General features: G+C 49.2%; 55 protein-coding genes and 3 pseudogenes (2 of these 58 only partly in view). 26 read left to right on the top strand and 32 right to left on the bottom strand.

Annotated features, from left to right (window positions below):
- The 9 genes from ogl to BJJ97_RS14990 form a co-directional block, all read right to left on the bottom strand.
- A protein-coding gene (ogl, locus tag BJJ97_RS15030; RefSeq protein ID WP_010275714.1) for an oligogalacturonate lyase crosses the window boundary here: on the bottom strand, positions 1 to 737 show its 5' portion. It extends 430 nt beyond the left edge of the window; the window shows 737 of its 1,167 coding nt (coding positions 1-737); it begins with the start codon at positions 735 to 737; the stop codon falls past the left edge of the window.
- 354 nt (positions 738 to 1,091) lie between these two features.
- Entirely contained in the window at positions 1,092 to 1,973 is an 882-nt protein-coding gene (htpX, locus tag BJJ97_RS15025; RefSeq protein ID WP_039531346.1) for a protease HtpX, read from the bottom strand.
- A 163-nt stretch (positions 1,974 to 2,136) separates the two neighbouring features.
- Positions 2,137 to 2,985: a glycerophosphodiester phosphodiesterase family protein gene (locus tag BJJ97_RS15020; protein ID WP_095994460.1), complete on the bottom strand. Its 849-nt coding sequence runs from the start codon at positions 2,983 to 2,985 to the stop codon at positions 2,137 to 2,139.
- 30 nt (positions 2,986 to 3,015) lie between these two features.
- Positions 3,016 to 4,350, bottom strand: a complete 1,335-nt coding sequence (gene ugpB / locus BJJ97_RS15015) for a sn-glycerol-3-phosphate ABC transporter substrate-binding protein UgpB (RefSeq protein ID WP_227003604.1) — start codon at positions 4,348 to 4,350, stop codon at positions 3,016 to 3,018.
- Positions 4,351 to 4,630: 280 nt separating this feature from the next.
- A complete protein-coding gene (locus BJJ97_RS15010; protein ID WP_095994458.1) occupies positions 4,631 to 5,854 on the bottom strand; it encodes an L-lactate MFS transporter in 1,224 nt (407 codons plus the stop codon).
- A 183-nt stretch (positions 5,855 to 6,037) separates the two neighbouring features.
- Positions 6,038 to 6,787, bottom strand: coding sequence for a LytR/AlgR family response regulator transcription factor (locus BJJ97_RS15005; protein ID WP_095994457.1), 750 nt, complete (start codon positions 6,785 to 6,787; stop codon positions 6,038 to 6,040).
- Positions 6,784 to 8,529, bottom strand: a complete 1,746-nt coding sequence (locus tag BJJ97_RS15000; protein WP_095994456.1) for a sensor histidine kinase — start codon at positions 8,527 to 8,529, stop codon at positions 6,784 to 6,786. The genes BJJ97_RS15005 and BJJ97_RS15000 overlap by 4 nt, the downstream gene beginning before the upstream one ends.
- A gap of 179 nt (positions 8,530 to 8,708) precedes the next feature.
- Positions 8,709 to 10,877, bottom strand: a complete 2,169-nt coding sequence (locus BJJ97_RS14995; protein WP_095994455.1) for a sensor domain-containing phosphodiesterase — start codon at positions 10,875 to 10,877, stop codon at positions 8,709 to 8,711.
- Positions 10,878 to 11,267: 390 nt separating this feature from the next.
- Positions 11,268 to 11,525 carry a hypothetical protein gene (locus BJJ97_RS14990; protein ID WP_095994454.1) on the bottom strand — a complete coding sequence of 86 codons (258 nt, stop codon included), beginning with the start codon at positions 11,523 to 11,525 and terminating at the stop codon, positions 11,268 to 11,270.
- A 401-nt stretch (positions 11,526 to 11,926) separates the two neighbouring features.
- On the opposite strand from BJJ97_RS14990, the gene BJJ97_RS14985 reads away from it, so the two are divergent.
- The 3 genes from BJJ97_RS14985 (at position 11,927) to BJJ97_RS14975 (ending at position 15,045) form a co-directional block, all read left to right on the top strand.
- Positions 11,927 to 12,661 (top strand): XRE family transcriptional regulator, encoded by a 735-nt coding sequence (locus BJJ97_RS14985; protein WP_095699338.1) that lies wholly within the window; start codon positions 11,927 to 11,929, stop codon positions 12,659 to 12,661.
- Positions 12,662 to 13,119: 458 nt separating this feature from the next.
- The gene (locus BJJ97_RS14980) at positions 13,120 to 13,470 is read left to right on the top strand and encodes a Mor transcription activator family protein (protein WP_010275738.1); all 351 of its coding nucleotides are present in this window, start codon (positions 13,120 to 13,122) and stop codon (positions 13,468 to 13,470) included.
- 465 nt (positions 13,471 to 13,935) lie between these two features.
- Complete coding sequence (locus BJJ97_RS14975; protein WP_095994453.1) at positions 13,936 to 15,045, top strand: 4Fe-4S binding protein; 1,110 nt, start codon at positions 13,936 to 13,938, stop codon at positions 15,043 to 15,045.
- 106 nt (positions 15,046 to 15,151) lie between these two features.
- On the opposite strand, the gene tnpA (BJJ97_RS14970) is transcribed toward BJJ97_RS14975, so the two are convergent.
- The 11 genes and pseudogenes from tnpA (BJJ97_RS14970) to icd all read right to left on the bottom strand — a co-directional run bounded on the left by tnpA (BJJ97_RS14970) (position 15,152) and on the right by icd (position 21,954).
- Positions 15,152 to 15,610, bottom strand: a complete 459-nt coding sequence (gene tnpA / locus BJJ97_RS14970; protein WP_125460908.1) for an IS200/IS605 family transposase — start codon at positions 15,608 to 15,610, stop codon at positions 15,152 to 15,154.
- A 500-nt stretch (positions 15,611 to 16,110) separates the two neighbouring features.
- Positions 16,111 to 16,989, bottom strand: a complete 879-nt coding sequence (locus BJJ97_RS14955) for a cell envelope biogenesis protein OmpA (protein ID WP_095994449.1) — start codon at positions 16,987 to 16,989, stop codon at positions 16,111 to 16,113.
- 139 nt (positions 16,990 to 17,128) lie between these two features.
- Positions 17,129 to 17,314, bottom strand: a complete 186-nt coding sequence (locus BJJ97_RS22325; protein WP_227003527.1) for a hypothetical protein — start codon at positions 17,312 to 17,314, stop codon at positions 17,129 to 17,131.
- Between the two features lie 76 nt (positions 17,315 to 17,390).
- Entirely contained in the window at positions 17,391 to 17,555 is a 165-nt protein-coding gene (locus BJJ97_RS22320) for a hypothetical protein (protein ID WP_227003526.1), read from the bottom strand.
- The gene (locus BJJ97_RS14945) at positions 17,552 to 18,094 is read right to left on the bottom strand and encodes a glycoside hydrolase family 108 protein (protein ID WP_095994448.1); all 543 of its coding nucleotides are present in this window, start codon (positions 18,092 to 18,094) and stop codon (positions 17,552 to 17,554) included. The genes BJJ97_RS22320 and BJJ97_RS14945 overlap by 4 nt, the downstream gene beginning before the upstream one ends.
- Complete coding sequence (locus BJJ97_RS14940; RefSeq protein WP_095994447.1) at positions 18,094 to 18,357, bottom strand: phage holin family protein; 264 nt, start codon at positions 18,355 to 18,357, stop codon at positions 18,094 to 18,096. Before BJJ97_RS14940 ends, BJJ97_RS14945 begins: the two co-directional genes overlap by 1 nt.
- Positions 18,341 to 18,736, bottom strand: a complete 396-nt coding sequence (locus tag BJJ97_RS14935; RefSeq protein ID WP_095994446.1) for a phage holin family protein — start codon at positions 18,734 to 18,736, stop codon at positions 18,341 to 18,343. The genes BJJ97_RS14940 and BJJ97_RS14935 overlap by 17 nt, the downstream gene beginning before the upstream one ends.
- Positions 18,737 to 18,873: 137 nt before the next feature.
- A pseudogene (locus BJJ97_RS14930) lies at positions 18,874 to 19,284 on the bottom strand (DNA/RNA non-specific endonuclease); the annotation flags it as partial.
- A gap of 166 nt (positions 19,285 to 19,450) precedes the next feature.
- Positions 19,451 to 19,816, bottom strand: coding sequence for an ankyrin repeat domain-containing protein (locus tag BJJ97_RS14925; protein WP_095994445.1), 366 nt, complete (start codon positions 19,814 to 19,816; stop codon positions 19,451 to 19,453).
- A gap of 224 nt (positions 19,817 to 20,040) precedes the next feature.
- Positions 20,041 to 20,498, bottom strand: a pseudogene (gene tnpA, locus BJJ97_RS14920) (IS200/IS605 family transposase).
- Between the two features lie 202 nt (positions 20,499 to 20,700).
- Positions 20,701 to 21,954, bottom strand: coding sequence for an NADP-dependent isocitrate dehydrogenase (icd, locus tag BJJ97_RS14910; RefSeq protein WP_095994443.1), 1,254 nt, complete (start codon positions 21,952 to 21,954; stop codon positions 20,701 to 20,703).
- A gap of 130 nt (positions 21,955 to 22,084) precedes the next feature.
- Here icd and rluE point away from each other — a divergent pair, with 130 nt between their 5' ends.
- From rluE to BJJ97_RS14870, 8 genes are all read left to right on the top strand, one after another.
- Positions 22,085 to 22,711 (top strand): 23S rRNA pseudouridine(2457) synthase RluE, encoded by a 627-nt coding sequence (gene rluE, locus BJJ97_RS14905; RefSeq protein WP_167385227.1) that lies wholly within the window; start codon positions 22,085 to 22,087, stop codon positions 22,709 to 22,711.
- Positions 22,704 to 23,150: an NUDIX hydrolase gene (locus BJJ97_RS14900; protein WP_095994441.1), complete on the top strand. Its 447-nt coding sequence runs from the start codon at positions 22,704 to 22,706 to the stop codon at positions 23,148 to 23,150. Before rluE ends, BJJ97_RS14900 begins: the two co-directional genes overlap by 8 nt.
- A 144-nt stretch (positions 23,151 to 23,294) precedes the next feature.
- The gene (gene mnmA / locus BJJ97_RS14895) at positions 23,295 to 24,401 is read left to right on the top strand and encodes a tRNA 2-thiouridine(34) synthase MnmA (protein WP_010275749.1); all 1,107 of its coding nucleotides are present in this window, start codon (positions 23,295 to 23,297) and stop codon (positions 24,399 to 24,401) included.
- Positions 24,402 to 24,403: 2 nt separating this feature from the next.
- Positions 24,404 to 25,042 carry a high frequency lysogenization protein HflD gene (gene hflD, locus BJJ97_RS14890; RefSeq protein WP_095994440.1) on the top strand — a complete coding sequence of 213 codons (639 nt, stop codon included), beginning with the start codon at positions 24,404 to 24,406 and terminating at the stop codon, positions 25,040 to 25,042.
- 128 nt (positions 25,043 to 25,170) lie between these two features.
- On the top strand, positions 25,171 to 26,541 hold the full coding sequence (purB, locus tag BJJ97_RS14885) for an adenylosuccinate lyase (RefSeq protein WP_095994439.1): 1,371 nt from the start codon (positions 25,171 to 25,173) through the stop codon (positions 26,539 to 26,541).
- A gap of 242 nt (positions 26,542 to 26,783) precedes the next feature.
- A complete protein-coding gene (phoP, locus tag BJJ97_RS14880) occupies positions 26,784 to 27,473 on the top strand; it encodes a two-component system response regulator PhoP (RefSeq protein ID WP_095699328.1) in 690 nt (229 codons plus the stop codon).
- Positions 27,470 to 28,924: a two-component system sensor histidine kinase PhoQ gene (phoQ, locus tag BJJ97_RS14875; protein ID WP_095994438.1), complete on the top strand. Its 1,455-nt coding sequence runs from the start codon at positions 27,470 to 27,472 to the stop codon at positions 28,922 to 28,924. The genes phoP and phoQ overlap by 4 nt, the downstream gene beginning before the upstream one ends.
- Before the next feature lie 135 nt (positions 28,925 to 29,059).
- On the top strand, positions 29,060 to 30,181 hold the full coding sequence (locus BJJ97_RS14870; protein ID WP_095994437.1) for a ribosomal protein uL16 3-hydroxylase: 1,122 nt from the start codon (positions 29,060 to 29,062) through the stop codon (positions 30,179 to 30,181).
- A 78-nt stretch (positions 30,182 to 30,259) separates the two neighbouring features.
- On the opposite strand, the gene pepT is transcribed toward BJJ97_RS14870, so the two are convergent.
- Entirely contained in the window at positions 30,260 to 31,492 is a 1,233-nt protein-coding gene (gene pepT / locus BJJ97_RS14865) for a peptidase T (protein ID WP_095994436.1), read from the bottom strand.
- Between the two features lie 359 nt (positions 31,493 to 31,851).
- On the opposite strand from pepT, the gene potA reads away from it, so the two are divergent.
- The 4 genes from potA (at position 31,852) to potD (ending at position 35,717) form a co-directional block, all read left to right on the top strand.
- Positions 31,852 to 32,967, top strand: a complete 1,116-nt coding sequence (potA, locus tag BJJ97_RS14860) for a spermidine/putrescine ABC transporter ATP-binding protein PotA (protein ID WP_095994435.1) — start codon at positions 31,852 to 31,854, stop codon at positions 32,965 to 32,967.
- Positions 32,951 to 33,811 (top strand): spermidine/putrescine ABC transporter permease PotB, encoded by an 861-nt coding sequence (gene potB, locus BJJ97_RS14855; protein ID WP_095994434.1) that lies wholly within the window; start codon positions 32,951 to 32,953, stop codon positions 33,809 to 33,811. Before potA ends, potB begins: the two co-directional genes overlap by 17 nt.
- Entirely contained in the window at positions 33,808 to 34,584 is a 777-nt protein-coding gene (potC, locus tag BJJ97_RS14850; RefSeq protein WP_095994433.1) for a spermidine/putrescine ABC transporter permease PotC, read from the top strand. The genes potB and potC overlap by 4 nt, the downstream gene beginning before the upstream one ends.
- 89 nt (positions 34,585 to 34,673) lie before the next feature.
- The gene (potD, locus tag BJJ97_RS14845; RefSeq protein ID WP_039480050.1) at positions 34,674 to 35,717 is read left to right on the top strand and encodes a spermidine/putrescine ABC transporter substrate-binding protein PotD; all 1,044 of its coding nucleotides are present in this window, start codon (positions 34,674 to 34,676) and stop codon (positions 35,715 to 35,717) included.
- A gap of 133 nt (positions 35,718 to 35,850) precedes the next feature.
- Here the strand turns inward: potD and BJJ97_RS22315 are convergent, their stop codons facing one another.
- Positions 35,851 to 36,048, bottom strand: a complete 198-nt coding sequence (locus BJJ97_RS22315; RefSeq protein WP_405083391.1) for a methylated-DNA--[protein]-cysteine S-methyltransferase — start codon at positions 36,046 to 36,048, stop codon at positions 35,851 to 35,853.
- Between BJJ97_RS22315 and BJJ97_RS14835 the strand changes: the two are divergent.
- From BJJ97_RS14835 to BJJ97_RS14825, 3 genes and pseudogenes are all read left to right on the top strand, one after another.
- Positions 36,028 to 36,345, top strand: a pseudogene (locus BJJ97_RS14835) (DNA primase); the annotation flags it as partial. The gene BJJ97_RS22315 and the pseudogene BJJ97_RS14835 sit on opposite strands and share 21 nt — an antisense overlap.
- Positions 36,346 to 36,796: 451 nt before the next feature.
- On the top strand, positions 36,797 to 37,720 hold the full coding sequence (locus tag BJJ97_RS14830; protein ID WP_095994432.1) for a hypothetical protein: 924 nt from the start codon (positions 36,797 to 36,799) through the stop codon (positions 37,718 to 37,720).
- Positions 37,702 to 39,147 (top strand): metallophosphoesterase family protein, encoded by a 1,446-nt coding sequence (locus tag BJJ97_RS14825; RefSeq protein ID WP_157910783.1) that lies wholly within the window; start codon positions 37,702 to 37,704, stop codon positions 39,145 to 39,147. Before BJJ97_RS14830 ends, BJJ97_RS14825 begins: the two co-directional genes overlap by 19 nt.
- 173 nt (positions 39,148 to 39,320) lie before the next feature.
- On the opposite strand, the gene BJJ97_RS14820 is transcribed toward BJJ97_RS14825, so the two are convergent.
- A protein-coding gene (locus BJJ97_RS14820) for an IS3 family transposase (protein ID WP_095994430.1) occupies positions 39,321 to 40,408 on the bottom strand; the annotation gives its coding sequence in 2 pieces (ribosomal slippage) (positions 39,321 to 40,156 and positions 40,156 to 40,408; 1,089 coding nt in all).
- Between the two features lie 738 nt (positions 40,409 to 41,146).
- Between BJJ97_RS14820 and BJJ97_RS14810 the strand changes: the two genes are divergently transcribed.
- Both BJJ97_RS14810 and BJJ97_RS14805 read left to right on the top strand, forming a co-directional pair.
- Positions 41,147 to 41,779 (top strand): YbhB/YbcL family Raf kinase inhibitor-like protein, encoded by a 633-nt coding sequence (locus BJJ97_RS14810; protein ID WP_095994428.1) that lies wholly within the window; start codon positions 41,147 to 41,149, stop codon positions 41,777 to 41,779.
- Positions 41,780 to 41,823: 44 nt separating this feature from the next.
- Entirely contained in the window at positions 41,824 to 42,690 is an 867-nt protein-coding gene (locus tag BJJ97_RS14805) for an AraC family transcriptional regulator (protein ID WP_095994427.1), read from the top strand.
- 155 nt (positions 42,691 to 42,845) lie between these two features.
- Here BJJ97_RS14805 and prc read toward each other — a convergent pair whose 3' ends face one another.
- From prc to BJJ97_RS14790, 3 genes are all read right to left on the bottom strand, one after another.
- The gene (gene prc, locus BJJ97_RS14800; RefSeq protein WP_095994426.1) at positions 42,846 to 44,855 is read right to left on the bottom strand and encodes a carboxy terminal-processing peptidase; all 2,010 of its coding nucleotides are present in this window, start codon (positions 44,853 to 44,855) and stop codon (positions 42,846 to 42,848) included.
- A 19-nt stretch (positions 44,856 to 44,874) separates the two neighbouring features.
- Complete coding sequence (gene proQ / locus BJJ97_RS14795; protein WP_095994425.1) at positions 44,875 to 45,618, bottom strand: RNA chaperone ProQ; 744 nt, start codon at positions 45,616 to 45,618, stop codon at positions 44,875 to 44,877.
- 84 nt (positions 45,619 to 45,702) lie between these two features.
- Complete coding sequence (locus tag BJJ97_RS14790) at positions 45,703 to 46,209, bottom strand: GAF domain-containing protein (protein ID WP_095994424.1); 507 nt, start codon at positions 46,207 to 46,209, stop codon at positions 45,703 to 45,705.
- Positions 46,210 to 46,506: 297 nt separating this feature from the next.
- On the opposite strand from BJJ97_RS14790, the gene yebS reads away from it, so the two are divergent.
- The 4 genes from yebS to BJJ97_RS14770 all read left to right on the top strand — a co-directional run bounded on the left by yebS (position 46,507) and on the right by BJJ97_RS14770 (position 52,346).
- Positions 46,507 to 47,787 (top strand): membrane integrity lipid transport subunit YebS, encoded by a 1,281-nt coding sequence (gene yebS / locus BJJ97_RS14785; protein WP_095994423.1) that lies wholly within the window; start codon positions 46,507 to 46,509, stop codon positions 47,785 to 47,787.
- 2 nt (positions 47,788 to 47,789) lie between these two features.
- A complete protein-coding gene (locus BJJ97_RS14780) occupies positions 47,790 to 50,429 on the top strand; it encodes a PqiB family protein (protein WP_095994422.1) in 2,640 nt (879 codons plus the stop codon).
- Positions 50,430 to 50,574: 145 nt separating this feature from the next.
- A complete protein-coding gene (gene rsmF, locus BJJ97_RS14775; protein ID WP_095994421.1) occupies positions 50,575 to 52,029 on the top strand; it encodes a 16S rRNA (cytosine(1407)-C(5))-methyltransferase RsmF in 1,455 nt (484 codons plus the stop codon).
- 125 nt (positions 52,030 to 52,154) lie between these two features.
- Positions 52,155 to 52,346, top strand: a complete 192-nt coding sequence (locus BJJ97_RS14770) for a YdfD/YebW family protein (RefSeq protein ID WP_010302631.1) — start codon at positions 52,155 to 52,157, stop codon at positions 52,344 to 52,346.
- Positions 52,347 to 52,365: 19 nt separating this feature from the next.
- Here BJJ97_RS14770 and BJJ97_RS14765 read toward each other — a convergent pair whose 3' ends face one another.
- Positions 52,366 to 53,061: an extensin-like domain-containing protein gene (locus tag BJJ97_RS14765; RefSeq protein ID WP_095994420.1), complete on the bottom strand. Its 696-nt coding sequence runs from the start codon at positions 53,059 to 53,061 to the stop codon at positions 52,366 to 52,368.
- Positions 53,062 to 53,100: 39 nt separating this feature from the next.
- A complete protein-coding gene (locus tag BJJ97_RS14760; protein ID WP_095994419.1) occupies positions 53,101 to 54,168 on the bottom strand; it encodes a malate/lactate/ureidoglycolate dehydrogenase in 1,068 nt (355 codons plus the stop codon).
- Between the two features lie 235 nt (positions 54,169 to 54,403).
- Between BJJ97_RS14760 and BJJ97_RS14755 the strand changes: the two genes are divergently transcribed.
- Positions 54,404 to 54,886, top strand: a complete 483-nt coding sequence (locus tag BJJ97_RS14755; RefSeq protein ID WP_095994418.1) for a cupin domain-containing protein — start codon at positions 54,404 to 54,406, stop codon at positions 54,884 to 54,886.
- A gap of 42 nt (positions 54,887 to 54,928) precedes the next feature.
- Here the strand turns inward: BJJ97_RS14755 and BJJ97_RS22150 are convergent, their stop codons facing one another.
- Positions 54,929 to 55,075: a hypothetical protein gene (locus BJJ97_RS22150; protein WP_167385200.1), complete on the bottom strand. Its 147-nt coding sequence runs from the start codon at positions 55,073 to 55,075 to the stop codon at positions 54,929 to 54,931.
- Between the two features lie 237 nt (positions 55,076 to 55,312).
- Between BJJ97_RS22150 and BJJ97_RS14750 the strand changes: the two genes are divergently transcribed.
- Positions 55,313 to 55,615: an excalibur calcium-binding domain-containing protein gene (locus BJJ97_RS14750; protein ID WP_095994417.1), complete on the top strand. Its 303-nt coding sequence runs from the start codon at positions 55,313 to 55,315 to the stop codon at positions 55,613 to 55,615.
- Positions 55,616 to 55,832: 217 nt separating this feature from the next.
- On the opposite strand, the gene cspE is transcribed toward BJJ97_RS14750, so the two are convergent.
- The 3 genes from cspE to ftnA form a co-directional block, all read right to left on the bottom strand.
- Complete coding sequence (cspE, locus tag BJJ97_RS14745; RefSeq protein WP_005967874.1) at positions 55,833 to 56,045, bottom strand: transcription antiterminator/RNA stability regulator CspE; 213 nt, start codon at positions 56,043 to 56,045, stop codon at positions 55,833 to 55,835.
- Between the two features lie 649 nt (positions 56,046 to 56,694).
- Positions 56,695 to 57,051 carry a YebY family protein gene (locus tag BJJ97_RS14740; RefSeq protein ID WP_095994416.1) on the bottom strand — a complete coding sequence of 119 codons (357 nt, stop codon included), beginning with the start codon at positions 57,049 to 57,051 and terminating at the stop codon, positions 56,695 to 56,697.
- A gap of 284 nt (positions 57,052 to 57,335) precedes the next feature.
- Positions 57,336 to 57,671 carry the 3' portion of a non-heme ferritin gene (gene ftnA / locus BJJ97_RS14735; protein ID WP_039480733.1) on the bottom strand. The gene runs 171 nt beyond the window's last position, so only the last 336 of its 507 coding nucleotides appear in the window; the start codon falls outside the window, past its right edge — the gene reads right to left on this strand; it ends in the stop codon at positions 57,336 to 57,338.

Here is a 57,671-nt window from a genome sequence, read left to right as displayed (position 1 = left end):
ACCCAGAATTCGTGGGTGCAGCTTTCGCCTTCCGCATGCTCTTTCACTTTACGCATGTTGGTGCCATCTTCATTGATGAACCACATACGCGCATCAACCAGGTCATGCGGACCTTCGTGGCAGAACGCAACCGTGTTGTCATCACCCGGACGGTAGATTGGGTGACCCAGCCACTGGTTTTCCTGAAGGATAGTCTCTGCTTCGCCCGTTATCAAATCGACGCGAATCAGACGACAGCAAGGATTGGTGAAATAGAATTCCTGGAACTTTTTCCAATCGGTCAGTGGTTTCCAGTCTTCTTTTTTGATCTCAATACCGACCATTTTGGTGCAATCGGAGTTGGCAACCCAGGTACCGTAGCCGACCCAATCGTCAGGCACCTGATAAATCGTTTTCTCTTCCAGCGTAGCCAGATCGACACGCATCAGATTACGGGTATTTTTAACGTAATACAGCGCATCGTCATTCGGAGACAGGAAACCACCGAAGGTGTTGTCACCTTTGCCTTCCGTCAGCTGCGTGGCGCTCTGCTCTTTTAAATCCAGCAGATAGTAATTCCACGGGCCATCAAACGCAGCGCCAAACAGCAGCTTGCTGCCGTCATTGAAGAAACACTTCTGATAGAAATAGTTGCGGTGGCAGATAACATCGGGCGGGGTTAAGCGCACAACTTCGGTGCCGGTTGCTGAATCCTGGTAGGTATGAAACGTTAGGGGGATCTTGTTACCTTTGGCCATCCGTAAATCCTTAGAACTTATCATGAAGAATCTGACGCCACACGCGCATACTCTTCGATAACCTGACATTCCGTTCGCCCGATGAATCGGTCATCCCGACACCGGTTGTTCAAAAATCAGGCCACCAATCTCACGCGAGACGCCTGTTATATCGGCATTATAGAAACAATGTTTCATTTTTCCGTGATCGTGGTTTTATTTTATAAAACATTCTTCATATTTTCACCACCTGTTTCAGATCGAATGAAAACATTCGGGCGGAGAAAACGCAGGAACGATGAACCAATAAACGCAGAAATAACAAAGGCCCGAATGGGCCTTTGGGAAGATAGCTTCAGAAGATAATATCGTAAATTACTTCAGGTATTCGCCGGAGCGCAGCGCTTCGATACGCTTATCCAACGGCGGGTGTGACATGAACAGTTCGCTGAAGGATTTCGATTTTCCGTTAATGCAGAAAGCCATCATGCTGCTCTCTTCCTGCGGCTCATAGCTGGTCTTCAAGCGTTGCAGTGCAGCGATCATTTTCTCGCGCCCCACCAGCTTGGCTGAACCGGCATCCGCATGGAATTCACGGTAGCGTGAGAACCACATGGTGATAATGCTGGCAAGAATACCAAATACCAGTTCCAGCACGGTGGCAACAGCGAAGTAAACCAGCGGGTTGCCATTGCTGCTTTCACCTTCGTCACGGTTGCCGGACAGGAAACCGGAAACGACCTGCGCGATAAGACGAGAGATAAAGATAACGAAGGTATTTACGACCCCCTGAACCAACGTCATCGTCACCATATCGCCATTCGCGATGTGGCTAATCTCATGCGCGATAACCGCTTCAGCCTCGTCACGGCTCATGTTTTGCAGTAAACCGGTACTCACTGCTACCAGCGACGCATCACGACGGGCTCCCGTCGCGAACGCATTGATGTCCGGTGCATGGTAGATTGCTACCTGTGGCATCGCGATCCCAGCCTGCTGTGACTGTGAACGAACCGTTTCCATCAGCCAGCGTTCAGTTTCGTTACGTGGTTGTTCAATGACTTCACCACCAACGGACCGTAACGCCATCCATTTAGACATCAGCAATGAAACAAACGCACCGCCAAAGCCAAACAGTCCAGCCATAATCATTAAGCCCTGGACACTGCTGGACTGAATTCCCGTCAGGCTGAGTACCAGCCCGAAAACCAACATCACCGCCAGGTTGGTGATCAGGAAAAGCGCAATACGCATCATAAAGGTCTCATTTCCTCTTGCAGAAAGATAAAGTTTGCACACATACATCGTATGGGTTGCCGTGGCATTTTCAAGCATTCTTAACTTTTCAGTTACTAAATCCACATAACTTTACACGTTTCAAAAGGAAAGCGGCATCCTGCCTGCTATCAATCCTGATATGTCAGCGTGATAACGTTGAGCGAAACTCGATAAATTCGGCAGCGTGATCCACCTGAATCGCCCCTACCCCAGCGCGAATTAATGCCCCCCATACGGCGTCAGGTTCAGCTAAGGCTCGCGTGTCGCTGTAGTCGAGCGAATGCGAGCAATCCAGCGTGTTCACCCAAATCCGAACCCCAAGCCGTTGAAACTCGGCATACACCTCGGTCAACACCTCAATATGATCAAAGCTGGCTTCCACAATACCGACGCCGATATCATCAATCTGTCGTAAAATATCGACGGTTTTCCCCCATTTGAGGTGGATCATCGGCATATAGGGAACTTGGGTATCCAGAGACGGTGATGCAATGGGAAAACGAGCAGAAGCAAGATCAACCGGACTTTTCATGATCACACCTGCACTCAGGCCTTTATCGCGAATATCGCGGGCGATCACACCAAATTCGTGCTCATGTTTGACATCCACATTGATGACAATACGCCCCCGCGCCTCTTCGAGAACTTCATACAATAACGGGACTTTTTCGTTACTCAGTGGCCATGCCGAACCACCATCGCTCCCACGTAAACGTGCCTGACGAATCTCCTCCAGCGTCATCTTGCCAATGCAGCCGCTCATATCGCTCGTGCGATCGAGCGTATCATCATGGATCACAACAACGTGGCTATCTGCCGTCAATTGCGCATCTATTTCCACGATATCAACGCCCAGACGAATCGCCTCACGCAGCGCCGCCAGCGAATTTTCCGGTGCCGAATCCCAAACGCCGCGATGTGCCACTGCCAGAACCGTTGCATTTTGCGCTGCAATCACGTCCTGAGTTATGCCTCTATTTTGCTTTGTCATCTGTCGAAAGCTCCAAATAAATGAGAAATGTCACGAGTGACGGGAAACTGACTGCGCAAAATGCTGCAACAGGCTATCTCCCCGTGAAACCACATTGTCCAGCGCCTGCTGCGGCGTTTCTTGCTCTGCCCAGACCTTTTCCAGCTCTTCATCCATGATGGTGCGAATTTGTGGCATGTTGCCCAAGCGGAACCCGCGCGTATAAGGCAGTGGCGGTTTATTGGTAAGCTGTTTCATCGCAACATCGCTGCCGGGGTATCTGGCATAAAATCCCTGCTCGCGCGTGAGTTCGTAGGCAGGCTGTGTCACCGGTAAATAGCCCGTCATCTGATGCCATTCGGCGGCATTTTCCGGCAGTGTGAGGAAATGCAGGAATTCAGCGATCCCTTGATAATGCGATGCCGCTTTCCCTTTCATGACCCAGAGGCTTGCCCCTCCGATGAACGTATTCTGCGGCGCACCTTTCGCCTCTTCGCTGTAAGGCAGCATGCCTACACCGTAGTGAAATTTGGCATAGTTCTGAATCTTGCGTAGCCCGCCCGATGACGTCGTCAATATGCCGCAGTCACCGTTATAAAAGCGCGTAGTGCCTTCGTCATTACGACCAAAATAGCTGAACGATTTCTTCTTCATCATCTCCGCAAGCTGGGTGATGTGCGCAACCTGCAACGGACCATTCACCAGCAGGTGTGCATCGACACCATCGAAGCCATTGTTTTTCGTCGCAATCGGCAGCCCGTTCCAGACGCTAAACGCTTCCAGTAATATCCAGCCTTGCTGCCCTGCATTCGTATAGCCGCATGTCATCCCACTCTCACGCAGCCGCATCGCATCGTACGCCAGCTCATTCCAGGTGCGTGGCGGCTTATCAGGATCGAGCCCCGCTTTAATAAACGCATCTTTGTTGTAGTACAGAACGGGGGTTGAACTGTTAAACGGCTGGGAAATCAGGTGTCCGGTCTGGCTGTCGCTGTAAAACAGCTCAACCGCAGGCAAAAAGGCTTTTTCGTCATTAGCGATACCAACCTGATTGAACAGATCGAACACCGGGATAATCGCCCCGCTGTGCATCATATTCGGTGTACCGACATCATAAACCTGCAAAATATCCGGCGCGTTGCCCGTGCGATAAGCGGCAATGCCAGCAGCCAGCGTCTGTTCATAGCTGCCCTTGTAGATAGGCTCAACGTGATACACCGTCTGAGATTCGTTAAACCGATTGACCAGCCGTATCAATTCCGTGTTCAGGTTGCTGTCCATACCATGCCAAAACGTCAGCTCAACAGCCGCCTTGGCAGACAGCGGAATGAGTAAGACCACACTTAACAGCATCAAAAAAACAGACGTGAACCTAAACCGAATCATCATGATGTTTTCTCCGGTACAATTTATTTTTAGGAAAATCGCGTTGCTTTTAGGAAAATTTCATTTTTGTAAAACGTGTTTTAGGAAAAAGATGTGCTGACAACGACGCTAGGGTTCGCCTGTGACACGTAGATGATCGGGGAAGTGATGAACTGTATCGCGATATTTCAGCAGGTAAGAGAGGGGAAATGGTGTGGCAGAAAAACCTTATGTCAGGAAAACCTTATGTCAAAAAAACATTGTGGCGGGTAGTCCTTCGACTGCCCGCCACGGTATTCGATTAGCTCTGCGCGTGTGCCATATCTGTACGCATTGAAGCAGCAACAGGTTGATGTTTCGGTGGTTTAACCCACAGGGTGATCAGCAACGAGATGACCGACATAATGATGATTGCCATGAAGGTGGCCTGGAAGCCCCCTAACTGTGCGGCAATGAACGAGCCAGACAATGCACCGATACCAAACCCCTGATAAATCACACCGTAGTTTTTGCTGTGATTTTTCAGACCGAAGAAGTCGCCAACAATCGCCGGGAACACCGTGATATTGCCACCAAAGCAGAAGGCAATCGCGCTGACACAGATAAAGAACAAAACCGGATTCAGCGGCAGGAATGTCATCACGGAGACGGCGAGAATCGTCACGAACAGGGTAAAACTGATCACCCGCATACGTCCGACATTATCGGAAAGCGCGCCAAGCACAATACGCCCAACAGTATTAAAAATCGCAATTGCAGACACCGCGTTGGCCGCCGTCGCCATATCCATTCCGGCCATTTGCACACCGATATCTTTCACAATACCAATCAAATACAGGCCGCTCATGCAAGCGGTGAAGAAGATAATAAACAGCAAATACGATTCTTTGGTCGCCAACATTTCAGCCAGTGAGAAATCACGCGTCTGCCCCTGAACCGCAGACTGTTGAACCGGCACCGCAGCAGGTTCTTTCAGCAGTGAGCTACCGACCAGAATCATTGCCATGACGATAATGCCCCAGTAGAAAAAGGCTTCTGACACACCGACTTCCGCAATCAAAAAGCTGTTTACGTATTTGAACAGCAGGCTTCCGGTACCGAATGCGCCAACAGAAATGCCCGCTATCAGCCCTTTGCGGTTAGGGAACCATTTGATCAAATTGGACAGGGTCGTGATGTAAGCCGTGCCGTCCGCAAAGCCGACAACAACGCCCATCAACAGATAAATCAACGTCAGTGACGGGCTTGCCGCACTCGCCATCAGCCCCGCGCCCAGCGCGATACCGGCGATCATTGTTAAGCGGCGTAGACCAATACGCTCCTGAAATTTACCGGCAAACAACGTAGCAAATGCCAGACAGAAACTGGTAATGGAAAACGTCGTCGCCACGGAGCTCAGCGTCCAGCCAAATTTGTCCACCAGCGGCTGGTTGAATAAACTCCAGGTGTAAATCGTGCCGAGTCCCATTTGGGTGATGATAGTCCCGAGGACAATCAATCCCCGGTTAACAGGTTTGGTATTCATGGGCTTTCCCCTACATCAAAATTGGTCCGATTCACTCGGCACGCTAAAAAATATAAGCTGATGTGGAGAAGAGAAAATCCATCAAAACACTGTCAGCTTATGGGCTGAAGCCAGTATACAAGCGGGCTGACAGTGGTTGATCGAATGGGGAATGAGATGCCTGAAACGCGGAATGAAATGCCGTTAAAGACGCATCAATGACCTGAACGCCTTTATCTTGCTTCGACTTACTGGGACTTCAAAATCCAGATCGTTCAACCGCAGGATATAGGTATTGTTAAACCACGGCACAATTTCACGGATTTTCGTCAGGTTGACACAGTAAGAACGATGGCAGCGGAAGAAGTACTCTTCCGGCAAGCGGCTGCAAAACTCCGTAATATTCATCGGCATGATGAATTCTTCACGCCGGGTATAAACCAGCGTGACCTTTTCCTGCGCGGCAGCATAGTAGATATTGTTAATATCCGTGACGATAATCCGTTCGTCTTTCATCAGGTTAATAGTGTGCTGTGCACTTCTCGGGGCACTCGCCTGCGTGCCCGTTTCAACAGCAGGTGCTATTTGCCGCTGCTGCCAGGTTGTTTCCAATTTACGCAGCATCGTGATGATGCGTGATTCATGATACGGCTTGAGAATGTAATCGAAGGCTTCGACTTCAAACGCCTCAACCGCATGTTCTTTGTACGCCGTAATAAAAATGATGTAAGGCTTATGCGCGAATTTGCTGATATTTTGCGCCAGCCAGACGCCATCTAGCGAGGGAATATTGATATCCAAAAAGATCGCATCAACGTCGTTATGTTGCAGATATTTCAGTACATCCAGCCCGTCATCAAATGTCGCCTCAATCGTAATATCGCTGTGTTGTTTGATGAGATAACTCAGCTCTTGCTGCGCGAGGAACTCATCTTCAACAATAATGGCTTTCATGGGTTGCCTCCTGTTTGTTCAGCAGCAGAATCTCCCGACTGCGGCACCAGAACGGTATCCGGCAACGCCGACGGGGTTTTATCTTCTCGTGGAATGTAGAAATAAATTTCGGTCCCCGGTTCCAGACGGCGAATATGCAGACCATCGCCATAGAGCAGGCGAACCCGGTGATGGACATTCAGCAGACCAATTCTATTCCCTGGCAGTTCGTTACGCGCGACGCGGTCCATCGTTTCCTGACTAATGCCATTACCCGTATCTTTTACCGCCACCAACAGCTTATCGCCCTGCTCCTTCACGGACAGCACCACGGTTCCTTTGCCTCTGCAAGGCTGAATACCATGCACAATCGCGTTTTCCACCAGCGGCTGAATTAACAAACTGGGGATTTTGTACGCTAAATCGTCGTCGATATCGTAGATCACCGTTAGCTTGGCACCGAACCGCGCCTGCTCAATCGCGATATAATCCTGAATCTGGTACAGCTCTTTCTTTATATCGATCAGCGCATCGTCGTTGAGTTCGAGGTTATAGCGCAGATAGCGAGACAGATTGATCACCAGTTGGCGCGCGGTATCGGGATTAATACGAATAGATGAGGAAATCGCATTCAGCGCATTAAAAAGAAAGTGCGGATTGATCTTACTTTGCAGCGCTCTCAATTCCGCTTTATTTGCCATATCACGCAATTGTTCTGTGCGAGACACTTCAATTTGCGTTGACATGATTTGCGATAAACCGACCGCCATCACGCGTAATGAATAGGTGATTTTATGCGCATGGCGATAATAGATTTTCAACGTGCCAGTCACCTGCCCGTGTTCCCACAGCGGGATGACAATCATCGAATGAATTTCCGGCGTCAGGTGCTGTTCATCATTATTTTTAATGATGATTTTTCCGTCATGGATCGCCTGCTGTGTCATCGGGCTAATTATATCGTGGCCGATATTATACTTTTCTTCCCCAATCCCCACATACGCCTGAATGTGCTGTGTGTTCGTTATCGCTACCGCATCTGCATTAATTTCAGTCCGAATGATCCTACAGATGGCCGTCAGTGAATCGCTGTTGATATTGCGGAAATACGGCAGCGTTTTGTGTGCGATATCCAGCGCGAGTTTGGCCTGTCTGGCGGCAATGACCTCTTTTTCATTCGCCACGCTTTGCACCAGCAATACGATCAGGCCAATACAAACGGAGCCAAGAATCATCGGCACCGCAATTTTCGAAACAATATCTAGCCCTAACTCGATCGGCGTCGCCCATGCCACAACCAGCAGCATAGTTAACGACTCACACAGCATACCGCCCAGAATTCCGATGCTCCATTGCTGCTCTTTTTTGACTTTCTTATTGATGTAGCCGGAAATGATACCCGCGATGATGCTGGTAATCAGGCAAGGGACGGAGGTGATGCCATCGATATCAATGAGATAACGATGCGCACCCGCAATGATGCCAGTTGCAATCCCTACCCAAGGACCGAAGAGAATACCGCCGGACATCACGGCAATCACACGCACGTTGACGAGCGACCCTTCAACATTAATGCCGGAATACGTACCGAACAGCGCAAACAGTGAAAAGATGGCCGTCACCGTCACCCGCTCTCCTGGCGAGTGTTGCTCTTTTTGCAGTAATTGCCGGAACTGACTGGTTCTTGTCAGGAAAAACAGACAAATCAGCATCAGCGCGGCGCGGTCGAAGACCGCAAGGAGCATTTCAAATATTTCGTGCACGGGACATCCGGTACTGGGTTACGAGCCAGCACTATAGAAAAAATGTGATCCGGATTCCACTTTTTAGTCTGTGAACCGCGCAGGGAACGCAAAGTATGAAAGCCAGCGGACGCTGGCTTTCTGAGACGGCGGGATGGTACAACCGCTGTTTGTCTATCTTGTTTAAACGTCTATCTTGCTTAAACGTCTATTGGCTTATTTAGTTTCAGTAACTGGGTGAATTCCTCGGCAGGCATTGGGTGCCCAAACAGATATCCCTGCGCTTCCTCGCACCCTTTACCCCGCAGACGCTCGCTCTGCTCTAATGTTTCCACCCCCTCTGCAATCACACCCAGACCGAAACTTTTCCCGAGATACAGGATCGCCCGAACAATCGCCGCATCCGGCGGAGACTCGCACATGGTCCTGACAAACGTTTGATCGATTTTCAGCCGAGTCACCGGGTAGTTTTTAAGCATGCTGAGCGAGGCATAGCCCGTGCCATAATCATCAAAGGCAATACCGATTCCCGCTTCACGCAGCGTATTTAACGGCTGCAGCATACTTTCATCGTAACGCAGGATAATATTTTCCGTGATTTCCAGCTCCAGCGAACTTGGCTGTAACCCGGTACGCGCAAGAATATCCATAATCTTTTGCGCCAACATGCCGGTACGAAACTGTGCGCTGAAAAGATTAATGCTGATACGAAAATAGCTGTCGCTCGCCTGGCTCCATTCCGCCGCCTGCCTGCATGCCGTTTCGACGATCCAATCCCCAACGCGTTCTGCCCACGGGCCGTTTTCCAGTGCGGTAAGAAATGCCGCGGGGCTAAGCAGCCCTCTTTCCGGATGACGCCAGCGCAGCAGCGCCTCGGCACCAACAATTTCATTTGTCGCCAGTTTGACCTGTGGCTGGTAGAACATCTCAAACTCATGCTGCTCGTAAGCGCGCACAAATTCTAACTGGAAGGCATGCTTAGCCTGAAAGACCTCAAGCAGCTCGCGTGTAAAAAAGCGGTAGCAGTTTCGACCTTCAGATTTCGCCTGATACAGCGCTAAATCTGCGCTGGTCAACAGATCCTGCACGGTCAACCCATATTCTGGGTACAGCACCGCACCAATACTGGCACTAATATTGATTTGATGATCGTCAATAATCATCGCCTGCGAAATTTCATGGATAATTTGCTCGGCAATTTTTCCTGCGACCTTTTTGTCGCTCAGGCCGGGGAACAACAGCGCAAACTCATCCCCACCCATTCGCGCCACAACATCACCGGAGCGAACTGTAGCTTTTATTTTTTTAGCGACATGCACCAGAATATTATCGCCGCTGGAATGCCCCAGACTGTCATTCACATCTTTAAACCCGTCCAGATCGACCATCATGATACAAACCGCAGGTTCATTCTTTAGCGCGGTTTCCAGATTGGATGTCAGCAGAGTGCGGTTTGCCAACCCGGTTAACGGATCCAGATGCGCCAGCAAAAACAGCCGTTCTTCATTGCGCCGTCGTTCTGTAATGTCACGCAATATCGCACCATAGCTAATATTGTCGTTGTCTTCCCACATCGAAACCGACAATTCGACTGGAACCAAACTACCGCTTTTAGCTTGTACGTTCAGTTCCAGCGTCACGCCTTTCATCAGCGAATCGCGATCGGTAACCAGATGATTGAGCTGCACGACAAAGGCATCGGGCACGATGGTATTAATACTGCGGCCAATAATCTCCTCGTCAGTATATTCCAGCATGTGTTCTGCTGCGGTATTCCAGAAGGTGATCATCCCCTTCTCATTAACGCACAAAATGGTATCGGGCGAGGTGTTGGCAATATTTTCAAAACGCACCTGACTGGCTTTCCGCGCCAGTTCCAGACGTCGCATTTCCAGCTTATCCATAACTAATGAAGCCAGATCCTGCAAATTATGCTCATCACGCTTGGTGAATGTCGTTCTGGGTTTCAAATCGATAATGCACAACGTGCCGATGGCATGCCCGGACGGCGTAATTAATGGAATGCCAGCATAAAAACGAATGTAGGGAACGCCCACAACCAGCGGGTTATTTTTAAAACGCGCATCCTTAAGGGCATCGGGCACGACCATGATCTTTTTCTTTAGGATCGTATGCGCGCAAAAAGAGATATCACGAGGCGTTTCGCAAAAAGGAACGCCCACGCTGGCGGCAAACAGTTGGCGTTCAGCCTCTACTAACGACACCAAAACGATAGGCACGCTGAAGATGTTAGCGGCCAGACTAATCAGGTTACTTAGACCCGGGTCAAATAATACGTTCTTAATGCCATACTCACGAAGAGCAGCAAGACGTTTGTCTTCATCTTTGCTTATTGGGGCACGACTCATGGGTTCCCCCCTCCCATCGTATAATGTTCAGATTAGACAAAAATTTAGCTATAAATCCAAAATGTTGCAGCAATGAGCACGATAAGAACAGCAAGCCAACATTAGCAAACCAAAGCCCCTATCCTGCCAAGAGTCAGATGCGTGGTGGCTAAGTATGAGTATGGCAAAAGATCCAGACTCTATCACCCCTGCGAATCATGAATAATAACAAGTGGAAGCATCAATTAAGATAATAGATGAAAAGTGAAATAGAAAGATACCGACGCACTCACAACGTTGAGCGATGAGGGAAGAAAAGAAAGGAGAAGGTTGGTATATTCAAGTGCTCATAACCGGATAACGACAATGTATTATCAAGTTATCAACAGAATATAACCAACCAGAGCGTCATCAGGCGGGAAAATAGGTTATTGAATGCTCAGGCGTGTCATTTTTTGCTCGTATCACGACATCCCACACCCCTGTATAAGGCACCGTTAAATACACCTCGCCTTCTGCATGACGGCAAATAGAATCCTGCGCAGCACTATTCTCTTCGGCCATGGCTTCCTGTTCACTACTGCTCATTTGCACTTCAAATGTATTTGTACACCGAACAATTACCGTATCACCACCAAACAGACTTAAACACGTGCGAATTACAGACATACACCCTCCGCGACACGCAGTCATGCGCATGCTTAATGAAACGAATTTATTGGTTATATTTCCCACAGCGGGATTTCCATAAGAGCAAAATGCATACGGCCAGATTGTGATTTAGATCAAGTGACTCACACGTTTAAAGCAAATTAGGGGGTGGAATAAGACGATACTATGACTGCCTGATACTTATTAGGATTTTTGATAGTTGAGCGATCGCGCTTAGGGATGTCGACGTTATCTCATCCAGCCACACAGGGTGTGCCTTACAGAATAACAACTTAAATCGTATTAAAAGTTGTATTTATGCGCGATTTTCACACGCACTAATGACGACCGTCGGTGGTTTTTTTAAACAAGATTAATACCTGCTTGATAAATGAAAACTTAGGTTGTACATTGACCGAATGAAAACGACACTTGCAGAACGATTAAAGACCGCCAGAACTGCACAAGGGCTTAGCCAAAAAGCACTTGGCGACATGATTAGCGTATCTCAGGCCGCCATACAGAAGATCGAGGTGGGGAAAGCGTCGCAGACAACCAAAATTGTTGAGCTTTCCAATGCACTACGTGTTCGCCCTGAATGGTTGGCAAACGGCGAAGGCCCAATGCGTAGCAGTGAAGTCACTCGCTCGCTTCAGGAACCCAGCATTCCGCCAAAATCCGAATGGGGCACCGTATCAGCTTGGGACAGCACGACAGAACTATCAGAGGACGAGGTGGAAGTGCCTTTTTTAAAGGATATTGAGTTTGCCTGCGGCGACGGACGCATTCAAAGTGAGGATTACAACGGCTTTAAGCTCCGTTTCTCCAAAGCTACGCTGCGTAAGGTTGGTGCAAATACGGACGGTTCAGGCGTTCTTTGTTTCCCGGCAGCGGGCGACAGTATGGAACCCATCATTCCTGATGGAACTACCGTTGCGGTTGATACCAACAACAAACGCATCATTGATGGGAAGCTCTACGCCATCGCTCAGGAAGGCGGCGGTAACGACAAGCTAAAACGAATCAAACAACTTTACCGCAAGCCAGGCGGTCTTCTCACCATCCATAGCTTCAATCGCGAGACTGACGAAGAGGCCTATGAATCTGACGTTGAGATCATTGGCCGTGTGTTCTGGTATTCGGTGCTGCTATAGCCCGGTAATGGCGGAATCTCGCGCCATAGTTCTCTCTTTTCCTCTCATCAACGCCGATGGACCGATACGGACATCGGCTTGTTTTATCAATAAATGTTTCAGCGCTAAAAAGCGTTTACCCCCGCCCAAATAACCTTACCTACGCGCAACAGTTTTATACAATCCCCGTGCTATTGTCTCATCAACCCTTGTTGATGTTGTGTTATTCATCCTGTCTATGTTGTTCCTTTCCCGCCCTGTGGCGGGATTTTTTTTGTCCCTCATCGGGCCTCTTTTGCGTGTAGCCCCTCCACCTTGTCATTTCTTTTTACAACCAAAAACAACTTAAATTAAAACTAAAGATGTTGACATAAAAACAACTATAGTTTTAAATAGACACATAGCAGCAGGGAAGTCTCTGCAAAGGTAACAACCCAGTTTTCACGTCAGTAACAACACACATAACAATAGGGTGATTTATGACTGAGCCACAATTTCGCAGTAAAGGTCCTGAGCTTCTGGTCGAGCTTTCTCAACATGTTGCCGATACGGTCAAAACCGTCACGGAGTTGGATCCACAAACCGCCGAGCTGGTCGGCAATGCCGTTGCCAAACATATGATGACCGTATGGGGCGGGCAAAACGTTTATTTCCCGATGGGAATCTCCTGGCGCGCGTCTCAACGCGATCTTCAAATCTATGAAGAGTTTGACGGGCGCAATCACAGCGCGCTGGCTAAAAAATATAATGTCTCGCTGCAATGGATTTATAAAATTGTCAGAACGATGCGAAAAGAGGAACTACAGGCAAAACAGCACACTCAGGCATAATGTAAAAAGCCATTAATTAAAAACCCAGGTGATAATTAAAAGAAAACAATAAAAACAGATCATTTAATAACAACTATAATTTTTGCTTTTAATAAAAAATAACCTAATTCATGAGAATGGTGCAAATGTAGCAAGGTATTTCTATACGCTGGCTCAGGATCACTCACACAGTTTGAAGCATGACAGATATATCCAAAAATAATACCGTCTGGTAATTAATAGAATGGGTACGTTTACGTATCCATTCTTTTTTATATCTCTCATATTGCTCTTAGAAAAATCGCCCTTCTGCACTCTTGCCCCTCTCTTCTTATTCAAATCAAGCAGCTAAAAAAACCCACAAACATGCATTTACAATGCACAAATCAATTTTTAACCATTCCGAGCGTGATAACGTTGCCCCACGATCCCTTCGGTGTATTGAAAGCACCGAGTGAAAAAAATAAATGGGGGCAATTGAGAGCAATGAGTGAGAAAGCAAGAAAGCGGTGGCAACGCCGCCCCGGAACCACTGGCGGTAAACTTCTCTGGAATGACTGGCGCAACGCCCTGACCTGGCGCAGAGCGACGCAAATTCTGCTACTGGCAATTAACATCTATATCGGCATCACCTTCTACTTTTGGGTACGCTACTTTGAAACTGGCGGCACGAGCCTTTATATGTCGAGGCCGGGCGGTATTGAGGGCTGGCTGCCGATTGCCGGATTGATGAACGTGAAGTTCACGTGGGAAACAGGTGATTTTCCCCCTATCCACCTTGCGTCAATGTTATTACTTCTCGCATTTATTCTCACCAGCCTGTTACTGAAGAAATCGTTCTGTTCCTGGCTGTGTCCTATCGGCACGATTTCCGAGTGGGTAGGTGCATTGGGGAAAAAAATATTTGGCCGTCACTTCATTCTTCCGAAGTGGCTGGATATTCCGCTGCGTAGCCTGAAATATCTGTTATTAAGCTTTTTCCTCTATATCGCCTTATCGATGCCAGCACAGAGCATTTATATGTTCCTGATGTCGCCTTACGGCTTAATCGCCGACGTCAAGATGCTCGGCTTCTTCCGTAATATCGGCACCATCACGTTAGTCTGCGTTTTTCTTTTTACGTTTGTCAGCCTGTTCGTCCGCCATTTTTGGTGCCGCTACCTTTGCCCCTACGGTGCGCTCATGGGGATATTTTCGCTGCTGTCACCCTTCAAGATTCGTCGCAACGCCACCAGCTGTATCGATTGCGGCAAATGCGCCAAGGCCTGCCCATCTAACATCCCGGTAGATAAGCTCATTCAGGTGAGAACGGCGGAATGCACGGCTTGCATGACCTGCGTTGAATCGTGCCCAGTATCATCAACGCTCTATTTTTCGCTGACGCAACCTTCAGGCTTGCAGGAAAAAGGCAGCGAAATAGCCAAACCGCTATGGCGACAAACTGCACTGTCCGGTCTCACGATGACGGTACTGGTGCTCGGTATCCTTTTCGGCATGATCGGTTTTGCGATGTATATCGGCGGCTGGGACAGCCCGATTCCCGAACACATGTATTTCCGGCTCATCCCCGGCTCACAGAGCATTGGTCATCCATAAAAACTATCCTCCGGCATAGCCGGAGGTTTTTCATATGCGCCTATAAGGCTCTGTTACCAGCCGCGCCCTAACAGGCGCATCACGATCTGACATTTGCATCTAGGGATTACTTACGGCCCGTAAACGGGCTACCAGGATACGGGATCGACAGTTCCTCTCCCATTTTATCCTCGTCCAGTTGGTGCTTTATGTATTCTTGTATCTTGACCGTGTTTTTCCCGACCGTATCAACATAATACCCTCGACACCAAAACTCCCTGTTACGGTATTTGAACTTCAAATCGCCAAACTGCTCATAAAGCATCAGGCTACTCTTTCCCTTCAGGTACCCCATAAATCCCGAGACACTCATCTTCGGCGGGATTTCCAGAAGCATGTGGATGTGATCCACACAGCATTCCGCTTCCAGAATATTCACATTTTTCCATTCGCACAGCTTTCTTAAAATGCTGCCAATCGCTCTGCGCTTTTCCCCGTAGAACACCTGCCTTCGGTACTTCGGCGCAAAAACTATGTGATATTTACAGTTCCACCGGGTGTGCGCTAAGCTCTTTTCGTCCCTCATTGGGACCCCCTTTTGATTTCTTGTTGAACGTTTGCAGTTGCCAGACCGCAAACTGTTTTAACAAATCAAAAAGGGGTTTTATAACTGGCCCAAAGCTGAAAGCTTTACTGAACCCCCAGCCTAGCTGGGGGGGTGGGCATAAGAAAAGCCCCGGCAGATGCCAGGGCTAGAATGGAAGTAGGTATGAATCTAATTTTGTTTCAGACTTGCGAATATCCAAACACCAACAGTGTTCTTACCATTGACTCCATGGAACATGAGATTAGGCTGATACCATTCAATCTCACCATCCTTTTCTCGTATTACGGATAGCATTTTCTCTATGTCATCCTTTATGACACTAAAAAAATCATTACTGAGATTAGCATCATAAAAAGTACGCTCATATACCCCACGCTCTGATTTTTCACTGTCATCTGATCCCTCCGAGGATAAGTTGAATAATTGCAATAGGAGAATTACATTATTACAGGCACTCAGTGAATGCCTGCTGTAATACCTTACTTGGTTACTGAGTTATCGATAGTCTTAATGGCTGTGCCATTTTGCTGCTTGATGATGTTCACCTGCACATTGTCTGCGGTTTTTGTCGCCAGCACATTGATGTCTTTTTCATCATCACAATTGAAATCACCTTGTAGCGACAATGCTACAGCCTTCAGAGAATCATCAGTAGAGAAAGGGACATACGAAACTGTGTTATCTTTATTGACGATTTTGACACCTACAGCGCCAGTGACATCATTCTGATACAGGTTGTAGATCGTTCCGTTACGGGAATCCGTATCAACAAATACTTCACTTCCCAGAGCTTTCGCGCTCGTCACGACAACTGCATCAATATCAGCGCCTGGCGAGTCCGCATATGTTGACAAACTCGAATCTACAATTTTTAGATAGGTAAATGAGTCAGATATTGATTCAATAACATCAACGTCATACCCAATTACGGAGCCTCTATTAGTCGCCACATTACCAGGAGCTGGGTTGATATCCTTAAATACAGGAGTCGCTTTTATCCATTCATTTCCATCCACTGATACATAGGCATCCCACGACTCATATGTCCCAACCTCATAGACGTAAAAATCAGCGTCTACTGTTCCACCCTTCTTGATAGCTAATGGACTAAAGCGCAAAACAAGACTACCTGCGGCACCAAGGGAGAGCGTCGCTTCTCCTGAACTGTAACGATTAGGGGCACCAAGGGCACGTTTAGGATCTTTAAAACTCGATGACACCTTAGGACCGGGAGTATAGTTGACGACCTCCGTAGCAAAACCGACTGCGGTACCTGGAATATCGGGGTAGCCTTTATAGGTCTCTGCAAATGCTGAAACTGAAAACAGGCACATTAACGCAATAGCGTATTTTTTCATCTCACTTCCTCTTGATATAAAGATCCTCACTATTGCGAGGAATAAATAGATTCCGCTCTACGTATGCCAGAAAGTTGATTGTTAGCTTGATCAAGCGCCGTCAATAGCGGATCAGTTCAATAAACAACCTGCGCATATGTCAGTCTGCAACCGGTGGTAGTGGAACCAATGTCGGCTGAGTCAGTTCCGCCGGTAACGGTACGCATTGTGCTGGCACGTAAACGGTACGTGTAGTCGAGCAACCGATCAGCAACATCATCGCTAACGCACTGACGACCAACCGGGTCACGTTTGATAATTGTCCTGTAAACGATCTGCGTTTCATCTGAATTCACTTTAATATTTATGCCGTGCTGATTAGCTTGGCGGGCAATCTCATTGAAGCGCTGAAATTCCAGCTCCTACCCTGCAATGATGGCCTGCTGCCCCGTGCTAATATTGTCAGACTGCTGACGGCCCAACTCTGCAGCATCTGCATCCCACCGCAACCCCTGCACGTACCAACCGAGCGCTATTCCGGCCACCAGCGAAACAGCTGCTATTTTCCAGTTAGGTATAATGCTCATAACTGAACGCGCTCACGTACCCATCCATACAGGAACGCCTCATTCGCAGGTCGCGATTCTGCCAGCTCAAGATAACGAGCCCCCTGACTGCAATTTAGTGCTCGGAGTAAAACACGCTCAGCCTCTGCGCCCCTTGCCGCTAAATACTGACGTAGCGCAGTAATAGTACGTGGGCCTATATTTCCGTCTGCGATCAGATCTGGATATAAGCGGCCACCGTTATTCATCGCAGTCAACCAGCGCTGGAACCATTTGGATGGCACGGACGGTCCCATATTGATTCCCGTATCACACAATTCGGCAGCGATAGTTGGTGATACAGCTGCAACCTGATCGAACCGTGGCCCATACCAGTAATCAGCCTCGTAGATGGCTAATGCCTGCTGACGAGTCATATTGCGCATATCACCGTTATAGCCATGAGCCCGCGCCACTTTCTCAGTAACCCCCCAGTTTGTCGGGCCGCCACGATCAGCAGGATGATTAACGTAACCACCCTCACGATTCAGGATCGCGTTAAAGATTTCATCTTTCGTCATCAGAACCTCAGCACATCGATAAGCCGGGCGACATTACCGCGAGCACGCAGAATAGCCGCACAGATAAACATATTCGTAATCACCACCAGCCAACCTGCATCGTAATAGCCGAACAGGTAGCGAAACGGAACGCTTGCATAAACCAGAACCAGCAGGTAGGCCAGCCATGAAATTAATGGGCGGTGTCTCGCTCCGTTCTTTCGATAGAACATCAGCAAGACGACTATCACCGCGCAGATAATGACGTTAACGAGAGTTGCCATTTCCACCACCTCCCCTAAATCGGGATAGCGTACTCAATACGCTGTCCATATCCTGATTGTTGAACCAGGTAAGGATTTTGATAGCTAACGCCGAAACGATTACTGCACCGAGAGCATCAAGAGGCTTATCACTGTAGCCAGTCAGCGCGGAGAGCTTAGAGCCCACCAGCCCAGCACACAGAACGCCCGCGATATATGAAACGACGAAATATGCGATACGCCTGAATGCCGTCAACTCGGCAGCGGTTACAACGTAAAATACGGCTCCGGCAAACGCGCCGAATACCACCCCATAATCTGTTCCGGTCAGAATCCCGTATAAACTGGCACCCGCCAGCGCAGAACCAGCAGCGCCGGTACTGGTAAAAGGTTCGGACATTTAGCCCCCTCTATTGCTGTGCATCCTCTCTGAACGAGGGGAAAAGAAAGCCCGCCGCTTACTTACAGCGGGCTATGTGATTTATTGATTAGTTGCTACTGGTTGTATTAGCAACCGAGCCCAACCAGTGGAGCCTAGTGTCCACGGTCAACAGCTAACGCAGCATTTGCTCCGGTGTATGCTGCTGGGGCCAGCGTATCTGACGCTGATAGATCTGGGTCTTGACGCCATGTGCGCGAACGACCGCTTGCTTGACTTGATGAAGTCATTTTGTACGCTACCCAATTCGCAAACCGGGTCGAACTGTTATTGTTCAGCGTATATGCATCACGAATCAACGTCTGAGAACTACCGCCTACCGGGCAACCTACGAGACAATTATCTTTCGACACGGCAGCGACTGCTGCAACAGCAGCCTGATGAGCTGGTAAGGGAGCGGCAATTTCAGTTTGCTGCGAAGGTTGTTGTTCGGCTGTCTCTTGAGGTTGGTACATTGAGCAAGCGCCCAACAACAGCACGGGCAGTAACTTGATGAAGTTCAGTTTCATGTGTATCCCTCTTTTGAATGTCTGCACGGTTTATATGTCACTCGGACACGTAAAGTGTAATCAAAGGGATAGATAAATTTTACTAAACAGAATTACATTCTGTTTTTTTTCCTGATAAAGAAAAGGCCCGCAGAAGCAAGCCTAGAAATAATGTTTATTTGCGACGTTAAGGCCTTAACTCCTTGCCGCCATTTTTTATCAAGATGTCCGCTATATCCTGATGGCCATTAGCTACAGTTCTCGTCAGGGGGCTGTAGCCGTCACTATCAACAGCATTAACATCCGCCCCTTTTTTCAGAAGAAACGTGGCAATCTCTTTATTGCCAATCATCCCAGCTAAATGCAACGGAGTGAACCCAGCGCCAGTCCTTGAATTGATTAACTCAGGGTTCTTGTTGATTAATTGTATCGCTTCTTTGTTTGATGTTTTTGACCAAATTAAATCAGACAATCCTTGGTCTTTATCCAAATCGGAAGCATAAGCGGAAAAGGAAAATAAAATAGCAATAACAAACGATAAAACCGATTTCATACACACTCCAGTGTTACACCCATCCATAATAGAGTGCAAATAATACCAGCGTTATGTTGCTAATAGTTATCTGTTAATTTAAACAGCGAGCACCGAATCCCGCCGCCACTTGAAAAACTATCCTCTGGCATAGCCGGAGGATAGTTTTTCATATGCGCCTATAAGGCTCTGTTACCAGCCGCGCCCTAACACGCGCATCGCGATCTGACATTTGCATCTATGGATTACTTACGGCCCGTAAACGGGCTACCTGGATACGGGATCGACAGTTGCTCTCCCATTTTATCCTCATCCAGTTGGTGCTTTATGTATTCTTGTATCTTGACCGTGTTTTTCCCCACCGTATCAACATAATACCCTCGACACCAAAACTCCCTGTTACGGTATTTGAACTTCAAATCGCCAAACTGCTCATAAAGCATCAGGCTACTCTTTCCCTTCAGGTATCCCATAAATCCCGAGACACTCATCTTCGGCGGGATTTCCAGAAGCATGTAGATGTGATCCACACAGCATTCCGCTTCCAGAATATTCACGTTTTTCCATTCGCACAGCTTTCTTAAAATGCTGCCAATCGCTCTGCGCTTTTCCCCGTAGAACACCTGCCTTCGATACTTCGGCGCAAAACTATGTGATATTTACAGTTCCACCGGGTGTGCGCTAAGCTCTTTTCGTCCCTCATTGGGCCCCCCTTTTGATTTCTTGTTGAACGTTTGCAGTTGCCAGACCGCAAACTGTTTTAACAAATCAAAAGGGGTTTTTATAACTGGCTCAAAGCTGAAAACTTTACTGAACCCCAGCCTAGCTGGGGGTTTTCTGGGCACAAGCACAAAAAATAAGGGGCCAATTGAGGCCCCTATTGTTAACCCATGCTTAACACTGGATTACATGTTATCGATGATGTCCTGCGCAAACTCACTACATTTCCGTAGTTTAGCGCCTTCCATCAGGCGTTCGAAATCGTAAGTCACGGTCTTGTTCTTGATCGCGCCTTCAACGCCCTTAACAATCAGGTCAGCCGCTTCGAACCATTGCAGGTGACGCAGCATCATTTCAGCAGACAGAATCACGGAACCTGGGTTCACTTTGTCCTGACCCGCATATTTCGGTGCTGTACCGTGCGTGGCTTCAAACAGTGCACATTCGTCACCGATGTTCGCGCCCGGAGCAATACCGATACCGCCAACCTGTGCTGCCAATGCATCGGAAATGTAGTCACCGTTCAGGTTCATACAGGCGATCACATCGTATTCAGCAGGACGCAGCAGGATTTGTTGCAGGAATGCATCGGCGATCACGTCTTTTACCACGATCTCTTTGCCGGTGTTCGGGTTCTTGATTTTCACCCACGGGCCGCCATCGATCAGCTCACCGTCGAATTCTTCACGCGCCAACTGGTAGCCCCAGTCTTTGAACGCGCCTTCGGTGAATTTCATGATGTTGCCTTTGTGTACCAGCGTGAGGGAATCACGGTCGTTGGTGATCGCGTATTCGATAGCCGCGCGAACCAGACGTTTGGTACCTTCTTCGGAACACGGCTTCACGCCGATACCGCACTGCTCAGGGAAACGGATTTTGCTAACGCCCATTTCTTCACGCAGGAATTTGATCACTTTGTCTGCTTCCGCAGAACCCGCTTTCCACTCGATACCTGCATAGATGTCTTCGGCGTTTTCGCGGAAGATCACCATGTCGGTCAGCTCAGGCTGTTTAACCGGGCTAGGTGTACCTTCGTAGTAGCGTACCGGACGCAGGCAAACATACAGATCCAACTGTTGGCGCAGTGCAACGTTCAGAGAACGAATACCACCGCCGACTGGCGTTGTCAGCGGGCCCTTAATCGCCACACGATACTCACGGATCAAATCCAGTGTTTCTTCCGGCAACCAGACATCTTTACCGTAGACCTGCGTGGATTTTTCACCCGTATAGATCTCCATCCAGGAAATCGCGCGCTTGCCTTGATAGGCTTTCTTCACGGCGGCGTCAACGACGTTGATCATGGCTGGCGTTACATCGATACCAATGCCGTCACCTTCGATAAAAGGAATGACCGGATTGTTTGGAACAACCAGTTTACCTTGAGCATCAACCGTGATTTTCTGACCTTCTGTCGGTACAACTACTTTGCTTTCCATTAACCTCTCCTTCGAGCGCAATTTTGTTAATGACTTGTAAGATGCGTGTCAATACTACTTGAATATTTAGCCCGCGCCAATCGCAAACCATTTGAGTATAATGCTTTTGTTATCCGCGACTATAAAGATGATGAATAAATTCCCTGTTAAAAATCACAAAGTTAAACGATTCAGCTCACAGCCGGCAAGAAAAAAGCAGCCTGACAACGCGCCGCGCCTCATCGTTTTGTTCAATAAACCTTTCGATGTGTTGCCACAGTTCACTGATGAAGCCGGACGTCGCACGCTAAAAGATTATATTCCGATTAGTGGTGTTTATGCCGCTGGGCGTCTGGATCGCGACAGCGAAGGTCTGATGATTCTCACCAATGACGGCAAACTTCAGGCTCGACTGACACAACCGACGCAAAAAACGGCCAAAATTTACTATGTTCAGGTCGAAGGTATTCCTGACGATGCCGCATTGACACGCTTTCGTACCGGTCTGGAGCTGAATGACGGCAAAACGCTGCCCGCCGGCGCGGAAATCGTACCGGAACCCAACTGGCTGTGGCCGCGCAATCCCCCCATACGCGAGCGTAAAAGCATTCCCGACTGCTGGTTAAAAATCACGCTGCATGAAGGCCGTAATCGGCAAGTTCGTCGTATGACGGCAAATATCGGGTATCCTACATTACGTCTGATTCGATACGGCATGGCCAATCAGACCGTAGAAAACCTGTTACCCGGAGAATGGAAGGAGATAATGGATGTTTAAACCCCATGTGACAGTCGCCTGTGTGGTACAGGCCGAAAACCATTTTCTGGTCGTCGAAGAGTTAATTAACGATAAATTATTGTGGAACCAGCCCGCGGGTCATCTGGAAGCCGATGAGACGCTGATTCAGGCTGCAAGCCGTGAGCTGTGGGAAGAAACGGGCATTCAGGCTACACCGCAGAGTTTCTTGCGTCTGCACCAATGGATCGCACCTGACAACACGCCGTTTTTACGCTTTTGCTTCGCGCTCGATCTGCCTACGCGGGTCGACACCCAGCCGCACGACAGCGATATCGAATGCTGCCGCTGGCTGACCGCCGAGGAAATTCTGCATTCTCGCCAGCTTCGTTCACCGCTGGTGGCCGAAAGTATTCGCTGCTATCAGCAGCCAGAACGCTATCCGTTAACCGTATTGGGTGCGTTCAACTGGCCTTTTTAGACAGAGGTCTGTTTATAAACCTGCCGTGAATGGCCTGACCACTGCGCGGCAGGAATAGCGATGCAGCCCTCGGCTCAACATGCTAAAATATGCCGCTTGTTTTTCGCATCAATGCGTCAGTAAATTTCAGTTCGTGAGACTCCCATGTCAGATAACAGCCAGAAAAAAGTGATTGTCGGTATGTCCGGCGGTGTTGATTCCTCCGTTTCCGCTTACCTGTTACAGCAACAGGGCTATCATGTTGAAGGCCTGTTCATGAAGAACTGGGAAGAGGACGACGACACGGAATATTGCTCAGCGGCCACCGACCTTGCAGATGCGCAGGCCGTTTGCGACAAGCTGGGTATCGAATTACATACCGTCAACTTTGCCGCTGAATATTGGGACAACGTGTTTGAACTCTTCCTTGAAGAATACAAAGCGGGCCGTACCCCCAACCCCGATATCCTGTGCAATAAAGAAATCAAATTCAAAGCCTTCCTGGAATTCGCCGCCGAGGATCTCGGCGCGGACTATATCGCGACAGGCCACTATGTTCGTCGTCACGACGTTGACGGTAAGAGCCGTTTATTGCGCGGCATGGACGGCAACAAAGACCAGAGCTATTTTCTTTATACGCTGAGCCACGAGCAGATCGCACAGAGCCTGTTCCCAGTCGGTGAGCTGGAAAAGCCGCAGGTACGTAAAATTGCCGAAGAGTTGGAACTGGCAACCGCGAAGAAAAAAGACTCTACCGGTATTTGCTTCATCGGTGAGCGCAAATTCACCGATTTTCTGGCGCGCTACCTGCCCGCACAGCCGGGTCCAATTCTGTCCGTCGACGACAACAAACCGATGGGACAGCATCAGGGGTTGATGTACCACACGCTGGGGCAACGCAAAGGTCTGGGTATTGGCGGCGTCAAAGACGGCGGCGAAGATCCCTGGTACGTGGTGGATAAAGATGTCGCCAACAATATTCTGTATGTCGCGCAGGGTCACGAACACCCTCGCCTGATGTCGTACGGTTTAATCGCACAGCAGCTACACTGGGTCGATCGTCAGCCGCTCACCGCTGAATTACGTTGTACGGTGAAAACCCGTTATCGTCAGGCGGATATCCCCTGCACCGTCACGCCACTGGGCGACGATCGCATTACCGTGCGTTTTGATGAGCCTGTCGCAGCCGTGACTCCAGGCCAATCCGCCGTCTTTTATCTGGACGACGTTTGCCTTGGCGGCGGCATCATCGAAGAACGCTTACAGGAGTAACCGTGGCTAAGAATTATTATGAAATTACGCTGGCGTTAGCGGGCATTTGCCAATCGGCGTATGTAGTCCAGCAGTTGGCCCATACGGGTAGCTGTAATAACGATGTGCTACATACCGCGCTGAACAGCGTTTTGAATCTCAATCCGGCGTCCACGCTGGCCGTTTACGGTAATGACGAGCAAAACCTGAAAGTTGGGCTGGAAACGCTGTTAGGGATTCTGAATACCAGCAGCAATAAAGGCGCAGGTGCAGAATTATCGCGCTACGCTTTCAGCCTGATTGCGTTAGAGCGCAAGCTGAATGCCAAGTCTGCCGCGCTTGACGAATTGGGCAAACGCATCGGGCAGTTGGAGCGCCAACTGGAGCATTTCGAGTTGCTCTCCGAAACGATTGTGAGCGCGTTGGCTGCCATTTACGTGGATGTCATCAGTACCCTGGGGCCACGAATTCAGGTTACCGGTTCACCGGAAGTGCTGAAAAACAGCCAAGTGCAGGCTAAAGTACGCGCTGCACTGCTGGCCGGAATCCGCTCTGCTGTGCTCTGGCAGCAAATTGGCGGCGGACGCCTACAGCTGATGTTCTCACGCGGCAAGCTGGTTAAAGAAGCAAAACAGATATTGGCGCGTTGCCCAGCCGATTGATGGTATTCTTGCCGTTATGAGCGACGCTGGTGTGATTAACGCCAGCGTCACGAAATTGATTATTGTTAAAATTACTTGTCCTTATCAAAATTAATCGTTATTGAAACCAATCTCAGGAGTTGCTTGCGATGGAATTATCCTCACTGACCGCCGTTTCCCCTATTGATGGACGCTACGGCGATAAAGTCAGCACGTTGCGCACCATTTTCAGCGAATTCGGTTTGCTGAAATTCCGTGTGCAGGTTGAAGTACGTTGGCTGCAAAAACTGGCAGCCTGTGCAGAGATCCAGGAAGTTCCTGCATTTGACGCTGACGCAAACGCTTTCCTTGATAAAATTGTCGCTGAATTCAGTGAAGAAGATGCGTCCCGCATTAAAACGATCGAGCGTACGACCAACCACGACGTGAAAGCCGTTGAGTACTTCCTGAAAGAGAAAGTTGCCGCTATTCCAGCGCTGCACGCCGTCAACGAATTCATCCACTTCGCCTGTACTTCAGAAGACATCAACAACCTGTCTCATGCGCTGATGCTGGATACCGCTCGCCGCGATGTCATCCTGCCGCACTGGTGTCAAATCATTGATGCGCTGAAAACGCTGGCACAGGAATACCGCGATATTCCACTGCTTTCCCGGACACACGGCCAGCCCGCTACGCCATCCACCATCGGTAAAGAGTTCGCTAACGTGGCTTACCGTATGGATCGCCAATATCGCCAGCTGCAACAGGTTGAGATTTTGGGCAAGATTAATGGTGCCGTCGGTAACTATAACGCCCATCTGGCAGCCTACCCGGAAGTGGACTGGCACCAGTTCAGCGAAAGTTTTGTTACCTCGCTGGGCATCAACTGGAACCCGTACACCACGCAGATCGAACCGCACGATTACATCGCCGAGCTGTTTGACTGCATCGCGCGTTTCAACACGATTTTGATCGACTTTGACCGTGACATTTGGGGCTACATCGCCCTGAATCACTTCAAGCAGAAGACGATTGCTGGCGAAATTGGTTCCTCCACCATGCCGCATAAAGTTAACCCGATTGACTTCGAAAACTCGGAAGGCAACCTGGGTCTGGCGAATGCCGTTCTGGGACATCTGGCTAGCAAACTGCCGGTTTCCCGTTGGCAGCGTGACCTCACTGACTCTACCGTACTGCGTAATCTGGGTGTCGGCGTGGGCTATGCGCTGATTGCGTATCAAGCCACGATGAAAGGCATCAGCAAACTGGAAGTGAACCGCGATCGTCTTGCTGACGAACTGGATCACAACTGGGAAGTGTTGGCTGAGCCGATCCAAACCGTGATGCGTCGCTACGGAATTGAAAAGCCGTACGAGAAGCTGAAAGAGCTGACGCGCGGCAAGCGTGTTGATGCTGTCGGTATTCAGGAGTTTATCGATGGTTTGGAATTGCCAGAAGCGGAAAAAACGCGCCTGAAGGCGATGACACCAGCCAACTATATCGGCCGTGCTATCGCGATGGTCGATGACCTGAAATAACCGTTCTCAAACCTGATCGCAATCTCTCTCTGGCGGGCGCCCTGCCCGCCAGTTTTCCATAAAACCAACCATTTCCAGCCTGTTTATACCCGGTTTATTCTCCCTGTGGATAATTTAACAAATAAAATAAATAACGTTCTCTGCGTATAATGTTGATACGCGGGGGCGACATACGTGAAAGATAGAGTGCATCAAGGTATTTTGATAAATATGATTCTATCTATTCGACAGAGGATATAGCGATGCGAATTCTGGTCGTTGAAGATAATGTATTATTGCGCCACCACTTAACCGTTCAGATGAACGAAATGGGGCATCAGGTTGACGCAGCGTCTGATGCCAAAGAAGCAGATTATTTTCTGCATGAGAATATGCCGGACATCGCCATTGTCGACCTCGGGTTGCCCGATGAAGATGGCATGAGCATGATTCGTCGCTGGCGCGCCCATCAGGTCAAGCTCCCGATACTGGTGCTGACCGCCCGTGAAGGCTGGCAGGACAAAGTTGCAGTGCTGCAAGCAGGGGCAGACGACTACGTGACCAAACCGTTCCATATGGAAGAAGTCGTGGCGCGGTTGCAGGCACTGATGCGGCGCAACAGCGGTTTGGCATCGCAAATCATCAGCCTGCCGCCCTTTGAGATCGATTTGTCGCGCCGCGAGTTGATGATCCACGATACCCCGATCAAGCTGACCGCGTTTGAATACACGATTATCGAGACATTGATTCGCAACAAAGGCAAAGTCGTCAGCAAAGAGTCGCTAATGTTGCAGTTGTATCCCGATGCAGAACTGCGGGAAAGTCATACCATCGACGTGTTGATGGGGCGATTACGCAAGAAAATTCAGCAGGCAGAAGCCCCGGATGTGATCACTACCGTGCGCGGACAAGGATATCGTTTTGATATTGATACCCCCTCAGGCTCAGCATGAGCGATAAGAAGCAGCCCTTTTCGCTTCGTATTCGTTTTTTACTCGCGACAGCGGCCATCGTGCTGGCGCTGTCGCTCGCCTATGGCGTCGTCGCCATTATCGGGTACAGCGTCAACTTTGATAAAACCTCATTCCGTTTGCTACGCGGCGAAAGTAACCTCTACTACAGCCTTGCGCAGTGGCGCGATAACCAGCTGAATATCGTCACGCCACCCGACGTTGACATCAATTTTCCCACGCTGGTGTTGATATACGACGAGCATGGCCACATGCTCTGGCGCGAAAAACACGTTCCCGAGCTAGAAGCGCTAATCAATCCGGAGTGGCTGAACAAAACAGCCTATCACGAGTTAGATACCGACACCGATACCAGCAGCGCGGTACTAACAGGCAATACCTTACTACTGAGCAGCCTGCGGGCGCTGAACGGCGCGCATAGCAATGCGTTAACGCACTCCATCGCCGTGAACGTTTACCCCAAGACCGAACATCTCCCTTCCATCACGATTGTTGTAGTCGATCGCATCCCGCAGGAGCTCCAGCAGGAAGACGTGGTGTGGGAATGGTTCAGCTATGTGTTGATCGCCAACCTTCTGCTGGTGCTTCCCCTGCTTTGGCTGGGCGCGCACTGGAGTCTGCGCCCTATTCAGCATCTGGTAAAACAGATCGCCGAGCTGGAAAAAGGCACGCGCGATCAGTTGGATGAAAACCCGCCGCGCGAATTGTTCAGTCTGGTGAAAAACCTGAATATCCTGCTGAATAACGAACGTCAGCGCTACCATAAATACCGCACAACGCTCACCGATCTCACTCACAGTTTGAAAACGCCGCTGGCGGTTTTACAGACCACGTTACGTGCGCTGCGAACTGGCAAAGAGATCACTATTGATCAGGCTGAGCCTATTATGCTGTCGCAGATCAGCCGCATCTCGCAGCAGATTGGTTACTACCTGCATCGCGCCAGCGTGCGCTCTGAACACAATCTACTGATACGCGAAGTGCACTCGGTTCCGGCGCTGCTGGATGGTCTGTGTTCCGCGTTAAATAAGGTGTATCAGCGTAAGGGTGTGGTGTTGACGCTCGATATTCCGCCCGAGTTGACCTTTGTCGGTGAGAAGAATGATTTCATGGAAGTGCTGGGCAATATTCTTGATAACGCCTGTAAGTACTGTCTGGAATTCGTCGAAATTAGCGTGCAATACTCCGATCACAAACTGCACCTGATTATCGATGACGACGGCCCCGGCATCCACGAAAGCAAGCGCGAAATGATTTTCCTGCGTGGGCAACGCGCCGACCGTATGCGCCCTGGTCAAGGTATTGGCCTTGCCGTTGCCGTCGAAATTATCGAACAGTATCAGGGTGAGATCCTCATCAGCGACAGCGCACTGGGCGGTGCCCGAGTCGAAGCTATTTTCTCCCGCCAAAACCTGAGCCAGAATGAGGGGTGAAAGGCAGTACAGCGCGCGATGCTTCCGCTATACTTATCGCCAAAATACTGATTGTTTTAAAATACTGATTATTTCACGGAAAATCATATCTTCAAGAACAGTCATTTCCTCAAAAACAAGTTTCTGGAAAACGGTATGGACTATCAGCTCAATCTCGACTGGCAGGATTTTTTAGCGAACTACTGGCAAAAACGTCCGCTCCTGATTAAAGGCGGTTTCACGCATTTTATCGACCCGATATCACCTGACGAGCTCGCTGGTCTGGCGTTAGAAAACGAGGTAGATAGCCGTCTGGTCAGCCATCAGAATGGACGCTGGCAGGTCAGCCACGGTCCTTTCGAGAGCTACGATCACCTGGGGGAAAGTAACTGGTCGCTGTTGGTGCAGGCCGTCGATCACTGGCATGAGCCCTCTTCTGCCTTGATGCAGCCCTTTCGACAACTGCCGGACTGGCGCACCGATGATTTGATGATTTCATTTTCCGTTCCCGGCGGTGGCGTAGGGCCACATCTGGATCAGTATGATGTTTTCATCATTCAGGGAACGGGACGCCGCCGCTGGCGCATCGGTGAAAAAATACCGATGAAGCAGCACTGTCCGCATCCTGACCTGCTTCAGGTCGATCCGTTTGACGCGATTATCGATGAGGAACTGGAACCGGGCGATATCATCTATATTCCACCGGGTTTCCCGCACGAAGGCTATTCGCTTGAAAACTCGCTGAACTACTCAGTGGGTTTCCGAGCGCCGAATGCTCGCGAGCTGGTCAGCGGCTTTGCGGATTATGTGCTTTCCCGCGAACTCGGCAGCTATCGCTACAGCGACCCTGATGTTCCATCCCGCGATCATATCGCCAGCGTACTGCCGCAAGAACTGGATGCGCTGCAAAAAATGATGCTGGAGCTGGTGCAGCAACCGGAGCATTTCCAAAACTGGTTTGGCGAATTTATTTCCCAGTCCCGTCACGAGCTCGATCTCTCACCGCCGGAGCCACCTTATCAGGCTGGCGAAGTGTATGAATATCTGCAACAGGGTGAACCGCTGCGTCGTTTAGGCGGTCTGCGGGTTATCTGCGTTGGCGATAGCTGCTTCGTTAACGGGGAAAAAGTGAACAGTACGCACAAGGCAGCGCTGTTTGCGCTGGCTGAGCATCCTGCTATTGGTGCAGAACAACTGGGCGATGCGCTGGAAGATCCCTCTTTCCTCGCACAGCTCACCGTTCTGATTAACAGCGGTTACTGGTACTTCGCGGATTAAGACCCATCTTGAATACGGGTTAGTACAACGATAAGGCGGGAATATCCCGCCTTATTCATCTCTGCAAAATGGAAACACTTACGGCTTCGCGCGCAGCGCCGTCAATTCGGCAATGCGCATAATCACAGACACCGCCTTTTCCATGCCTTCCAGCGTGACAAATTCATGTTTGCCATGATAGTTGTAGCCGCCGGTAAACAGATTCGGGCACGGTAGCCCTTGAAATGACAGGTGTGCGCCGTCGGTGCCGCCGCGAATCGGCTTCATATTCGGCTCAATGTCGCAATCCCGCATCGCCTGCTGCGCCAACGCAATAATGTGCGGATGCTGCTCAACCTGCTCACGCATGTTGTAATAGGTATCGGTAATCGTGACTTCAATGTAGCAATCCGGGTGCAGCCCCGCGCCGACTTTTTCCGCAATATCCAGCATCGTCTGTTTACGCTGTTCAAAGCCGTTGCGGTCAAAATCGCGGACGATGTAATGCAAATCTGCGCGTTCCACAGAGCCTTTCATGGTGTGAAGATGATAGAACCCCTGATAGCCGTCCGTCTGCTCCGGCGATTGATTCTCCGGCACATGCTGGTGATAGCGAGAGGCCAATGTCAGCGCATTCACCATCACGCCTTTGGCGCTACCGGGATGCACGTTATTGCCCACGATTTTCACCTGAACCGATGCGGCATTAAAATTCTCATATTCCAGCTCACCGACACCGCCGCCGTCCACGGTATAAGCCCACTGTGCGTTAAACGCGTTGACATCAAAAAATTGCGCACCCTTGCCAATTTCTTCATCAGGCGTAAACGCAATACGAATATCGCCGTGCGGTAACTGGCTTTTCTTCAAACGCACCAGCGCGGTAATAATTTCCGCAATCCCCGCTTTATCGTCCGCTCCCAGCAGCGTTTTGCCGTCGGTAGTAATCAGCGTGTGTCCCAGTAGCTGGTGTAACACCGGAAACATCACGGGTGACAGCACTTCATCCCCCACGCCCAAGGCAATATCGCCGCCGCGGTAGTTTTCCAGAATCTGCGGATTAACATTCTTGCCGCTAAAATCCGGTGACGTATCCATATGTGAAATGAAGCCAATAGCCGGAACGGGCCAGGCAACGTTTGCCGGAAGCGTCGCCATCAGGCAACCCTGTTTGCTCAACGCCACTTGCTCAAATCCCAGTTCGAGCAGCTCCTGCTGCAACGCACGCGCCAGTTTCAACTGACCGTCGGTGCTCGGCACTTGCCGAACGCCGGATTTAGACTGTGTATCGAACGAAACGTAATTCAAAAATCTGTCGAGTAATCTATCCATCTTATTTATACCCCCTGAACCCTGAAAGGCATTATGGATAGGGCTCCCACGGTAAATATTGCGTCAGGTCAGTTTTTTTCCGATTTAACAAACCGGCAGACCAGAATTCAGGCCAAAAAGCAGTGACCACGTCACGAAGAATGCCCAAATCAGGTAACAATCGGGAAACATACTCCCTCATTCATTGGCTTAATCGCCACCAATCGGCAGTAAGTGGGTCACACAAGTTGGCGTCAGGCAGTGTTTCCCGTAAAATGCCGCCCTTAACTGCGCACGCTAGCTGAAAGGTGATAACCCTTGGTACGATCGCAACGGACATACCGTTGGTCGGCCAAATCAGGACATAGAGCTATACCTTAATGAAAGAAAACTCCCTGACTGTGCCGGTCGTTGAATTGCTCAACGTCCATAAAGGCTTTGATGGCAAAGACATCATTTCGCATTTTAATCTCACCATTAATAACGGTGAGTTTCTGACGATCCTCGGGCCATCCGGCTGCGGCAAAACCACCGTACTGCGACTGATTGCCGGTCTGGAAACGGTCGATAGCGGCAACGTCATGCTGGAAAAGCAGGACATCACCCACCAGCCCGCCGAACAGCGACACGTTAATACCGTATTTCAAAGCTACGCCCTGTTTCCTCATCTCAGCGTGTTTGAGAACGTGGCATTCGGCCTGCGTATGCAGAAAACACCCGCAGCAGAGATTACGCCACGCGTGATTGAAGCACTGAAAATGGTGCAGTTAGAAGAGCTGGCGCAGCGTCGCCCACATCAATTATCCGGTGGCCAGCAACAGCGTGTTGCCATCGCCCGCGCTGTCGTCAATCAGCCGAAGGTTCTATTGCTGGATGAATCCCTGTCCGCGCTCGATTATAAGCTGCGCAAGCAAATGCAGAACGAACTAAAGGCGCTGCAACGCAAGCTGGGTATCACCTTTATTTTCGTCACGCACGATCAGGAAGAAGCACTGACCATGTCTGACCGTATCGTCGTGATGCGCGATGGACGCATCGAGCAAGACGGCACGCCGCGTGAAATCTACGAAGAGCCAAAAAACCTGTTCGTCGCCAGCTTTATCGGTGAAATCAATATCTTTGATGCCGTGGTGCTGGAGCAGTTGGACGAACAGCGGGTGCGTGCTCAGGTCGAAGGCCACGAATGCGTTATTACCGTCAGCTTTCCGGTCAACGTCGGGCAACACCTCAACGTACTGCTACGGCCGGAAGATTTACGCGTCGAAGAGCTTGGCGACGGCATGCAGGCGGAGGGCATGGTGGGCTACGTGCGCGAGCGCAACTATAAAGGCATGACGCTGGAATCCAACATTGAGCTGGAAAACGGCAAGATGGTCATGGTCAGCGAGTTCTTTAACGAAGACGATCCCGACTTCGACCATTCACTCAACCAGAAAGTAGACGTCACCTGGGTGGAAAGTTGGGAGGTAGTCCTGCACGATGAAGAAGTCGCGTAAACGCTTTCAAAACATCATTATCACACTCATCGTTTCCTGGCTGGTGCTGTTTGTTTTCCTGCCCAACCTGATGATCATCGGAACCAGTTTCCTGACGCGCGATGACACTCATTTCGTCAGCCTGGTCTTTACGCTGGAAAACTATACGCGGCTGGCCGATCCACTTTATGCCTCTGTGCTGCTGCATTCGCTGAACATGGCTGTTATCGCCACGCTTTGCTGTCTGCTGTGGGGCTACCCGTTCGCCTTTATTCTGGCGCGCTTACCGAAAAAAATTCAGCCCCTGATGCTGTTTCTGCTGATTGTGCCGTTTTGGACTAACTCGCTGATCCGCATTTACGGCCTGAAAATCTTTCTGAGTACACGCGGCCATCTGAATGAATTTCTACTCTGGACGGGTCTTATCGATACGCCGATCCGGATTATGTACACCTCCGAAGCGGTGATTCTCGGCCTGATTTATATCCTGTTGCCGTTCATGGTGCTACCGCTTTACTCCAGCATTGAGAAGCTCGATAAATCCTACCTCGAAGCCGCCCGCGATCTGGGGGCGAATAAATGGCAAACCTTCATTCGCGTCGTCATCCCGCTGACCATGCCGGGGATTATCGCCGGCTGCCTGCTGGTGCTGCTGCCTGCAATGGGCTTGTTCTTCGTTGCCGATCTGATGGGCGGCGCCAAGAATTTGCTGATCGGTAACGTTATTAAAAGCCAGTTCCTCAATATCCGCGACTGGCCATTTGGTGCTGCCACCAGCATCTGCCTGACGCTAGTCATGGGCGTACTGCTATTTATCTATTACCGCACAGCCCGCCTGCTGAATAAAAAGGGAGAGCTGGAATGACCGGACGCTTAATCCGCGGTGGATTTATGTCCATCATTTACGCTTATCTGTATATCCCGATCATCATTCTGATCGTGAATTCATTTAATCAGGCGCGTTTCGGCATCAACTGGCAGGGATTTACGTTGGACTGGTATCGGCTGCTGATAAACAACGACAGCCTGCTTCAGGCCGCACAGCACTCACTGACGATGGCCGTTTTCTCTGCAACATTCGCCACGCTGATTGGCTCCCTGACGGCCGTCGCGCTGTATCGTTACCGTTTTCGCGGCAAGCCTTTTGTCGGCGGCATGCTGTTCGTGGTGATGATGTCGCCGGATATCGTGATGGCGATCTCACTGCTGGTGCTCTTCATGCTGCTGGGCATCTCGCTCGGATTCTGGTCGCTGCTGTTTTCCCATATCACGTTCTGCCTGCCGTTTGTGGTAGTGACGGTCTATTCACGCCTGAAAGGCTTTGATGTGCGGATGTTGGAAGCCGCGCGCGATTTAGGGGCCAGCGAAGTGATTATTCTGCGTAAAATCATTCTTCCGCTGGCTATGCCGGCAGTAGCCGCCAGTTGGCTGCTCAGCTTTACGCTGTCGATGGATGACGTAGTGGTGTCCTCGTTTGTCACCGGACCCGAGTATGAGATTCTGCCGTTGAAGATTTATTCAATGGTGAAGGTCGGCGTTTCCCCGGAAGTTAATGCGCTGGCAACGATTTTACTCATTCTGTCGCTGGTGCTGGTGCTCAGTAGCCAGCTGATTTTACGCGACCGCACCGGAAAGTAAGGTGGCGGCTCGCGCGATGAATACCGTTATTTTCATATCTGCTGATATCAGTGGGTATTTCCTTTGGGACCTGTAAGGAGGTAAACATAATGAAAAAGTGGCCACACCTACTGGCAGCCTGCGCGATGGCGTTTGGCATCAGCACCGCCAACGCCGACGATGGCAAAACGCTCTATTTCTATAACTGGACCGAATACGTGCCGCCGGGCCTGTTGGAACAGTTCACTAAAGAAACGGGCATCAAGGTGATTTACTCCACCTATGAATCCAACGAGAGTATGTACGCCAAGCTGAAAACCTATAAGGATGGCGCTTACGACTTGGTCGTACCTTCAACTTATTTCATCTCTAAGATGAGCAAAGAAGGCATGCTGCAAAAGATCGATACCAGCAAGCTCAGCAACTTCCATAATCTCGACCCAAATCTGCTGCACAAATCTTTCGATCCGAACAACGACTACTCCATTCCCTATATCTGGGGCGCAACGGCGATTGGCATTAATCATGAAATGATTGACCCTGCCAGCGTTACCCGTTGGGCCGACCTGTGGGATACAAAGTACAAAAACAGCCTGCTGCTGACGGATGACGCGCGTGAGGTGTTCCAAATCGCTCTGCGTAAACTGGGCTACTCTGCAAATACCACCGATCCTAAAGAGATTGAGGCGGCCTATAAAGAACTGCAGGCTCTGATGCCGAACGTGCTGACGTTCAACTCAGACAACCCCGGCAACCCGTTCATCGAAGGTGAAGTTAATCTGGGTATGGTGTGGAATGGTTCTGCCTACGTGGCGCGTCAGGCTGGTACTCCGCTGGATGTCATTTGGCCCAAAGAAGGCGGCATCTTCTGGATGGACAGTCTGGCGATTCCGGCCAATGCCAAAAACGTTGACGGTGCGATGAAGCTGATCGACTTCCTGCTGCGCCCGGAAGTCGCGGCACAGGTCGCGGAAACTATCGGTTATCCAACGCCAAATCTGGCGGCGAAAAAATTACTGCCGCCAGAAGTTTCAGGGGACAAAACGCTGTACCCAGATGATGAAACTATCGCGAAAGGCGAGTGGCAGAACGATGTCGGCAGCGCCAGCACGCTGTATGAAACCTATTTCCAGCAGCTAAAAGCGGGTCGTTAATCGCGAGATATCGTGTCACTCGATAGCAATGCTGCTTCTTTATCCGATCGGGTAAGACGATCATTATCATAAAGCAGTCCCTTTGATAGGGACGCTCATATTTACGGTGTTCACACCCTCCAGTTCAAGTAACTTAATTTTTTGCGATACCCCCAGCATACCCAGTCAAACTGTTATTGGTACCGATTACCCGATGGCAGGGAATGATAATAGATATTGGGTTGTGACCCACCGCCCCACCGGTAGCCTGAGCTGAAATGCTGGTTTTACCCATAACAGCCGCAACATCTCTGGCTACCGTTACGTATGTGACATATTCACCATAGTGCATCAACTGATGCTGCGGTTCAACCAGCCGTAGGAAGCCCGCGCGCAGCTTCAGTCACAGCAGAATTCAGGTGAAGCGATGCGCATTAAGCGCGACGCCGATCCGATGGTGGACTTCTGCGGCAATCTGCTTTCAACCGCTGAGCCGACCGGCCTGCACATGGGTAACACCAGCATACTGCGCGAGTACGGGCTGAACTACCTTCAGCGGCGCACGAAGTCAGGTATACAGACCAATCTCGATCTGACGGACGACAGCAACGCCGACTGGCTGCCAAAGTGTGACGAACCGGCAGCGTGAACCAGCGAAAGCCGGTTTTTTTACGATCATGCGTCACCGCTGGTGAAGAATATCAGTCATCCCTCATCATTAACAATCACGTAATGCACTGTTTAAATTGAATAAAAATGAAAGATGGGCAGTGTAAAGAATTGTTTGATAAATTTTTAACAGAGTTTACTGTAAGGTCGGTAGCTTAAAATAGCTTACTTTTCAACTTCACTCTTACTAACATCAGTGCTATAAAAGAGTGATTTTTTAATGTTAAACTCACTAAAAAGAAGCATCGGGTTAACTACTTATATATGTATCCCAAGAAAATCATTCAAATTAGAGGACTAAAACTTTATTATTTTCATCCAAAAATTGAAATATTCTTGATTTAAAAATCGATATCAGAATTAGAAATTAAATATCATAAAATCATGTCTCATTTTTATTAGACTTATACTTTTCACATTAAGGAATAATTGTGATAACCATAAGACCAAATCCACATCCTCTTGATTATGACTGGAGGTTTTCTGATAAAACAGCTGAAAGGCTTGTCGAATACTGTGCTGACGGGAAAACGCTCTCTGTAGGAGTGCCAACTGTTGCAGCAATACTCTCAGAAAAGGGAAAGGAGGTGGTTTTAGTTGATAGCCATCCGGTACAGGACTTAAAAAATCATATACTGATAGATATTAACTTCTCAGAACCACTTAAAGATAGCTACAACTTTGTTGTAATGGATCCCCCGTGGTATTTAGACGTCTACTACAGATGGTTGTCGTGGGCCGCAATTTCAGCTGGAATTGGGGCTAAAATATTCCTATCTATATGGCCTGACAACACACGACCTTTAGCTATTTCAGAAAAAAAAGAGTTGTTTGAATGGGTACTAAAATGGGCAGATATTGAATATTTTGAAAGTTCACTTGATTATGAAACACCTTTATTTGAGAAAATGTCAAACTTTAAAAATAAGCACCTGCAAACGAGAAAAGGAGATCTTGTAATAATCACCATAAATAGTACCCCTGCATTAAAAAAAATCACTCCTAATGAGTCTAAATGGATAAGATATTTATTCAACGATTATCAAATCGCCGTTAAGTGCGATGAAAACAATAATGAGATTGGGTCTATAAAATTAGATAAATTAGATCAAGCAAATGGCTGGATTTGGCCATCTGTTAGCAAAAGAGTGAAAGGTAGAGAGCTTATACAACTATGGAGCTCCGAAAATGAAGTAGGCCAATTAGATAATCCAAATGCTCTAATAAAATTATTGGATCAGCTTATAGAAACTGATGACCTTAACAAGATTTATGAAAAAATAACTAATCTAAAAGAATGGGACATCCCCTCTCCACCTTATTCAAGGAAGTTAAAATGGAAACAGGAATTTTAATCTTAAGATTTAGAGATACTACTGATGGTATAGACACAATAGAAGAACATCAATCTATCATTGATAATTGTGGCGCTGTTTGGTGGGGGTGGTGGAAGCAAGAAAAAGAGATCCTTTCTGATATTGAGTTAGAGTATTTGGATACATACAAACATGATTATATTTTCTTAATCAATCGCGATCTCAATAAGATATATAAAGCTACAGTTTCTAGGGTTATACATAATCAAGCAAGTGAACTTAATTTATCACAAGTACCAAGCTATTATAGTCAAAAGTCGAAAGAAATTAACACTTGGTTCCTCATAAAAAATTTAAAAATATTTCCTAGATACAATTTAGATTTTGATGAAGCATTTGCAAAAAGTGGAAACCCAACATATCTTTTTTTAGAAGAAGGTAATAAAAATAAAAACAATCATAAGGATATGATCAATAACAGAATTGAGTTAAATAAAAATCATATATTGGTTATTTCAGACTTACACTTTGGAGAAAACTATGGATTCTGTTATGAAAGTGAAATTAATAAATTCGGACAGACTAAATCTTCACTAACAAGATCAATAATGAAAGACTTAGGTGAGCTTGGTATAGCCGATAAGTTCTCACTACTACTGATTACCGGTGATTTAACAACTAAAGGGGATTGGAACACACCTCATAGTTTAAAAATAAAGGATGAGATCCATAGCCTCTGTAATGCTCTTAACATAGAACACGATAAGATATTAGCCTTACCAGGTAATCATGACATGGTCAGATACCACGCTGATTCTAGTGAGAATATTATCAATCAAGTTGATAAAAGATTTGAGAGAGATTATAGAATATTTATTGAAGAATTATCAGGTAGATCTTGGCGAGAGAACTTATCTTACAATGCACACTTTAAAATTAAAGACATTGATAAAAATCTAGATATAACCATTTTGAACTCGTGTGGAATAGTAAGCACATCGGAATGGACAGAGTACGGCTATGTCGGGCAAGAAGGAATTGATGCAATAAATAATCTGTCAAGTAATGACAAGGAGACTTTTAGGATGCTAGCACTGCATCATCATCTTCTTCCGGTAAACGATATTGACATTTTAAATAAGAAAGGAATTTCTTTGACTGTAGATTCGTTAAGGATTATGAAATCAGCGATTTCAAAAAATATAAAACTAGTTATGCATGGACATCAGCATATTTTTAATATGTCAAACTACACACAATATGAAAGAAGCAATTTTAATAGCGGAAAGTCTTTAAGAATTATATCAAACGGTAGTGTTAGCGTAGATCAGCAACAACGGATGAATGGCGAGCGCAATAGTTATTCTATTGTGGAGGTTACAGATAGTGGGCTTAACGTAATTGTGCGTGAATTAGTTCATGGTTCCCACAATGGCGTGACCATTATGAAGACATTTATTAATTAATACTCTCAAATGTGGTCGTAGTCCCATACGATCACATTTTAATTGTATATGAAAGCGTATAAAAACACAGATAGATAAAAATAACACATACATTTCAATGAAAAAATTAAAACTATAGACTCTTCTTAGGAGTTACGGTAATCCCCCATTTTTAGCGGAGGTGATAAGTAGAATCAGGTTATGCGTTGAATATGCTGCATCGGTGTGTAGCCATTCAACGCCATATTCGGACGTTCGTTATTATAAAACCATTGCCACTGAGTAGCATAATTCTGCAATTCATCCAGTAATGTAAATAGGTATTGCCCCAGCCAGTCATAACGCACCGTCCGGTTATATCGTTCAATATAGGCATTCTGCTGAGGTTTGCCGGGCTGAATAAAACGAAGGGTTATATTCTGATGAACCGCCCATGACATCAGCATCTTCCCCGTATATTCCGGCCCGTTATCACACCGTATTGCCGTCGGTTTTCCTTTCCACTCAATGAGTTGTTCCAGCGTTCTGATTACCCGACTGGCGGGCAGGGAAAAATCCACCTCAATTGCCAGCGCTTCACGATTAAAGTCATCAATAACATTCAGCAAACGGACTGAACGACCATCCGATAGCTGATCATGCATGAAGTCCATCGACCAGCATTCGTTTCTGTTTTCAGGCACCGCCAGCGGTTCAGGTTTATCCCGTTTCAGTCGTTTTTTCGGTTTGATTCGCATGTTCAGCGACAACTCGCAATAAATCCGGTACACCCTTTTGTGGTTGAACCTGAAGCCTTTGACATTACGCAGGTACAAAAAACACAGACCAAATCCCCAGTTGCGCTGACTGTCAGTGATGCGGAGCAGCCAGTCAGCAATGAGGTCATTTTCTTCATTCAGATGAGGCTGATAGCGATAACAGCTTTCGCTGACAACAAACAACTGGCAGGCAAAACGCACACTGACGTTTCGGTTTCTGACCGCGTCCTGTGCCATCTGCTTTCGACGCGATGGCATCACCACTTTTTTGCCATGGCCTCCTGAATGATTTCGGCTTTGAGCCGTTCTTCAGCATACATTTTTTTGAGGCGACGGTTTTCGTCTTCCAGTTCTTTCAGACGGGTCATCATGGAGGCGTCCATACCGCCAAAGCGAGAACGCCACTTATAGAAACTGGCATTGCTCATACCATGCTCGCGGCACAGTTCGGCCACAGGTGTTCCGGCCTCGGCTTGCTTCAGGATAGACATGATCTGGCTGTCAGTAAAACGTGATTTTTTCATAGAGATCTCCCCAGTTCAGATTACGAGAAAATTCTACTTATAAACACACCGCTTTTTCGGGGGATTACCTTACGGATCTCATTGTTGGTGGATTTATCACACAATATTGTGTTGATTTATCTGTTAGACGGGCAGTGGCATTGGGATTTGATGTGAAGCTAATCTCTGATAACCATTCGACTTGTGACGATAGCGGATTGTCCTATGAGAAAATAGTTTTACACCATAATAATATACTTACCGTTTTGAAATTGAATGGACATGGAATTTCTCTACAATCATCTGATTCTATTATTCTTTCACTGAAACCAAATAAACTACGAAGTACCGAATAACTTCACACCGTCGTTTGTGGTGGAAGCCTGTGGTATGAAAATGCTGGATCACATCCATGTCATCGGGATAACACATTTCGCACAGTGACGGGCCAGACTCCTTCATGTTTTTCATGGGTTGTCTGACATTCATGATGATGAGTGACGTAGTCCACGTGTTAACACTTGTTGGTGGCTTGAATGCTCGTTTAGCGTATCCGAATCACCACTCGACGGGTTTGTCAGCCCCCCTGCTTTTCCCTATCTGACGTCATTTTTTTAACATCATTTAACGAGTCTTCATACCTAAACCCCTCAAATTGACCGCTAAAAGCATTATCCTGACGGCATTAGGAAAATAATTACGCACAGCTTCTTCTATAATGACTCAACACTCATCAGAATCACGATAAGGAGCTCCACCATGCTGCAACTCTCCAGCCACAGTTTTCAGGACGGCGAAACTATCCCAGGCGAATTTGCCTTTGCCGTACCGAATGCAACTAGCCACATTACGCTGTCTTCTAACCACAATCCCCATCTTGCCTGGCACGGCGCGCCCGAAGGGACACAGTCTTTCGTATTGATCTGCCACGATCCAGATGTACCCAGCCGCGGTGACGATGTGAATCAGGAAGGTCGCGAAGTTAGCGCCTCTCTGCCACGAGTCGATTTCTACCATTGGTTATTGCTGGACATTCCAGCCAGCATCAATGAAATTCCTGCCGCCTCACATTCCAGCGGTATCACACCGCGTGGGAAAGCAGGCCCGGATGCACCGGCAGGACTCCGACACGGCATCAATGATTACACGGGTTGGTTCGCCACGGACGAGCAGATGAAAGGCACCTATTATGGCTATGATGGTCCTTGCCCACCGTGGAATGATGCGATTGTCCATCATTACATCTTCACACTTTACGCCCTCGCGACGCCTGCTTTAACGATAGAAGGTGAACTTAACGGAGCGAATGTCCGCGCTGCGCTGGCTAACGCACCGGTATTGGCAGAAGCAACACTCACCGGGCTATATACGCTGAATCCCGCATTATTGTGATAATAATAAGTTATGACAATGACTTGTTATAAGAATGACTGGCTATGAGCGTGACCACTTTACGCCCTGCTTCTCCGTCTCTCATTGTAGAGGCGGACTGGCGATTGCCATCAGGCCAGCCGCTACAGCGGTATGGCCTGTGCGCGCTAGCTCAGCCCCACTTGCGTACGCCACAGCGGACAACGCGTTTCCATTTCTATGAGGCAACGCTTCTGCTGGTTCTCTCTGGTCGATTAACCATTTTTGAACAGAACGAAACGACGGTTTTCGACACGCCATCTCAGCTTTGCCTGATTACGCCTGACGCAAGCGCCGATCTGGCGAAAACGCCCGGCGGCCATGACTCCGCTTTCCGGTCGATCTTTCTGACGTTTTCATCCACGCTTCTGGCGCGGTTTTATCATCGCTATCCTGATGAATTTCCCGCTACGCATCATCCCCGCCCCTTCACTACTCTCGCGCTGGATAACGATCTCTCCTGCACATTGCAGTATCTGGTTGAAGGGATCACGGGCAACACACTTAATGAATCACGTCTCGAACTGCGGCTGATGGATATGCTGCTGGCACTGTCGGAACGGGGATGTCGTTTTGGCGCACCGCCACAGCCCGGCGTTACCGCTCAGTTACGTGCACTTATCAGCGAAGAGCCAGAACACCACTGGACCGCACAGTCTGCGGGTCGCCTGCTGGCGATGAGCGAGGCCACGCTGCGCCGGAGGCTATCCGCCGAGCAGACGCGTTTTGAAGTGCTGTTGCTGGAGACGCGAATGCAACACGCGATGATGCTGGTACAGACGACGTCATGGAGTATGCAGCGTCTGGCCGAAGCCTGCGGGTATAAATCCTCAGCACGTTTTTCCGAACGGTTTAAAACCCGTTTTGGCTGTTCACCAACCAAGATTCGTTAGCCCGTCATTGACGGTGCAGTGCTGTCATTCTGTAGCGTTCAACAACGAACATATCCAAAAACAACGATTAGGTTCAAAAAAAAGCGCCCTGTCGGATAAACCCACAAGGCGCTTGATGATCTCAGATGATCAGAACGATTTTAGCGTATTACTCTTTACTCTTCCTGTGCCAAATCGTTAGCGATTTTCACCGTTTCATCCAGATAAGGATCGGGTGCCTGGTAGTCCTTCGGCAGATCTTCCAGCGATTTGAGCGGTTTTTTACCTTCTCTCGTCAGTCGATCGTTAATCCGCTTCAGACGCATCGCTTCATCATCGTCATTCTCTTTCTCGCGCTGGGCAAGATTGAGCGACACAATGTTACGCTTATCCTTCAGCGCGTTGTAGCGGGCAATATCTTGCGCGACATACTGGAACTCAGGATCTTTGGCGATACGCTCCTGATGATGTTCATTCAGTTTGCTAATCAGTGCCTTCAGATCGTTGCTCTTCGTGTAGTTAGCCGCTTTGATGCTGTCCCACGGTAGCGCGTTATCTTCAAATTTCTCACCGGTATCTACCGTTTCCGTGCCGGTTGGCATCATCACGTCAGGCGTCACGCCTTTCATCTGAGTACTGCCGCCGTCAATACGATAGAACTTCTGAATCGTATATTGCACGGAACCCAGCGCTGGCCAGTCAGGACGCAGCATCTGATCGTAAATCCGATTCAGCGAGCGATACTGCTGCACGGTGCCTTTACCAAACGTCGGTTCACCCACGATCAAGGCGCGGCCATAATCCTGCATTGCCGCCGCGAAGATCTCGGAAGCGGAAGCACTGAAGCGATCTACCAGCACCACCAGCGGGCCTTTGTAATACACAATGCCGTCGGTGTCGCTGTCTTCGCGCACTTTGCCATTATTATCGCGCACCTGAACCACTGGGCCGCCGGGAATAAACAGACCGGAAAGCCCTACCGCTTCCGTCAGCGCACCGCCGCCGTTAGTACGTAAGTCAATCACAATGCTGCTGACGTTCTGTTTTTCCAGCTTCTGGAGTTGAACCTTCACGTCATCTGTCAGGCCGACATAGAAACCAGGGATGTCCAGTACGCCGACTTTATCCTTGCCGACCGTCTTGACGGACATCTTAACCGCGCGGTCTTCAAGGCGAATACGTTCACGCGTCAGCGTAACCATGCGGGTTTTCGTCCCTTTGCCAGCAGGCAGGATTTCCAGACGGACCTTGCTGCCTTTCGGGCCTTTAATCAGCGCAACGACATCATCCAGACGCCAGCCGATAACATCCACCATTGGTTTACCGCTTTGGCCTACGCCAACCACACGGTCACCGACGGTGATGTTCTTGCTTTTCGCTGCCGGACCGCCTGGCACCATGGAATTAATCATGGTGTAGTCGTCGTCCATCTGCAGCACCGCGCCAATCCCTTCGAGCGACAGGCTCATTTCGGTATTGAATTGCTCGGTGTTACGCGGTGACAGGTAGCTGGTATGCGGGTCAATTTCACGCGCAAAGGCGTTCATGACGAGTTGGAAAACATCTTCGCTGTTGCTCTGTGCCAGACGGCGAATGGCAAACTGGTAACGCTTGGTCAGCGTCTCTTTGATGTCTTTATCATCTTTACCGGTCAGCTTCAGGCTGAGCCAGTCATATTTTACCTTGGCATCCCACAGGCGGTTAAGTTCGTCCGCGTTCTGCGGCCAAGGGGCTTTGCTGCGATCGAGCTCAAACGTATCATTGCCCGTCAGATCGACCGGTTTATCCAGCAGCGACAATGCATATTGAAAACGCTCAAACCGACGCTTCTGCGCCAGATTGTACAACGCGTACGGAATATCCAGTTGACCGGATTTCAGCGCGTCGCCCAACTGGGCTTTTTGCCCGGAAAATTGTGCCACATCAGAGGCCAACAGCACATTGTGGCTGTAGTCCAGCATATTGAGGTAGCGGTTAAAAATTTTCTCAGAGAACTGCGCATCCAGCATAAACTGGCGATAGTGCGAACGCAGGAAACGTGAGGCCACCCTGTCGCTAACGGTAGCATGTTGAGGCTCCTGATGTAGCTGAGGAATCTGTTCAACACGCGTAATGTTTTCATTTGCAAAACTAGAGCCCGCCAGCAGTAAGCCTGCGATGGCGGTTATTTTGACTAAGTTGTTCATGCCCAGGTTGGCCTCCGTATCAGAACTGCAAGTGTTCTGCGCGTACAATCATTGCCAATCCAGAAGCCAATTGTACTCTGACTTCGCCTTTGGCAATTTCAAGCACGGTGGCGTCCATGGCGTCTTTGCCGGCTCTGACTTTGATTTCCTGACCGATTTGCAGTTTGGAAACATCCGTAACCGCGACCCGTTGACGCTCATTACTGGCAGGCTTTGCCTGACGAGATTGAGCATTCGCGGATTGCTGAGAAGAAGGCTGCGATTGGCCGGAAGAAGGCTGACGTGGATTACGCGGTGCGTTGTTTCGAGATGCATTGTTTGAAGCATCGCGGCGCGGCGCACGTTTCTGAGCGGGACGAGGCGTACGCGCTGCTTCTGCCGATTCTCCGGCTGCTTCACGTTTTTTCGCCTGTTGCTCAGCACGCTGAGCCTGAACTCGCGCTTTTGCTTCTTCCAACTGCTTACGAGCATGATCGACATGCTGCTGTTCCAACTCACCGCATGGATTACCATCTAGATCCACACGTTGGGCACCCAATTTTACACCGTACAGATACCGCCAGCTTGAGGTATAAAGACGCAGCGCAGAGCGTAATTGCGTCTTACTGACGTTATCGGACTCCGGCACACGCTCAACAAGATCCTGAAAAATACCGATCTTTAACGGACGAGTTTCACCTTCAGTGGTGAAACAAAGCGGGAACCGCTCTGCCAAAAAGGCAATGACTTCTTTACTACTGTTCAACTTAGGTTGATTTTCCATGAAATTTCCTGATTACAACGGGTTTGCCAACCGGCGCAGGCATGAACAGGCGTCATTATAATGACGCCATCGGCAATTGCCACGTTAACCTTGCTTCAACGTGAGAGAATTGATGAATGTCATCACATCGCTCGCTTCCAGTTGAGCACAAAGTACGCTCACCACGGCCTTCAGCCCTTCTTCATCATCTGCGTCAAAACGCTGATAAAGGGTACTGTCAATATCCAGAACGCCAATCGGTTGCCCGTTAACGACAAGCGGTAGCACAATTTCAGCATTACTCGCGGCATCACAGGCGATATGACCAGGGAACGCATGGACATCATCCACGCGCTGAATGCGATTTTCAGCTATCGCTGCACCGCATACACCTTTGCCAACCGGAATACGCACACAGGCAACCTTGCCCTGAAATGGTCCCAGGAAAAGCGTGTCGTTATCCAACAGGTAAAACCCTGCCCAATTAACCCCATCCAAACGCTCAAACAGCAGCGCACTACTGTTTGATAAAATCGTAATAAAACGGTTTTCATCCGCGATAAGCGATGACATATCGCGAATGAGATCCTGATAAAATTCTTGTTTATTCATGCTTGTTTATTCATAAAGTATATTGTTGTCTTTTCAAAACAGTGCGAACAGTTTCCACACAGACTGCACTAGCATCGGTTACAGAATGCCATAAGATTCGCGCCTTCGCGCGAAGAATCATCCGCTTTACTGTATCGCTGTCGTGCATATCATGCTATTTCCACCTGTAAAATAATATCGGGCAGAGATCAGAGCCTTATTATGAATTTATCATTCAGTGAGCCTTCAGTTACACTGAATAGCTGTGAATACGTTATCCATCGTGGACTTAACACCTTTTACCGGATCGCAGGAAAGATGAAAATACATAATATAGTCAGTCCTGCACCGTTTTCCTCCCCCCGACCACCGTTAACGGGTGGTGCGAAAAACACCGCGTCTACCATAGATCGCTATCATCGCTGCCCAGAGTGCGATGCCTTTTTTGCGCTTCCGCAGTTGAAGCGAACCCAGACAGCCAACTGCCCACGTTGTGATGCCAAAGTCAGTTCAGGCAGAGACTGGACTATTTCTCGACTGGCGGCGATGGCGGTTGCCATGTTGGTCCTGATGCCGTTTGCCTTCACCGAGCCGTTGATCAGTATTCGCCTGCTGGGGGTTACCATCAATGCCAGCCTGTTCGAAGGCATTTGGCAAATCACCCGGCAGGGGCATCCGCTCACGGCAAGCATGGTTGCTTTCTGTACGGTTGGTGCCCCACTCACGCTGGTTTTTTCTCTGTTATACCTGTTCTTTGCTCCCCGAATCGGGATGAATCTGCGGCCCATCCTCCTCATGTTGCAACGGCTAAAAGAGTGGATGATGCTGGATATCTATCTGGTCGGAATGGCCGTTGCCGCAATCAAAGTCCGTGAATTCGCGGATGTTCAGGCGGGAATCGGGCTCGTCGCCTTTCTGGCACTGATGATCTTAAGCCTGTTGACGCTGATTCACTTAAATACCGACCAGCTTTGGCAGCGGTTTTATCCGCGCATGAGGCCGTTGATTTCGCCGGATCGCTATCGAATCTGCCTTTCCTGCCATTTCACCAGTTCTCCCGACAACCGAGGTCGTTGCCCCCGTTGCCATATTCCGCTTCGCTTGCGCCAGCGGCAAAGCCTGCAAAAATCCTGGGCAGCGCTCATTGCTTCTATAATTTTACTGTTCCCCGCCAACCTGTTGCCCATATCGATTATTTATGTCAACGGTGCACGTACGGAGGACACGATTTTTTCCGGTATTCTTTCGCTTGCGTCAGGCAATGTTCCGATCGCGCTGGTGGTCTTTATCGCCAGTATTCTAGTGCCGTTTACTAAGGTTATTGTGCTGTTCGGGCTGCTGGTGAGTATCCATCTCCGATCAGAAGGCAACATAATGATGCGCATGAAGATGCTGCGCGTGATCCGTTGGATCGGTCGCTGGTCCATGCTCGATTTATTTGTGATTGCGCTGACGATGTCACTCGTCAACCGCGATCAATTACTCGCTTTCACCATGGGGCCTGCTGCCTTTTACTTTGGCGCAGCGGTGATTCTCACTATCCTTGCCGTTGAATGGCTGGATAGTCGACTGATGTGGGATAACACTGATGTGGAATAACAATGCAAGATAATACGCCTGGGACACCAACTGAAGCTACCGTGAAGAACAAGCGTCGCCTGTCGCCGTTTTGGCTGCTGCCGCTGATTGCGTTGATGATTGCCGGCTGGCTGATTTACACCAATCAGCAAGAACGTGGCACAACGGTCACTATCGATTTCGTCTCCGCTGACGGTATTGTCGCCGGACGTACGCCCGTGCGCTACCAAGGGGTGGAAGTCGGCACCGTGCAAAATATCAAGCTGAGTGAAGACCTGCGTACCATTCAGGTCGAAGCCAGTATCAAAAGCGACATGAAGGAAGCGTTGCGCAGCGGCACGCAGTTCTGGCTGGTTACCCCGAAAGCGTCTCTCGCTGGGGTGTCAGGGCTGGATGCGCTGGTGGGCGGTAACTACATCGGCATGATGCCCGGTTCCGGCGAGCCACAAGAGCGCTTTTCAGCGCTGGATACGCAGCCCAAATACCGCGTGAATACCGGGGAACTGCTGATTCATCTCCATGCAGACGATCTCGGTTCACTGAATACCGGTTCGCTGGTTTACTACCGTAAAATCCCGGTGGGAAAAGTCTACGATTACACCGTTTCCCAAGATAGCCACGGTGTGATGATTGACGTGCTGGTTGAACGTCGCTTTACCCATCTGGTGAAGAAAAATAGCCGCTTCTGGAACGTGTCTGGCTTTAATGCGGACATTAGCGTCAGCGGCGCAAAAATTGAAATGGAGAATCTGGCAGCATTGGTTAACGGTGCGATCGCGTTCGATTCACCGGAAGAGAGCGAGAATGCGGGTGCCGAACAATCCTACCGCCTCTATCCCGATCTGGCGCAAAGCCAGCGCGGTGTGAAAATCACGCTAGATTTACCTTCCGGCGACAGCCTATCTGAAGGCCGCACCCCGCTGATGTATCAGGGGCTAGAAGTCGGCACGCTGAATAAAATCACGTTGAACCCAGATGACGGCAAGGTCAGTGGAGAACTCATCATCGATCCTGCCGTGGTTTCGCTGATGCGTGAAGGCACACGAATCGAACTCAGCAAGCCCCAGCTTTCGCTCAGTGACCTGAATGTTTCACGTCTGCTGAGCGGCCCAACGCTGACGCTCATCCCCGGCGAAGGCGAACCGCGCCAACATTTTGACGTGCTGGATAGCGGGCAGCAGCAGCTCACCCAGCCCGGCGCGCTTTCTATTCAGCTCACGGCAGCACAAAGCTATGGGATTGATAGCGGTCAACCTGTGCTGCTGCATGGTGTCCAAGTTGGACAGGTCGTGAAACGCACGCTGGACGAACAGGGTGTCAGCTTCCTTTTGGTGATCGAGCCGCGATATCGCCAGTTATTACACCGCGACAGCAAATTCATCGTGAACAGCCGTGTGAATGTGAAGATGGGGCTGGATGGGATTCAAGTGTTGGGTGCCAGCGCGCAAGAATGGGTCAGCGGCGGTATTCAGGTTTTACCGGGCAGCAAAGGTGACGTTCAGACACGTTACCCGCTGTTCAGCGATCTCGAAAAAGCCGAGGAAGGCATTCGCGGTGCCACGCCTTCCCCGACGCTCACCTTAGTGACCGACAGCCTGCCGGATATTCAGGACGGCTCCATCGTGCTGTACCGTAAGTTCCAGGTGGGCGAAATAATGCGGGTGCGGCCGAAGGCGGATACCTTTGAGGTTGACGTTTATATTCGTCCCGAACACCGCAAGCTGCTGACGGAAAACAGCGTGTTCTGGGCAGAAGGTGGAGCCCGTGTGCAGTTGAATACGTCGGGCCTGACCGTGCAGGCCTCCCCGCTGAACCGAGCGCTTAAAGGGGCAATCAGTTTTGATAATCTGGAAGGTGCTCCAGAAATTAAAGGCGGGAAACGCGTCCTGTATAACAACGAAACGGCGGCGCGCGCCGTGGGGAGTCGCATCATTCTGCGCACCTACGATGCCAGTAAACTCGCGCCGGGCATGCCGATCCGCTATCTAGGAATCGATATCGGTCAGTTGGATTCGCTGAAACTGTCCGAGCAGCGTAATGAAGTGCTGGTGCAGGCCGTCCTCTACCCTGAATACGTGCGTAACTTCGCCCGTTCCGGGACGCGTTTTTCCGTCGTCACACCAGAAATTTCCGCCGCCGGCGTGAATCATCTGGAGACGCTATTCCAGCCTTATATCAACGTCGAACCGGGTAATGGCAGCGTAACGCGGAGTTTTGAGCTGCAACAAGCCACCATCTCCGACTCTCGCTATCAGGACGGCTTGAATATCAGCGTTGATGCGCCGGAAGCGGGCGCGTTGCAGGTTGGTACGCCAGTGCTGTTCCGCGGCATTGAAGTCGGTACGGTAACCGGGCTGTCGCTGGGCACGCTCTCCGATCGTATCGCCGTGTCGCTACGCATCAGCAAACGCTATCAACATCTGGTGCGCGATAATTCCGTCTTCTGGCAGGCTTCAGGTTACAACCTGGAATTCGGATTGGTTGGCGGCGTCATCAAGAGCGGAACCTTCCAGCAGTTCATTCGCGGCGGTATCGCGTTTGCCACGCCCCCCAGCACGCCTCTCGCCCCCAAAGCACAGGAAGGAAAGCATTTCCTGCTGAGGAACGAAGAGCCCAAAGAGTGGCGGCAATGGGGTACAGCGATTCCGACACCGAATAATTAACACTGATCACCTGACGGGGCGGCGATGGTCGCCCTGTCGTTTTCACGCGCCGTCTCGTCGTTTTCACATGATGTATGAAGGATCCGTGCTACACTTCGCCGCTTCTTCCCCTCGTTTTACAGAATAACCTGTACGGAACCTCGCCGTGGCAAAATTTACCCCAGCCAACCTGCCTGCTGAATTTCTCGACACTATGCGGGACATCATGCCTTCATCCCTCTCGATGGAGGATTTTATTGCCGCCTGCCAGCGTCCGCTGCGCCGGAGCATCCGCGTGAATACGTTAAAAATCAGCGTCGATGCCTTTCTTCAGCTTGTGCAGCCTTATGGCTGGCAGCTTGAGCCGATTCCCTGGTGTCAGGAAGGTTTCTGGCTGCTGAATGCGGAAGAAGAAAACACGCGGTTAGGTAATACGCTGGAGCACCTGAGCGGGCTGTTTTATATTCAGGAAGCCAGCTCCATGCTGCCCGTCAGCGCCCTGTTCCACCGTAATGATGCGTTGGAAACAGTTTTGGACGTTGCGGCCGCACCGGGATCCAAAACGACGCAAATCGCAGCACGACTGAATAATGAAGGGGCTATCGTCGCCAATGAATATTCAGCCAGCCGGGTAAAAGTGTTGCACGCCAACATCAGCCGCTGCGGCGTCAGCAATACGGCGATTACACACTTTGACGGGCGGGTTTTCGGTGCAGCGCTGCCGGAATATTTTGATGCGATTCTGCTGGATGCGCCGTGCTCGGGTGAAGGCGTGGTGCGTAAGGATCCCGCGGCGATGAACCACTGGTCGCAAGAGAGCATTACCGATATTGCTGCCACACAGCGCGACCTGATTCTGAGCGCGTTCCATGCCCTGAAGCCCGGCGGCGTGATGATTTACTCCACCTGTACGCTGAATAGACAGGAAAACCAGCAGGTCTGCCGTTGGTTGCAGGCACAGTTTCCTGATGCGTGCGAATTTGAATCGTTACACGATCTCTTCGCCGACGCCGAACGCGCCATAACCGAAGAAGGCTTCCTGCACGTCTTCCCACAGATTTATGACAGCGAAGGCTTCTTTGTTGCCCGTTTGCGGAAAACCGCCAGCGTGCCACCTCTGCCGCGTCCAGGTTATAAAGTCGGTAAATTCCCGTTCTCCCCGATCCCGCCCAAAGACAGTGCGTTACTCACACAGGCAGCAGGCAAACAGGGCATTCACTGGGATGAGACGTTACTTCAACTGTGGCAGCGTGATAGCGAGATCTGGCTCTTCCCTGCGGCGCTGACCTCCGCTTTTGGCAATATCAGATTCTCACGTATTGGCCTTAAGCTCGCTGAGCGCTTCCCCAAAGGTTTCCGCTGGCAGCATGAAGCCATTGTCGCGCTGGCCGATCCGAACGCGAAGAATGCCTACGCGCTAACCGATCGCATCGCCTGCGAGTGGTTCCAGGGTAAAGACAGCTATCCAGAACCGCTGCCTGCTGCGGATGAGCTGATTTTAACCTACCAGAACACGCCTGTCGGTCTGGCAAAACGCATCAGCAGCCGGATAAAAAACAGCCTGCCACGCGATTTAGTGCGAGATGGCGCATCCCCTGCCCAGCCTCTTTCTAAAGAATAAATGCGGTTTCTGCATCAGGTGGCGATAAAACCACCTGATGAACCGCCCGTTCTCCCTTTCCTCACTGATTTTCATCTACAATTATCCTGACAGATAGAGAAAATCGGTAATGTCTGGAGAACGACATGTTTGCGTTAGTGATATTTGTTTGTTATCTCGGGCATGGCTGCGACGATTTGGTCGTCGGTGCCTACAACACCGAAGCACAGTGCCTGCAAGCGATGGATGAGCAGCGCCTGCGCCGCGCCGGCTGCTTCCCCATCGAAGAGTATATTGACGGCTTCTGGATCCCTGCTCAGGAGTACGCTGACTTTTAGTTTTCCCGCCTGAGTATCTTCATCGACACACGCCAAAACCGCGCATGCCAAAGTGAAAGTGATTAGCATGTGCGGCGTTATATTCCGGCCCCAGCGAGTTACCGAAAAAACGACAGCTTTCCCTGAACGTGGTACGCAAATAGCTGCCGCGATCGTCCGTTGTCGACCACTGATTCAGGACGCTCACTTGCCGACCATCAGAGAGACGAAAAGCGGCAATATCCCACGCGTCTGCCGTCGCATGCTCGCTCAATCGCCCTTCCGGTCGATGGTAGATATTCCGACAGGCGTAGCTACCCATATGGTCGATACGCGTTAGAGTCGTGCCAAGAAATTGCGCCTGCGGCACTGCGACCTGTGCCACAAACATGGTGCTACTCAGCGCTAGTGGGCAACTGGCAAGAAAACTGGAACTGAGCGTGACCGAGCCAAAGCCTTGTACCCGAACGGGCGATGCTACCGGACATTGCCCACTGATATCATTGGCCTCGGAGAATCGCAGTCGCCCGTTTTCCTGCGCCTGCTTTAATATTGCCAGACAGGCCTCAGGATCGTTAGCGACAGACTTCATTTTCAGCCGAGTAATAAACGTGGGTGGATCGTCAACGGACAGTGGAGAGAAAGGATCGTAACCAGGCGGGAGTTGACGCTGGATCCAGGGTGCCAGAGCCACTAAGGCTCCTAATATCGCCACAACTATTACCCATCCCCGCATCCGTTTAGTCTCCCGATTATTGTCTTCTCCTGAATAATATTATGCTATTAACGCGAACTCGGCCGGATTCATCCCCAAAGAAACTCCCGCCTCCACGATTTTCTGCCACTCCTGATCGGACAAATAAATACCGTCTGCGCTACGTTGCGCCTGCGAAATACGTTCTGGTTCACCAGCGATTAAAATAGGCTGTGTCGGATCGGGAGCCGTTGACGTGCGGACGTAATCCAGCATCGCATCATATTCTTTCTGCAACCACACCATAGAAACCATACTGGCGGGATCGATAACAATCGTCGTCATGTTATTCACTATTGCTCCCTGACGTGCGTTCTCCGGTTGAATCGTTCCGCCGCCCGACAACAACCCCGCCAGCATTTCAGCCGCTAAAATCAACCCACCACCTTTATGTTTCGCAATGGGTTTCAAGGCACCGTGTTTTTCACCTTCCCACATGACTTTCGGATCGTTAGTGGAAACACCGTGGCAATCTAACATGACCTCTTCATCAAACGTTTTGCCCGCCAGATACGCGACGCGGGTTTTCCCCAGCGCAACCACGCTGGTGGCGAAATCCAGCACAAAGGCTGCGTTATGCTCCGTTGGCGGGAACGCAATGCAGATAGGGTTCGTTCCGAAACGGGCTTCACTGCCACACCAAGGAGCCACAATAGGGTCGAGATCGTTAACGTTGACGAAGTGTATCGATACGAGCCCGGCGTCCGCCGCCATTTCTCCATAGGTGCCGATGCGTCCCAAATGGCAGGTAGACGACAACGTCATTAAACACACACCCGTCGTTTTCACTCGATCAATAGCCGCCTGCATTGCTTCTTTGCCCGTACGCTGACCAAAACCGCGATCGCCAGTAAATTGCAGCACAGCTCCGCTGTCACGCACTAAACGCGCGGGTGTATTCGGATGCATAATACCTTTCCCGATGAACGCCACATAGTGTGGCAACATCCCCACACCGTGGCTGTCATGCCCTTTCAGGTTTGCATCCACAAGGTGTTCGGCGACAATTCGAGCTTCGTTTTCTTCACATCCTGCCTTTTGCAATACGATTTGTATCATCGCCATCAGACGACTGGCTGAAATCTGCATCTATCTTCCCTTCATCTACTGATTTACGCTTCACCTATTTCATCCTACTGCGGAACTGGAGCGAATAAAATATAAACAAATCAAGCGAGATACCAATCAGTGCGATTGCTTTAACCATCTGGTGAAGGATCTCCCCCAGCAGTACCATCCCCGACGTTGTAAGACGTACACAGAGACGGCTGACATATATAGGGTTGCCTGCTTATCGGGCATAGATAATATGGATTTTATTTAAATGAAAAAGACATCGCGTTTTCTTCTGGCGCTTGCCGGATTATGGTTTTCCGTTACGGCTTATTCCGCAACGTCCTCTTCGACGCAGACAGAGGAAACCCGGATACCGGCTATCAAACTCATCAATACACAAGATAATCACTCAGCCTTCGTCACAGGCAGCGTGCCTACACTGGAAAAAATCACTGCACAAAAATTTTGGCTCAGTAATTCCACGGAAGCGTGGGAGATGAACGTTCACCCGGCACCGCGCAAACAATATGTCATCACGCTGAAAGGCACGTTGAAATTTCGGGTTAGCGATGGTTCCACTTTTCTGCTTTCTCCTGGAACCGTCTTGATTGCCGCCGATACACAGGGAGAAGGACATAGCTGGGAGATGGTTGAAGGGACTGAATGGGTCAGGATTTATATTCCAATTGTGGATGATAGCGATTATTTCACCCCCGATGCATCGGTTACCGTCGCGCCTAAAGCGCACTAACTTTTCGCTACATATTGGCGACAGAAACCTGTCGCCAACCTATTAATCCTTATTCGCATCAAACGGATCATCGACATCATCCTTGCTGTCATCACGTTTGCGCGGAATCTCCCCCTGATCTTTAGGTGCACCTTTTGCTGGATGGTCATTTTCATCCTTGTGTTTAGTACCCGTATTTTTCTCAGTCATCGTTTCCTCCCATTACGTCGTATTCTATCAATTTAGTCGATAATTTTTAGAACGAGAGACAACTTTGGAAAGAAACACAGCTCGCGAAAGCGCTTTTTCACAGAAAAAGATTACTTTTTAAACAGCACCAATGAGGTTTTCATCACAACCTTTACGTTGATAATGAAGAATTATTAATCTTTATGCTCCAGTAAGGATGATAGGCTTACTTTATACAATTCTTTCATGGATATTTCGATGAAACGGAAACTCTTCGTTATTCTACTATCTACAGCATTCTTTTTTACTATTCAGCCAGCATCGTCCTATCCTTATGATCATGATAGTCAGAGAACGGAAAAAACAAAGACAGAAGATCGAAAACAAGAAAAAAATCGATTTGTTTGTGACGGCAGGCAGTATTGTAGCCAGATGGACTCTAGAGATGAGGCCTATTTTTTCATTCAAAACTGTCCTGATACCAAAATGGATGGCGACCGTGATGGGATTCCTTGCGAAAACGACTCACGCTTTCCTCCAATTAAAGCAAAGCGATTTTAGCTATCTCATAAGAACATGCGCGATTAAGATAGATAGTCCGGCTATTCTGGCCAAGTTGGAAGATAAAAGCCGCTGTAATTTTCTATGATTGATAGATAAACAAAAACCCCCAGCTTTACGCTAGGGGTTCTGAGTGCTTTTCTTGACCGCTCCGGATTAAACCATCATCGCTATCGCAAGAGAAACATTAATTCATTTGGCTATTATGGCGCGGCTATTACAGCGCGACAACGTTGCCAGCTGATGGGCCTTTCTGGCCATTTTCAATAGTGAACTCAACCTTTTGGCCTTCGTCCAGAGTTTTGAAATCGTTGCTCTGAATAGCAGAGAAATGTACGAATACATCTTTGCTGCCGTTGTCAGGAGTAATGAAACCAAAACCTTTACCAGCGTCAAACCATTTTACTAAACCAGTCATTTTATTAGACATAGAAATTACCTTAATTTGTATAGCGCCTTCCGGCAAATAGGGCCTGTGCACAGAATTTAATTAGCAACGATAAGGAGGCTCAAAAGAAGGGATATCTATGGATAACACTTTGAAATGAGAACTGCTTTACTAAACTGCTTTTTACGTCTGCGAATCAAACCGACGAGTCATTAACTCATGTATCAATATCTTTAGCAAGCATTTATTTTAAAAAACCCTTAAAAGGCCCACAGAGACGAAATTCGTCTCATCTCAACACCTTAATTGGCAAGAACCACCAACCGGTACACCAGAAAAACAGCGGTCATATGAGATTCCACCTGTACTATTTTATGAGCACATACAAAGTGCAGAGTAAGCCAAAGACATGGAAGGCTGGATACATTATTTTTCGTATTGATTTTTTGAAGCAAAAAAAAGACTGAACACGATTCCTGTATTCAGTCTAGGGAAATGGCTCTTGGGAGAGCCGTGCGCTAAAAGTTGGCATTTATACAAGCTGTACTAGCCCTGTAGACTTAAGCTTAGCCAACTCCCTCGCGTTTTCCAGCCTTAACCTATTCGCAATCATCACAAATGGAACAGATTTCACACTTTATCTTAACCATAAAGAAGTAATTATTTAACATTAATAAGTAAATCAATCACTTCATGGTTTAGCATCTGGCTGACACAACTGCTCTGCACGTTCGATAAATGGCTGAAGGCTTTTTTTCTGTCCGGGATGCTTAGGGTCATCCAACCAGATCGCGTCTATCGGCTGCGCACTCACCTGCCCAGATTTCATTTGCGCAATCGCAACATCATTTAGCGGATATTGCATCAGCGTCCCGGTATGTAAGGCATATAGCGCATTACCAGGGCGGCAAATCAGTTGAACTTCTTCACGCGTGAAAGCCCAGCGATCGCCGTATTCAAACCGGCTGACATTTGCCAGTTTAGCGGCAGCAAAAGCATTCACAGAAAGTGAGGCAAGCACGATAGATAGCAAAAATTTCTTCATCATGATATTCCCGACATCGTGTATTCAGACAAGGATGTGTGTGAGTTTTGCGGTCTTATCCGAATCAGAGAAAGACAGCCTCAAACCTTATAAAACAGAATGTTGTATATCGCTACTGAGACGATCATAGCGACAGAGTGAGGTGAAGTCGAGTGCGGAATTCAGGAATAACATCGCTAGCTTGGGTCAGGCAGAAGGGTCGTTCAGCGGGGAAAAATGGCGGGATAAGGAGAATATTATCCCGCGTCATTCAAATCATCATTGGCCGACAGAAGTGTCGCTTGTCGTTAGGCTGACGGTGCCGCCATAGACATTTTTTTCAGATCCTGATCGATGAAGAACAGGCCGCCTTCGCTGGCTTTGACTAACGCCAGTTTGTCCAGAATAGAACGGAACAGCTTCTCTTCTTCGTGCTGCTCAGCAACATACCATTGCAGGAAGTTAAATGTGGAGTAATCCTGTAGCGCCATCGCCTCATGCGCCAGCTCATTAATTTTTGCAGTGATCAGTTGTTCGTGTTCATAGGTCAGCTTGAAAACATCAGCCAGAGAATCAAAATCAATCGGCGGTGCAGCAATCGCGCCTAATACAGGCAGGCTTCCGGTGTCGTCCAAATAGTCAAA

It is taken from the genome of Pectobacterium polaris, assembly GCF_002307355.1.
GTDB classification, from domain to species: domain Bacteria; phylum Pseudomonadota; class Gammaproteobacteria; order Enterobacterales; family Enterobacteriaceae; genus Pectobacterium; species Pectobacterium polare.
Note: the sequence above shows the minus strand (reverse complement) of the source record. Positions and strands in the feature narration are given on the sequence as shown.

What these genes read in the sequence shown, in the direction of transcription:
- htpX (WP_039531346.1), bottom strand. Translation starts at nt 1,973, where the DNA reads ATGATGCGTATTGCGCTTTTCCTGATCACCAACCTGGCGGTGATGTTG.
- BJJ97_RS15020 (WP_095994460.1), bottom strand. Translation starts at nt 2,985, where the DNA reads ATGACAAAGCAAAATAGAGGCATAACTCAGGACGTGATTGCAGCGCAA.
- ugpB (WP_227003604.1), bottom strand. Translation starts at nt 4,350, where the DNA reads ATGATTCGGTTTAGGTTCACGTCTGTTTTTTTGATGCTGTTAAGTGTG.
- BJJ97_RS15010 (WP_095994458.1), bottom strand. Translation starts at nt 5,854, where the DNA reads ATGAATACCAAACCTGTTAACCGGGGATTGATTGTCCTCGGGACTATC.
- BJJ97_RS15005 (WP_095994457.1), bottom strand. Translation starts at nt 6,787, where the DNA reads ATGAAAGCCATTATTGTTGAAGATGAGTTCCTCGCGCAGCAAGAGCTG.
- BJJ97_RS14995 (WP_095994455.1), bottom strand. Translation starts at nt 10,877, where the DNA reads ATGAGTCGTGCCCCAATAAGCAAAGATGAAGACAAACGTCTTGCTGCT.
- BJJ97_RS14990 (WP_095994454.1), bottom strand. Translation starts at nt 11,525, where the DNA reads ATGTCTGTAATTCGCACGTGTTTAAGTCTGTTTGGTGGTGATACGGTA.
- BJJ97_RS14985 (WP_095699338.1), top strand. Translation starts at nt 11,927, where the DNA reads ATGAAAACGACACTTGCAGAACGATTAAAGACCGCCAGAACTGCACAA.
- BJJ97_RS14980 (WP_010275738.1), top strand. Translation starts at nt 13,120, where the DNA reads ATGACTGAGCCACAATTTCGCAGTAAAGGTCCTGAGCTTCTGGTCGAG.
- BJJ97_RS14975 (WP_095994453.1), top strand. Translation starts at nt 13,936, where the DNA reads ATGAGTGAGAAAGCAAGAAAGCGGTGGCAACGCCGCCCCGGAACCACT.
- tnpA (WP_125460908.1), bottom strand. Translation starts at nt 15,610, where the DNA reads ATGAGGGACGAAAAGAGCTTAGCGCACACCCGGTGGAACTGTAAATAT.
- BJJ97_RS14955 (WP_095994449.1), bottom strand. Translation starts at nt 16,989, where the DNA reads ATGAAAAAATACGCTATTGCGTTAATGTGCCTGTTTTCAGTTTCAGCA.
- BJJ97_RS22325 (WP_227003527.1), bottom strand. Translation starts at nt 17,314, where the DNA reads ATGAAACGCAGATCGTTTACAGGACAATTATCAAACGTGACCCGGTTG.
- BJJ97_RS22320 (WP_227003526.1), bottom strand. Translation starts at nt 17,555, where the DNA reads ATGAGCATTATACCTAACTGGAAAATAGCAGCTGTTTCGCTGGTGGCC.
- BJJ97_RS14945 (WP_095994448.1), bottom strand. Translation starts at nt 18,094, where the DNA reads ATGACGAAAGATGAAATCTTTAACGCGATCCTGAATCGTGAGGGTGGT.
- BJJ97_RS14940 (WP_095994447.1), bottom strand. Translation starts at nt 18,357, where the DNA reads ATGGCAACTCTCGTTAACGTCATTATCTGCGCGGTGATAGTCGTCTTG.
- BJJ97_RS14935 (WP_095994446.1), bottom strand. Translation starts at nt 18,736, where the DNA reads ATGTCCGAACCTTTTACCAGTACCGGCGCTGCTGGTTCTGCGCTGGCG.
- BJJ97_RS14925 (WP_095994445.1), bottom strand. Translation starts at nt 19,816, where the DNA reads ATGAAATCGGTTTTATCGTTTGTTATTGCTATTTTATTTTCCTTTTCC.
- icd (WP_095994443.1), bottom strand. Translation starts at nt 21,954, where the DNA reads ATGGAAAGCAAAGTAGTTGTACCGACAGAAGGTCAGAAAATCACGGTT.
- rluE (WP_167385227.1), top strand. Translation starts at nt 22,085, where the DNA reads ATGAATAAATTCCCTGTTAAAAATCACAAAGTTAAACGATTCAGCTCA.
- BJJ97_RS14900 (WP_095994441.1), top strand. Translation starts at nt 22,704, where the DNA reads ATGTTTAAACCCCATGTGACAGTCGCCTGTGTGGTACAGGCCGAAAAC.
- mnmA (WP_010275749.1), top strand. Translation starts at nt 23,295, where the DNA reads ATGTCAGATAACAGCCAGAAAAAAGTGATTGTCGGTATGTCCGGCGGT.
- purB (WP_095994439.1), top strand. Translation starts at nt 25,171, where the DNA reads ATGGAATTATCCTCACTGACCGCCGTTTCCCCTATTGATGGACGCTAC.
- phoP (WP_095699328.1), top strand. Translation starts at nt 26,784, where the DNA reads ATGCGAATTCTGGTCGTTGAAGATAATGTATTATTGCGCCACCACTTA.
- phoQ (WP_095994438.1), top strand. Translation starts at nt 27,470, where the DNA reads ATGAGCGATAAGAAGCAGCCCTTTTCGCTTCGTATTCGTTTTTTACTC.
- BJJ97_RS14870 (WP_095994437.1), top strand. Translation starts at nt 29,060, where the DNA reads ATGGACTATCAGCTCAATCTCGACTGGCAGGATTTTTTAGCGAACTAC.
- pepT (WP_095994436.1), bottom strand. Translation starts at nt 31,492, where the DNA reads ATGGATAGATTACTCGACAGATTTTTGAATTACGTTTCGTTCGATACA.
- potA (WP_095994435.1), top strand. Translation starts at nt 31,852, where the DNA reads ATGAAAGAAAACTCCCTGACTGTGCCGGTCGTTGAATTGCTCAACGTC.
- potB (WP_095994434.1), top strand. Translation starts at nt 32,951, where the DNA reads ATGAAGAAGTCGCGTAAACGCTTTCAAAACATCATTATCACACTCATC.
- potC (WP_095994433.1), top strand. Translation starts at nt 33,808, where the DNA reads ATGACCGGACGCTTAATCCGCGGTGGATTTATGTCCATCATTTACGCT.
- potD (WP_039480050.1), top strand. Translation starts at nt 34,674, where the DNA reads ATGAAAAAGTGGCCACACCTACTGGCAGCCTGCGCGATGGCGTTTGGC.
- BJJ97_RS22315 (WP_405083391.1), bottom strand. Translation starts at nt 36,048, where the DNA reads ATGCACTATGGTGAATATGTCACATACGTAACGGTAGCCAGAGATGTT.
- BJJ97_RS14825 (WP_157910783.1), top strand. Translation starts at nt 37,702, where the DNA reads ATGGAAACAGGAATTTTAATCTTAAGATTTAGAGATACTACTGATGGT.
- BJJ97_RS14810 (WP_095994428.1), top strand. Translation starts at nt 41,147, where the DNA reads ATGCTGCAACTCTCCAGCCACAGTTTTCAGGACGGCGAAACTATCCCA.
- BJJ97_RS14805 (WP_095994427.1), top strand. Translation starts at nt 41,824, where the DNA reads ATGAGCGTGACCACTTTACGCCCTGCTTCTCCGTCTCTCATTGTAGAG.
- prc (WP_095994426.1), bottom strand. Translation starts at nt 44,855, where the DNA reads ATGAACAACTTAGTCAAAATAACCGCCATCGCAGGCTTACTGCTGGCG.
- proQ (WP_095994425.1), bottom strand. Translation starts at nt 45,618, where the DNA reads ATGGAAAATCAACCTAAGTTGAACAGTAGTAAAGAAGTCATTGCCTTT.
- BJJ97_RS14790 (WP_095994424.1), bottom strand. Translation starts at nt 46,209, where the DNA reads ATGAATAAACAAGAATTTTATCAGGATCTCATTCGCGATATGTCATCG.
- yebS (WP_095994423.1), top strand. Translation starts at nt 46,507, where the DNA reads ATGAAAATACATAATATAGTCAGTCCTGCACCGTTTTCCTCCCCCCGA.
- BJJ97_RS14780 (WP_095994422.1), top strand. Translation starts at nt 47,790, where the DNA reads ATGCAAGATAATACGCCTGGGACACCAACTGAAGCTACCGTGAAGAAC.
- BJJ97_RS14770 (WP_010302631.1), top strand. Translation starts at nt 52,155, where the DNA reads ATGTTTGCGTTAGTGATATTTGTTTGTTATCTCGGGCATGGCTGCGAC.
- BJJ97_RS14765 (WP_095994420.1), bottom strand. Translation starts at nt 53,061, where the DNA reads ATGCGGGGATGGGTAATAGTTGTGGCGATATTAGGAGCCTTAGTGGCT.
- BJJ97_RS14760 (WP_095994419.1), bottom strand. Translation starts at nt 54,168, where the DNA reads ATGCAGATTTCAGCCAGTCGTCTGATGGCGATGATACAAATCGTATTG.
- BJJ97_RS14755 (WP_095994418.1), top strand. Translation starts at nt 54,404, where the DNA reads ATGAAAAAGACATCGCGTTTTCTTCTGGCGCTTGCCGGATTATGGTTT.
- BJJ97_RS22150 (WP_167385200.1), bottom strand. Translation starts at nt 55,075, where the DNA reads ATGACTGAGAAAAATACGGGTACTAAACACAAGGATGAAAATGACCAT.
- BJJ97_RS14750 (WP_095994417.1), top strand. Translation starts at nt 55,313, where the DNA reads ATGAAACGGAAACTCTTCGTTATTCTACTATCTACAGCATTCTTTTTT.
- cspE (WP_005967874.1), bottom strand. Translation starts at nt 56,045, where the DNA reads ATGTCTAATAAAATGACTGGTTTAGTAAAATGGTTTGACGCTGGTAAA.
- BJJ97_RS14740 (WP_095994416.1), bottom strand. Translation starts at nt 57,051, where the DNA reads ATGATGAAGAAATTTTTGCTATCTATCGTGCTTGCCTCACTTTCTGTG.